The 56543-nt window shown below is 72.0% G+C and carries 53 protein-coding genes (1 of these 53 cut by a window edge); 34 read left to right on the top strand and 19 right to left on the bottom strand.

Features of this window, described 5'->3' with window-relative positions; genetic code table 11:
• Positions 1-84: 84 nt before the first annotated feature.
• On the bottom strand, positions 85-678 hold the full coding sequence (locus miv_RS19740; protein ID WP_207178408.1) for an invasion associated locus B family protein: 594 nt from the start codon (positions 676-678) through the stop codon (positions 85-87).
• A gap of 175 nt (positions 679-853) precedes the next feature.
• On the opposite strand from miv_RS19740, the gene miv_RS19735 reads away from it, so the two are divergent.
• A complete protein-coding gene (locus tag miv_RS19735) occupies positions 854-1912 on the top strand; it encodes a phosphotransferase (RefSeq protein ID WP_048430453.1) in 1059 nt (352 codons plus the stop codon).
• A gap of 43 nt (positions 1913-1955) precedes the next feature.
• On the opposite strand, the gene miv_RS19730 is transcribed toward miv_RS19735, so the two are convergent.
• Together miv_RS19730 and miv_RS19725 are read right to left on the bottom strand one after the other, a co-directional pair.
• Entirely contained in the window at positions 1956-2153 is a 198-nt protein-coding gene (locus tag miv_RS19730) for a hypothetical protein (protein WP_048430454.1), read from the bottom strand.
• A gap of 151 nt (positions 2154-2304) precedes the next feature.
• Positions 2305-2877, bottom strand: a complete 573-nt coding sequence (locus miv_RS19725) for a GNAT family N-acetyltransferase (protein WP_048430455.1) — start codon at positions 2875-2877, stop codon at positions 2305-2307.
• A 212-nt stretch (positions 2878-3089) separates the two neighbouring features.
• Between miv_RS19725 and zapE the strand changes: the two genes are divergently transcribed.
• From zapE to miv_RS19710, 3 genes are all read left to right on the top strand, one after another.
• Positions 3090-4289 carry a cell division protein ZapE gene (gene zapE, locus miv_RS19720; protein ID WP_207178406.1) on the top strand — a complete coding sequence of 400 codons (1200 nt, stop codon included), beginning with the start codon at positions 3090-3092 and terminating at the stop codon, positions 4287-4289.
• Between the two features lie 84 nt (positions 4290-4373).
• Positions 4374-5510 (top strand): M20 family metallopeptidase, encoded by a 1137-nt coding sequence (locus miv_RS19715; protein WP_207178404.1) that lies wholly within the window; start codon positions 4374-4376, stop codon positions 5508-5510.
• Between the two features lie 91 nt (positions 5511-5601).
• Positions 5602-6189, top strand: a complete 588-nt coding sequence (locus miv_RS19710; protein ID WP_048430458.1) for an NUDIX domain-containing protein — start codon at positions 5602-5604, stop codon at positions 6187-6189.
• A gap of 121 nt (positions 6190-6310) precedes the next feature.
• On the opposite strand, the gene miv_RS19705 is transcribed toward miv_RS19710, so the two are convergent.
• The 3 genes from miv_RS19705 to miv_RS19695 form a co-directional block, all read right to left on the bottom strand.
• The gene (locus miv_RS19705; RefSeq protein ID WP_207178402.1) at positions 6311-7324 is read right to left on the bottom strand and encodes a peptidoglycan-binding protein; all 1014 of its coding nucleotides are present in this window, start codon (positions 7322-7324) and stop codon (positions 6311-6313) included.
• A gap of 72 nt (positions 7325-7396) precedes the next feature.
• Entirely contained in the window at positions 7397-9295 is a 1899-nt protein-coding gene (locus tag miv_RS19700) for a sensor histidine kinase (protein WP_207178398.1), read from the bottom strand.
• Between the two features lie 157 nt (positions 9296-9452).
• The gene (locus tag miv_RS19695; protein ID WP_244276603.1) at positions 9453-9686 is read right to left on the bottom strand and encodes a heavy-metal-associated domain-containing protein; all 234 of its coding nucleotides are present in this window, start codon (positions 9684-9686) and stop codon (positions 9453-9455) included.
• A gap of 259 nt (positions 9687-9945) precedes the next feature.
• Between miv_RS19695 and miv_RS19690 the strand changes: the two genes are divergently transcribed.
• From miv_RS19690 to miv_RS19680, 3 genes are all read left to right on the top strand, one after another.
• Positions 9946-11649: an EAL domain-containing protein gene (locus miv_RS19690; protein WP_244748606.1), complete on the top strand. Its 1704-nt coding sequence runs from the start codon at positions 9946-9948 to the stop codon at positions 11647-11649.
• Positions 11650-11756: 107 nt separating this feature from the next.
• Positions 11757-13433 (top strand): adenine deaminase, encoded by a 1677-nt coding sequence (gene ade / locus miv_RS19685; RefSeq protein WP_207178396.1) that lies wholly within the window; start codon positions 11757-11759, stop codon positions 13431-13433.
• A 224-nt stretch (positions 13434-13657) separates the two neighbouring features.
• Positions 13658-14563: a TIGR01459 family HAD-type hydrolase gene (locus miv_RS19680; RefSeq protein WP_207178394.1), complete on the top strand. Its 906-nt coding sequence runs from the start codon at positions 13658-13660 to the stop codon at positions 14561-14563.
• A gap of 63 nt (positions 14564-14626) precedes the next feature.
• On the opposite strand, the gene miv_RS19675 is transcribed toward miv_RS19680, so the two are convergent.
• Positions 14627-15157 carry a protein phosphatase CheZ gene (locus miv_RS19675; RefSeq protein ID WP_048427643.1) on the bottom strand — a complete coding sequence of 177 codons (531 nt, stop codon included), beginning with the start codon at positions 15155-15157 and terminating at the stop codon, positions 14627-14629.
• A 199-nt stretch (positions 15158-15356) separates the two neighbouring features.
• A complete protein-coding gene (locus miv_RS19670) occupies positions 15357-15740 on the bottom strand; it encodes a response regulator (protein WP_048427618.1) in 384 nt (127 codons plus the stop codon).
• A 246-nt stretch (positions 15741-15986) separates the two neighbouring features.
• On the opposite strand from miv_RS19670, the gene miv_RS19665 reads away from it, so the two are divergent.
• Positions 15987-16982, top strand: coding sequence for a bifunctional riboflavin kinase/FAD synthetase (locus miv_RS19665; protein ID WP_207178392.1), 996 nt, complete (start codon positions 15987-15989; stop codon positions 16980-16982).
• 276 nt (positions 16983-17258) lie between these two features.
• Here miv_RS19665 and miv_RS19660 read toward each other — a convergent pair whose 3' ends face one another.
• Positions 17259-17492, bottom strand: coding sequence for a hypothetical protein (locus miv_RS19660; RefSeq protein WP_048427620.1), 234 nt, complete (start codon positions 17490-17492; stop codon positions 17259-17261).
• A gap of 77 nt (positions 17493-17569) precedes the next feature.
• Here miv_RS19660 and miv_RS19655 point away from each other — a divergent pair, with 77 nt between their 5' ends.
• Entirely contained in the window at positions 17570-18181 is a 612-nt protein-coding gene (locus miv_RS19655; protein ID WP_207178390.1) for a cadmium resistance transporter, read from the top strand.
• On the opposite strand, the gene miv_RS19650 is transcribed toward miv_RS19655, so the two are convergent.
• Both miv_RS19650 and miv_RS19645 read right to left on the bottom strand, forming a co-directional pair.
• The gene (locus miv_RS19650) at positions 18156-18638 is read right to left on the bottom strand and encodes a GNAT family N-acetyltransferase (protein ID WP_048427622.1); all 483 of its coding nucleotides are present in this window, start codon (positions 18636-18638) and stop codon (positions 18156-18158) included. The two genes, miv_RS19655 and miv_RS19650, sit on opposite strands and share 26 nt — an antisense overlap.
• Positions 18625-19290 carry a GNAT family N-acetyltransferase gene (locus miv_RS19645; protein ID WP_207178388.1) on the bottom strand — a complete coding sequence of 222 codons (666 nt, stop codon included), beginning with the start codon at positions 19288-19290 and terminating at the stop codon, positions 18625-18627. The genes miv_RS19650 and miv_RS19645 overlap by 14 nt, the downstream gene beginning before the upstream one ends.
• A 301-nt stretch (positions 19291-19591) precedes the next feature.
• Between miv_RS19645 and ileS the strand changes: the two genes are divergently transcribed.
• From ileS to miv_RS19620, 5 genes are all read left to right on the top strand, one after another.
• Positions 19592-22564: an isoleucine--tRNA ligase gene (ileS, locus tag miv_RS19640; RefSeq protein ID WP_207178386.1), complete on the top strand. Its 2973-nt coding sequence runs from the start codon at positions 19592-19594 to the stop codon at positions 22562-22564.
• A gap of 27 nt (positions 22565-22591) precedes the next feature.
• Positions 22592-23089 carry a signal peptidase II gene (gene lspA / locus miv_RS19635; RefSeq protein WP_048427624.1) on the top strand — a complete coding sequence of 166 codons (498 nt, stop codon included), beginning with the start codon at positions 22592-22594 and terminating at the stop codon, positions 23087-23089.
• Between the two features lie 131 nt (positions 23090-23220).
• Positions 23221-23889 (top strand): hypothetical protein, encoded by a 669-nt coding sequence (locus tag miv_RS19630; protein ID WP_207178384.1) that lies wholly within the window; start codon positions 23221-23223, stop codon positions 23887-23889.
• A 431-nt stretch (positions 23890-24320) separates the two neighbouring features.
• Positions 24321-25715, top strand: a complete 1395-nt coding sequence (locus miv_RS19625; protein ID WP_058619629.1) for a M16 family metallopeptidase — start codon at positions 24321-24323, stop codon at positions 25713-25715.
• Positions 25716-25796: 81 nt separating this feature from the next.
• The gene (locus miv_RS19620) at positions 25797-27098 is read left to right on the top strand and encodes a M16 family metallopeptidase (protein WP_207178382.1); all 1302 of its coding nucleotides are present in this window, start codon (positions 25797-25799) and stop codon (positions 27096-27098) included.
• A gap of 30 nt (positions 27099-27128) precedes the next feature.
• Here the strand turns inward: miv_RS19620 and miv_RS19615 are convergent, their stop codons facing one another.
• Positions 27129-27557: a cupin domain-containing protein gene (locus miv_RS19615; RefSeq protein WP_207178380.1), complete on the bottom strand. Its 429-nt coding sequence runs from the start codon at positions 27555-27557 to the stop codon at positions 27129-27131.
• 92 nt (positions 27558-27649) lie between these two features.
• Positions 27650-28978 carry an NAD(P)/FAD-dependent oxidoreductase gene (locus miv_RS19610; protein WP_207178378.1) on the bottom strand — a complete coding sequence of 443 codons (1329 nt, stop codon included), beginning with the start codon at positions 28976-28978 and terminating at the stop codon, positions 27650-27652.
• Positions 28979-29173: 195 nt separating this feature from the next.
• Between miv_RS19610 and miv_RS19605 the strand changes: the two genes are divergently transcribed.
• The 14 genes from miv_RS19605 to miv_RS19540 all read left to right on the top strand — a co-directional run bounded on the left by miv_RS19605 (position 29174) and on the right by miv_RS19540 (position 42808).
• The gene (locus tag miv_RS19605) at positions 29174-30046 is read left to right on the top strand and encodes an urease accessory protein UreD (RefSeq protein ID WP_207178376.1); all 873 of its coding nucleotides are present in this window, start codon (positions 29174-29176) and stop codon (positions 30044-30046) included.
• Positions 30047-30147: 101 nt separating this feature from the next.
• A complete protein-coding gene (locus tag miv_RS19600; protein ID WP_058619633.1) occupies positions 30148-30768 on the top strand; it encodes an urease subunit gamma in 621 nt (206 codons plus the stop codon).
• Positions 30765-31325: an HD domain-containing protein gene (locus miv_RS19595; protein WP_058619634.1), complete on the top strand. Its 561-nt coding sequence runs from the start codon at positions 30765-30767 to the stop codon at positions 31323-31325. Before miv_RS19600 ends, miv_RS19595 begins: the two co-directional genes overlap by 4 nt.
• Positions 31326-31557: 232 nt before the next feature.
• A complete protein-coding gene (locus tag miv_RS19590) occupies positions 31558-31824 on the top strand; it encodes an AbrB/MazE/SpoVT family DNA-binding domain-containing protein (RefSeq protein ID WP_058619635.1) in 267 nt (88 codons plus the stop codon).
• 54 nt (positions 31825-31878) lie between these two features.
• A complete protein-coding gene (gene ureC / locus miv_RS19585; protein WP_207178374.1) occupies positions 31879-33606 on the top strand; it encodes an urease subunit alpha in 1728 nt (575 codons plus the stop codon).
• Between the two features lie 30 nt (positions 33607-33636).
• Complete coding sequence (locus tag miv_RS19580; protein ID WP_207178372.1) at positions 33637-34140, top strand: DUF29 domain-containing protein; 504 nt, start codon at positions 33637-33639, stop codon at positions 34138-34140.
• Between the two features lie 94 nt (positions 34141-34234).
• Entirely contained in the window at positions 34235-34696 is a 462-nt protein-coding gene (locus tag miv_RS19575) for a DUF29 domain-containing protein (protein ID WP_207178370.1), read from the top strand.
• Positions 34693-35196: a DUF29 domain-containing protein gene (locus tag miv_RS19570; RefSeq protein ID WP_058619639.1), complete on the top strand. Its 504-nt coding sequence runs from the start codon at positions 34693-34695 to the stop codon at positions 35194-35196. Before miv_RS19575 ends, miv_RS19570 begins: the two co-directional genes overlap by 4 nt.
• Positions 35193-35711 carry an urease accessory protein UreE gene (locus tag miv_RS19565; RefSeq protein ID WP_207178368.1) on the top strand — a complete coding sequence of 173 codons (519 nt, stop codon included), beginning with the start codon at positions 35193-35195 and terminating at the stop codon, positions 35709-35711. The genes miv_RS19570 and miv_RS19565 overlap by 4 nt, the downstream gene beginning before the upstream one ends.
• A complete protein-coding gene (locus miv_RS19560; RefSeq protein WP_244276573.1) occupies positions 35704-36390 on the top strand; it encodes an urease accessory protein UreF in 687 nt (228 codons plus the stop codon). Before miv_RS19565 ends, miv_RS19560 begins: the two co-directional genes overlap by 8 nt.
• Positions 36391-36954: 564 nt before the next feature.
• Positions 36955-37626, top strand: coding sequence for a 2Fe-2S iron-sulfur cluster-binding protein (locus miv_RS19555; protein WP_048427639.1), 672 nt, complete (start codon positions 36955-36957; stop codon positions 37624-37626).
• A 12-nt stretch (positions 37627-37638) separates the two neighbouring features.
• Positions 37639-38607, top strand: a complete 969-nt coding sequence (locus miv_RS19550) for an FAD binding domain-containing protein (RefSeq protein ID WP_048427640.1) — start codon at positions 37639-37641, stop codon at positions 38605-38607.
• Positions 38608-38629: 22 nt separating this feature from the next.
• A complete protein-coding gene (locus tag miv_RS19545) occupies positions 38630-40855 on the top strand; it encodes a xanthine dehydrogenase family protein molybdopterin-binding subunit (RefSeq protein WP_207178366.1) in 2226 nt (741 codons plus the stop codon).
• Between the two features lie 429 nt (positions 40856-41284).
• The gene (locus miv_RS19540) at positions 41285-42808 is read left to right on the top strand and encodes a class I adenylate-forming enzyme family protein (RefSeq protein ID WP_207178364.1); all 1524 of its coding nucleotides are present in this window, start codon (positions 41285-41287) and stop codon (positions 42806-42808) included.
• Between the two features lie 18 nt (positions 42809-42826).
• On the opposite strand, the gene glgX is transcribed toward miv_RS19540, so the two are convergent.
• The 4 genes from glgX to miv_RS19520 form a co-directional block, all read right to left on the bottom strand.
• Positions 42827-44932 (bottom strand): glycogen debranching protein GlgX, encoded by a 2106-nt coding sequence (glgX, locus tag miv_RS19535; RefSeq protein ID WP_207178362.1) that lies wholly within the window; start codon positions 44930-44932, stop codon positions 42827-42829.
• 88 nt (positions 44933-45020) lie between these two features.
• Positions 45021-45992, bottom strand: a complete 972-nt coding sequence (dusA, locus tag miv_RS19530; protein WP_207183563.1) for a tRNA dihydrouridine(20/20a) synthase DusA — start codon at positions 45990-45992, stop codon at positions 45021-45023.
• 190 nt (positions 45993-46182) lie between these two features.
• Entirely contained in the window at positions 46183-48519 is a 2337-nt protein-coding gene (locus miv_RS19525; protein ID WP_207178360.1) for a methyl-accepting chemotaxis protein, read from the bottom strand.
• 477 nt (positions 48520-48996) lie between these two features.
• Positions 48997-49659, bottom strand: a complete 663-nt coding sequence (locus miv_RS19520; protein WP_207178358.1) for an urease accessory protein UreE — start codon at positions 49657-49659, stop codon at positions 48997-48999.
• Between the two features lie 254 nt (positions 49660-49913).
• Here miv_RS19520 and miv_RS19515 point away from each other — a divergent pair, with 254 nt between their 5' ends.
• The 5 genes from miv_RS19515 (at position 49914) to sorU (ending at position 53587) form a co-directional block, all read left to right on the top strand.
• Positions 49914-50183 carry a hypothetical protein gene (locus miv_RS19515; protein WP_048426387.1) on the top strand — a complete coding sequence of 90 codons (270 nt, stop codon included), beginning with the start codon at positions 49914-49916 and terminating at the stop codon, positions 50181-50183.
• Positions 50184-50335: 152 nt separating this feature from the next.
• Positions 50336-51076: a TerB family tellurite resistance protein gene (locus miv_RS19510; RefSeq protein ID WP_207178356.1), complete on the top strand. Its 741-nt coding sequence runs from the start codon at positions 50336-50338 to the stop codon at positions 51074-51076.
• Positions 51077-51080: 4 nt separating this feature from the next.
• On the top strand, positions 51081-51836 hold the full coding sequence (locus miv_RS19505; protein ID WP_048426389.1) for an N-acetylmuramoyl-L-alanine amidase: 756 nt from the start codon (positions 51081-51083) through the stop codon (positions 51834-51836).
• A 100-nt stretch (positions 51837-51936) separates the two neighbouring features.
• Positions 51937-53217 (top strand): SorT family sulfite dehydrogenase catalytic subunit, encoded by a 1281-nt coding sequence (gene sorT / locus miv_RS19500; RefSeq protein ID WP_244748604.1) that lies wholly within the window; start codon positions 51937-51939, stop codon positions 53215-53217.
• Positions 53218-53272: 55 nt separating this feature from the next.
• Positions 53273-53587 carry a SorU family sulfite dehydrogenase c-type cytochrome subunit gene (gene sorU / locus miv_RS19495; RefSeq protein ID WP_207178354.1) on the top strand — a complete coding sequence of 105 codons (315 nt, stop codon included), beginning with the start codon at positions 53273-53275 and terminating at the stop codon, positions 53585-53587.
• Between the two features lie 78 nt (positions 53588-53665).
• Here the strand turns inward: sorU and miv_RS19490 are convergent, their stop codons facing one another.
• Positions 53666-54724 carry a TerC family protein gene (locus miv_RS19490; protein ID WP_207178352.1) on the bottom strand — a complete coding sequence of 353 codons (1059 nt, stop codon included), beginning with the start codon at positions 54722-54724 and terminating at the stop codon, positions 53666-53668.
• A gap of 219 nt (positions 54725-54943) precedes the next feature.
• On the opposite strand from miv_RS19490, the gene miv_RS19485 reads away from it, so the two are divergent.
• Positions 54944-56188 carry a TIGR03862 family flavoprotein gene (locus miv_RS19485; RefSeq protein ID WP_207178350.1) on the top strand — a complete coding sequence of 415 codons (1245 nt, stop codon included), beginning with the start codon at positions 54944-54946 and terminating at the stop codon, positions 56186-56188.
• A 136-nt stretch (positions 56189-56324) separates the two neighbouring features.
• Here miv_RS19485 and miv_RS19480 read toward each other — a convergent pair whose 3' ends face one another.
• On the bottom strand, positions 56325-56543 hold the final stretch of the coding sequence (locus miv_RS19480; protein ID WP_207178348.1) for a collagen-like domain-containing protein. 645 nt of this gene lie beyond the right edge of the window; the window shows 219 of its 864 coding nt (coding positions 646-864); its start codon lies beyond the right edge, outside the window; it ends in the stop codon at positions 56325-56327.

Here is a 56543-nt window from a genome sequence, read left to right as displayed (position 1 = left end):
TCGGCGAAATCTGCTTGGGGCGCCCGTTCGGGCGGGGCCGGGCCGGAGAGGCCCCCGCCTCGCCGGCTCCGGGGATATCCCAGCCTACTTGCACTCCTCGCGGGTGCGCTTCATCGCCTCGCCGAAGCCGTCGAGGGCGTATTCGTCGGTCGAGGCGTTGCCGCGCTGCGAGACCGCCTTAACCACGACCTTCTTGCCCCGGGCCATCTCGGCGACGACCTTGCTCTCGTCGGCCGGGTTCTGGACCCAGGCGTTGCTGCCCTTCACCACCAGCGCGTAGCGGGCCGAGCCGATCGTCAGGCTGGGGTCGGCGGCGCTCGGGCTCGGCACGGCGCCGTTGGCCGCCGCCGTGGTGGCCTGGGCGCTGCCGGGCTTGGGCGCGAAGCCGAGCATCACCGCGACCTCGTTGTTGACCTTCTCGCCCTTGCGCACGGTGACGAAGAGGTAGGCCGGATCGCGCTTGAGGCTCTTGGGCAGCCGCACCTGCGGCTGGCTGATCGCGTAGCAGAGGCGCGACTTGCCCTCGCCCGCGGCGAAGACGTTCCAGTCGCCGAAGGTGCCGATCGGGCTCGCCTGCAGGCTGGCGGGAGCGGCCTCGGCCTTGGGCTTCGGTTTGGCCGCGGCGGGTAGGACGAGGAGGGACAGGCCGGCGGCGGCCAGGAGGAATGCGCGAATCATGCGGGAACTCTAGTCGCGGGCGGTGCGCTTGCCCACCCGATTGCCGGAAAATGCGGCGAAATCAGTGGGCTACACCGCCGCTTCGCCGAATTGCTGCGGTGCAGGAATGACCCTGGCGCGCCGGTGGGGCAAGGTCCCGCCCGGAAACGCACGCGAGAAAGGCCGCGAAGGTCGCATGACTGCCCCATCCCCGTCGGACCTGCCCGAAACCATCCCGGTGCGCGAGGCGCACCGCTTCCCGACCGAGGCCCTGGAGGCCTTCCTGCGGGAGCAGGGGCTGGGCGCCCTGCACGAGTTGCGGCAGATGCGCGGCGGGCAGTCGAACCCGACCTTCCTGGTGATGGCCGAGGCGGGCGAATACGTGCTGCGCAAGCAGCCGCCGGGCAAGCTCCTGCCCTCGGCCCACGCGGTCGACCGGGAGTTCCGGGTGCTGCAGGCCCTGTCGCGTACCGACGTGCCGGTGCCGCAGGCGGTCGCCTTCTGCGCCGACCCCGCGGTGATCGGCACGCCGTTCTACCTGATGGAGCGGCTGCACGGCCGGGTGTTCTGGGACCCGATGCTGCCGGAACTGCCCCGCGAGGAGCGGGCCGGGATCTACGACGGGATGAACGAGGCGCTGGCGCGCCTCCATCTCGTCGACCCGGCGGCGATCGGGCTCGCCGATTTCGGCCGCGCCGGCAACTACTTCCAGCGCCAGGTCGAGCGCTGGTCGAAACAGTGGACCGCCTCGAAGACCCGCGAGAACGCCGCGATCGACCGCCTCGCCGAGTGGCTGCCGGCCCACATCCCGGCGGACAGCGACGAGACCCGGATCGTCCACGGCGATTTCCGCCTCGACAACATGATCTTCCACAAGACCGAGCCGCGAGTGATCGGCATCATCGACTGGGAGCTGGCGACCCTCGGCCACCCGCTCGCCGATCTCGGCTACAACTGCATCGCCTACAACACCGACCCGACCGCCTACCGGGGCATGCTCGGGCGCGACCTGCCGGCCCTCGGCATCCCGACCCAGGACGAGTACGTGCGCCGCTACTGCGAGCGGACCGGGCGCAAGGACGGCATCACCCCATTCCACGTCGCCTTCGCGCTGTTCCGCCTGGCGGTGATCCTGGAGGGCGTGCTCGCCCGCTCGAAGGCCGGCAACGCCTCGAGCGACGAGGCGAGCCAGAAGGGCGCCCTCGGCATCGCGCTCGCCGAGCGAGGCTGGGAACTGGCGCGCAGCCAGGCTTGAGGGAAGGGCAGCCGCGAGGTCGCGTGCCGACCGCCGGCGGAATTCAGCCGGCGGCGCGTTCGCGCTCGCGCCGCCGCTGGAGACGGGTGACGCCGTAGATCGTCGCGAGCCGCAGCCGGGCGGAGCGGACCTGCGGCGCGCTGCGCTCGGCCTGGACCGCCGCGATGGTGCGGAGCGCGGCCTCGACGGAGCGTTCGAGCGCGGCGGTCTCCTCGCCGCGGGTGGATCGGACGGCCTGCATCGGGATCTCCCCTCCTGCTGTCTCGGGTCCGGTTTGACCCGGACAATCCGGCGCGGACGGGGCCGGATGGTGGCGGGATCCGGCCCTGTCTGAAGATTCCGTTCACGAAGCTCGGCCGGACGCGGGCGCCCGGGAACCTCGGCGGCGCCTCTCAGACGAGCGGCACCGTCGGCCACGCGGCCGAGGCGGCGGCGGCGGCGTCGAACACGCCGTCGATCCCCTCGCGCCAGAGCGAGAAGAGCGTCGGCGGGCTCAGCGCCAGGACGGCATGGACCTCCCGCCCGCCGAGGCGGAACTCGGCGCCGAGGCGCTGGGCCAGCGCCCGCATCCGCCGGTTGCCGGGAAGGCAGCGCAGGTGGAGCCGACGCGTGCCGGCGTTGCGGGCGGCCTCGGCCAGGCGCGCGCCGAGGGCGGCGCCGAGCCCGCGGCCACGATGGCCAGGCGCGACCGTGAAGGCAATTTCAGCCTCCGCGGACGCGCCCGTCGGCCGCAATTCGCCGATGCCCCGCAGGATCCCGTCCGCGAAGGCGCCAAAGACCAGGCCCTCGGCGGAGACGGCGTGCGAGGCGTAGGCCGCGGCCGCCGCCTCGCTCACCGCGCCCATGAAGCGATCGAAGCGCGAATCGGGGTCGAGGTCGCGAAACAGGCCGACGACCGCGTCGCGGTCGCTCGACCAGAGGCGCCGGACCAGGGTGCCGGCGGGAATTTCTCGGGTGTCTGGCATTCTCGAGGTGCACTCCGAACAAGGACGGCACGATCTCGAGCGTTTCCCCATCCCGGCCGAAACCGGGCCCGGTCGAAACCGGGATTGTGCAATGCAACAGATGGGGGTGCCGTTCCGGGGCCGCACGGCACGACGGCCGTGCCCCCGGCGCATGCGGCCGCCATGATGCGACCGCATTGCGTGGGCCCGCCCCGCGGGCTAAGCCCCGTGCCGTGACCCAAAGCCCCGCTTCCGCCGCCGCCGGCCCGGTCGCCGCCCGCTACGATGCCCTGGTGGCGTCGGGCGCGATCGAGCGCGATCCCGCCCAGACCGTCCTCGTCGACCGCCTCGACGGGGTGATCCGCGACCTCGCCGCCGTGCCGCCGCCGGCGAGCCCGGGGGTACTCGGCCGGCTCTTCGGCCGTAAGCCCGAGCCGGTGGCGGGCCCGCGCGGCCTCTACGTCTGGGGCCTGGTCGGCCGCGGCAAGACCATGCTGATGGACCTCTTCCACGAGGAGGCCCCGGCCCCGAAGCGCCGGGTGCACTTCCACGCCTTCATGGGCGACGTCCACGAGCGCATCCACCGCCACCGCCAGGCGGTGAAGCAGGGCACCACGAAGGGCGACGACCCGATCCAGCCGGTGGCCGAGGCCCTGGCGGCGGAGGCGCGGCTCCTCTGCTTCGACGAGTTCACGGTCACCGACATCGCCGACGCGATGATCCTCGGGCGGCTGTTCACGGCACTCTTCGCCCGCGGCACCGTGATGGTGGCGACCTCGAACGTCGAGCCCGACCGGCTCTACGAGGGCGGGCTCAACCGCGCCCTGTTCCTGCCCTTCATCGACCAACTGAAGGAGCGGGTCGCGGTCGTGCGGCTCGATTCGCGCACCGACTTTCGCCTGGAAAAGCTCGGCGGCAGCCCGGTCTACCACGTCCCGGCGGACGACGCGGCGGCTTCGGCCCTCACCGGGGCGTTCCGGGCCCTGTCCGGCGAGGCGCAGGGCCGGCCGGCGACGATCCAGGTCAAGGGCCACGACGTGGCGATCCCCGAAGCGGCCGGCGGCGTCGCCCGCTTCACCTTCGCGGATCTCTGCGCCCGCCCGCTGGGTGCGGCCGACTACCTGGCTCTCGCCGAGCGCTTCCACACCGTGATCATCGACGGCATCCCGGTGATGGACATGCCCCAGCGCAACGAGGCCAAGCGCTTCATCATCCTGGTCGACGCGCTCTACGACACCCGCACCAAGCTTTTGGCCTCCGCCGCCGCCGAGCCGACCGGGCTGTATCTCGCCGATTCCGGCCGCGAGGCGTTCGAGTTCGAGCGCACGGTCTCGCGCCTGATCGAGATGCGCTCGGAAGAATACCTCGCCCTGCCGCACGGCCGGCCGGATTCCGAGGCCTCGGGCAGCACGACGGGGCTGGTGGAAACCTGAGGCGCGCTTCTTGATTGTGCCGCATTCGACGCGCCGAAGCGGTGGCGCGTCCGCGCTGTTAGATCATCCCCATCGAGGCCCCCGATGACCCCCTCCCCGCATCCGACCGACCTGTCGCCCGAGCATGCCGTCGCGGCGATCTCGCGCTGGCTGGCGGTGGAGAGCCCGACGGACTCGGCCGAGGGCGTCAACCGGATGATGGACCTCGTCGCCGGGGAGGCGGCCAGCCTGGCTCTGACCGCCGAGCGGGTGCCGGGCCGGGACGGCTTCGGCGACAACCTGATCCTGCGGGCCGGCCCGCGGAACGGCGAGCCCGGCCTCCTGGTGCTGTCCCACCTCGACACCGTGCACCCGATCGGCACGCTCGCGAACGACCTGCCGGTGCGGGTCGAGGGCGACCGGCTCTATGGCCCGGGCGTCTACGACATGAAGGGCGGCGCCTGGCTGGCGCTCCAGGCCTTCGCGGCGGCGGCCCATGGCGGCCTCGCGCGGCGTCCCCTCACCTTCCTGTTCAGCAGCGACGAGGAGACCGGCTCAGTCTCGACCCGCGGGCTGATCGAGGATCTCGGCCGGACGAGCGCCGCGGTGCTCGTCACCGAGCCCGGCCGCGACGGCGGCAAGGTGGTGACCGGGCGCAAGGGGGTGGGCCGCTTCGACGTCCATGTCGAGGGCCGGCCCTCGCATGCCGGCACTCGCCACGCCGACGGCCGCAACGCCATCCGGGAGGCCGCCCGGCTGATCCTGGAGATCGAGGGGCTGACCGACTATGCCCGCGGCGTCACCACCACGGTCGGGACGATTCTCGGCGGCACCGCCGAGAACGTGGTGCCGCAGCATTGCCGCTTCGCCGTCGACCTGCGGGTGGTCACCGCCGCCGACGGGCAGGATTATGCCGGCCGCATCCTCGGGCTTAGCGCCTCGCCGGATTTCCGGGTCACGGTGACCGGCGGCATGAACCGGCCGCCCTACGACGCCGAGGCCGGCGCCGCGCTCTACGCCCACGCCAAGGCGCTCGCGCGCGACGAACTCGGGCTCGACCTCGGCGAGGTGCCGCTCACCGGCGGCGGCTCGGACGGCAACTTCACGGCGGCCCTCGGCATCCCGACCCTCGACGGGCTCGGCATCGACGGCGACGGGGCGCACACGCTCCAGGAATACGGCCTGATCTCCTCGATCGCGCCGCGGCTGCGGCTGATGCAGCGGCTGCTGGAGACGCTGTGAGGATGAGGGGCGGCGCGATCTTTCGCGCCCGCCCGGCGTTGCCGGCCCGCATCCCCGACGGATGCGGCCTCGGCACGGATAACCCACGCGCATGACCGACCGCAAAAACCCCTGGGTCACGCTGTCCCGCGAGCGCCGCTACGAGGATCGCTATCTCGGCGTCGACCTCGACCAGCTGCGCCACGAATCCGGCCGCGAGCACCCGCATGTCGCCCTGCGCTTCAAGGTGTTCGGCGTCGCGGTGCTCCCGGTCGATCCCGCGGGCCGGGTCACCCTGATCGGCCAGTACCGCTACGTCCTCGACCGCTTCACCTGGGAGCTGCCCCGCGGCTCCGGCCCGGTCTCCGACGACGCGCTGGCCACGGCCCGGCGCGAACTCCGGGAGGAGACCGGGGACGAGGCGGGATCCTGGCTCGAAGTGTTGCGGCTCGACGCCTCGCCCGGCATCTCGAGCGAGCGGGTCCCGGGCTTCGTCGCCTGGAACCTGACGCGCGGCCCGGCCGATCCGGACCCGCAGGAGAGCCTGCGCCTGCGCCGCCTGCCCTTCGCGGAGGCTGTGGGCGAGGCGCTGTCGGGCGCGATCACCGACGGGCCGAGCGTGGCCTTGCTGCTGTGCCTCGCCGAGCGGGCCCGGCGGGGCGACCTGCCGGCGGATCTCCTGGGCTTGCTGCGGATGTAGCGGAGCGTCTTTCGGGGATGCATTGCACCCTCACGCTCCGTTCCGGGAAGCCTGGCCCGATCGCCCGCGGACCGCGGTGGATTTCGTGCCGGACCATCGTCCAGGCGGCCCCGCCCAAGGCTCACTCGGGCTTGAGGCCCGAGCGCGCTTCCAGTTCCTGCAGGGTCCGGCGCGCCACGCTGGCGCCGGGCAGGCGGCGCTCGCGCTCGAATCGGGCGAGGGCGGCGCGGGTGGTCGGGCCGGCGATGCCGTCGACGGTCAGCGGGCCGTAGCCGAGCTTGATCAGGGCGCGCTGCGCGTAGGCGACGGCCTTGTCGGGCTTCGCCCCGGCGGCGGGTGGGACGGCGTGCAGCGCCGAGGCCTTCGGCTCCCCCGCCCTCGCCTCGCGGACCGGGGCCGGGGAATGGGGAGCCTTGGCCGGCGTCGCACGGGGCGCGGCCTCGCGGGGCGCAGGCGCATGGCCCGCGTTCTCCCGGGCCGAAGCCGCTTTCGCGGGCTTGTCGGGCGCGGGTCTGGCGGGGGAGGACTTTGACCCGAGAGACGCCGTCGTGTGGTCCTCGCCGCGCAGCAGCGCGCCGATGGCGTCGGGCTTGGAGGCCCGCGGCGGCGGCTCGGCGGCCTGCGCGGCGCGGGTGTCCGAGGTCGGCCGGTCGGGGCCCGCCTTGTCGGCGGCGGATCGCGACGCCGGGGCACCGTCCACCGCCGCGCTCGCCGACGACGCGCCCGCGGGCGGGACCTTGCCGACGGGTGCCTTCGCGAAGAGCGGCGCCGGGTGGCGCCCGGTCTGGAAGCTGAGGGCGTTCGCCGCCACCGCCGCCACCGCTCCGAGGGCGAGGAGGCCGCCGACGATGCCGGCCGGGTGCCGCATCAGCCGGTCGGCCCGCCCCCGCAGGCGATCGAGGGGACCGGCCGTACGCGGCGCAACCCGGGCGACGCGCGGGGCCCGGGGGGCCGAACGCGGGCGCGGTGCCGGCCGCGCCTCGGCGGTCAGGCCCGGTTCGGCCGCGGCCGCGCCGGGAAGAGCGACGTCGGGATCGTGCCGGCGGGCCGGCGCATCGTCGGGACGACGGGGCGGGGCCGCGTCGCGGCGACGGTCGAGGGCTCCGTCGCGTCTCCGGGCTGGCGCCTCGGACATCGCATCTCCTTTCCGGATTCGATCGATCGGCCGCTTGCGGGGGTCTCAGGATCCGCCGGCACGGCACGAGGCTCAGCCGGTGAGCCGTAGCGCGGCAGCGGGCAGCTCGCCCGGGACGGGGGCTGCGGGCGGAGGCAACGCCCCGGCCGGCAAGGCCGCCGGAACCGAACCGGCCGCCGCGAGGGCGGCGGTGCGGATCGGCACCGGGTTGCCCGGATCGCCGCGGCCGACGCGGCAATCGAGCGGCAGGGTGACGACCACCCGGGTTCCCCGGGACGGGCCGCTCTCGACGGTGAGCTCGCCGTGGTGCAGCCCGACGAGGCCGCGCACCACCGAGAGCCCGAGGCCGGTGCCCTCGTGCGGGCGGCCGTAGCCGGACCCGGCCCCGAGGCCGGCCTGGAAGAACGGATCGCCGAGCCGCGGCAGGTCGGCCTCGGCGATGCCGATGCCCGTATCGGCCACCGCCATCTCGATCCGGTCGAACACCCGGCGCACCGAGAGCGTCACGTCGCCGCCGCGGGGCGTGAACTTCACGGCGTTCGACAGGAGGTTGATCAGCATCTGCCGGCAGGCGCGCGGGTCGGCGGTGACCTCCGGCAGGTCGGCGGCGATCTCGCGCCGCAGGCGCACCCCGCCCTGGTCGGCGCGGATCTGCATCAGGTCGCAGACGCCGCGGGCGAGGCCGGCGATCTCGAACGGCTCGGGCGCGTAGTCGAAGTTGCCGCTCTGGATCCGCGACATGTCGAGGAGGGTGTTGACCACCTCGAGCAGGTGCCGGCCCGAGGAATGGATGATGCCGGCATATTCGCGCCGCCGCTCGGGCCCGAGCGCCAGGGTCGATTCGGCCTCCAGCATCTCCGAGAAGCCGATGATGGCGTTGAGCGGGGTGCGCAGCTCGTGGCTGACCGTGGCGAGGAAGCGGCTCTTGACCTCGTCGGCGCGCTCGGCCGCCGCGCGGGCCTCCTCGATCTCCTCGGACCGGCGCCGGTGCTCCGACACGTCGCGGGTCACCGCCACCACGGCCGCCTCGCCGGCCACCGCCGGCACCATCGCGCCCGGCACCCGGTGGGCGCGCATCTCGGCCCAGATCACCCGCCCGGCCTCGCCGGCCTCGCCCGCGGCATGCAGGCGGAACTGCACCGTCACCGGCTGGGCCTGGACGGCGGCGGCGCTGAGCGCGGTCAGGAAGGCCGGCCGGTCGGAGACGTGGACGCGGTTGAACAGACCGCGGCCTTCGAGGGCGTCGGGCGTCGTCCCGGCGAGCGAGCGGGCGGCGGGGCTCGCCTGCAGCACGCTGCCGGTGCGGTCGTGCCAGGTCACGAGATCGTCGATGGCATCGAGGAGAAGCGCGTCGCGCATCGAGGCGGCATTGAGCCGCGCGCTCCAGCGGCCCTCCCGGCGGCGATGCTCGAGGGAGAGCGCGAGGACGTGGCAGATCGCCGTGATGGCGAAGACCGGCATCGCCAGGGCCGAGGGCCAGGCGAAGAAGCCGAAGCCCGTGGCGGGCTCGATGACCGCGACCGCGACCGCCCCCAGCATGGCCAGGAGGGCCGCCACCAGGGCGGCGCGGTGCGAGCCGGCGAGCAACGCCTCGACCGGGATCATCACGAGCCAGATCGTGACCGCCGAGCTCGGCCCGCCGGTGAGGCTCGCCAGGCACACGACGAGGCCGGTCAGCGCCGCCGAGGACACGCCGTGCGCGAGCGTCAGGTTGCCGGTCCGCGCCAGCAGCAGGGCGGCGAAGACCGGCAGGATCAGGCAGGCCGCCGCCGCCGCCTCGACGAGGGTCGGCACGCCGCGCCACAGGAGATAGGGGGGCAGCATCGCCATCAGCACCGCGCCGGTGGCGAGCCGGGAGATCAGGAACCGCTCGTGGCGGGCCCTCTCGGCCGGGTCGCCGGCGGTGGATTCATGGACGAGACCCGTCAGGCGGGCATCGACCAGGGACGCAAAGGCACTGTTGATATGCACACCGCCACGCCAGCGCGAGGAACCCTGCGGCCCCGGCGCCCCTACTCTGCGAACTCCCGGAAACCCTCGCAGAGGCGGCTTAAACGAACGTTAGAGCGCGGGGCGGGTGGAAAACCTGTCCACGGATCACCGAGCCCCGGGCCTGCTCCTGCTCATGTCAGCCGGTCATCGCCTCGGCATCGTAGCCGGCGCGGCCCAGGGCCTGGGCGATGTCGAGGGCCTGGGCGCCGGTCACGACCGCGACCTGGCCGCGCTCCAGGTCCACCGACACCTCGGCCTCCGGGTCGAGGCGACGGATCGCCTTCGTCACCGCCGCAGCGCATCCGCCGCAGGTCATGCCCTCGACCTTCATCGTCAGGTCCATCCGTCCATCGGCCCGGTCGATCGTCATCGCCAAAACTCTCCCTTGCCGCGGCCCTTCAATGCCGCCATCAGTCACGACGCTCCGCCGGTGCCCGCCGAACCGTCGCGCGGCACGCCAGGGCCGCACAAGCCATGTCGGGTACTGCGGCACCTCGGACAAGGTCGGGCGAAAAGCGTGGGAAGCCCGCAGCCGCGTCTTGCGGGCATCCGGCACCTCGGCGACAACCGGGGACGCGTCGGGTTCCCGCGAGACCCGGCACGTCCTCGATGCTCTAAGAGGAATCGCCATGGCCCTCATGATCGGCCGGCGCGCCGATCGGTCGTCGGCGGGTCGGATCGCCCTCAGCCTCTCCTGCCTCCTGGCGGGCGCGGTCTGCCTTGCGGTCGCATTCCTGTCGGCGCCCCTCCTCGGCGCGGTGGCCGGGACGGCCCTGGTGGCCGCCGCCCTCGGCGGCGTCGCGACCGCGCTCGCCTACCGACGGGCCGGACGCCTGGCCGCGCAGGTCGAGCGGATGTCGGGCGAGATCGACCTGCTGTCGCGCCGCCTCCTCGCCGTCGAGCAGCGGGGCGCGCCCGCCGCGCCGGTCGCCGATCTGCAGAACGGCCTGTCCGAGGTCACGGCCGAGATCGGCCTTCTCGGCGGCATCGTGCGCGAGCTCGCGGTGGCGGTGGCGGCCCAGGACGAGGACCTGATCCGCCTGAAGGCCGGAATCGCCCCGGCCACCCCCGCGGCCGCGTCTCCGACGCCGGCCTTCACGGCGCCGCCGGTCCAGGCCGCGCCCGTCGCCCAGGCCGCGCCCGTCGCCCATGCCGCGCAGGCAACCCAGGCTGCGCAACTCGCCCCCGTCCCGCCTGCTCCTGCGCCGATGCCGGCGGCGCCGATGACGATGGCGTCCCTGGCCGCGGCACCGCAGCCGACGGTGCACGCCGCGCCGCCGCCCTACGCGCAGGCTCCGGCCTACGCCCCGATGTCGGCGCCCTCCCCGGCCGTCCCCGCGCAGGCGCCCCAGACCGCGCCATCCTGGTCTTCCGCCGCCCCGGCCGCGCAGGCCGCGGCGGTGCAGGCCCGGCCCGAGCCGGTGGCCGAGCGGGTCCCGCAGGCCGATCCGATCCTGCCGCGCGAGGCCGCGCCGGCGCCGCGCCGCCCCTTCGTGCCGGAGCCCGCCGTGGCGCCGCGGCCGGAAGCCGAGATCCTCGCCGCGCTCGGCGAGGGGCTCGAGGTTCATCTCCAGCCGATCGTCAGCCTGCCGCAGCGCAAGGTCGCGTTCTACGAAGCCCTCGCGCGCCTGCGCGTCGGCGACGCCCTCCTGGCACCGTCGGACTTCCTGCGGGTGCTGGAGCGCCACGGGCGCACCACGGAACTCGACCGGCTGATGCTCGCCCGGGTGACGGCGATCGGCCAGCACCTCGCCGGCCGCGGCAGCGAGACGCCGGTGGCCTATGCCCTGTCGCCCGGATCGCTGTTCGAGCCCGGCTTCCTGCGGGCGGTGAGCCGCCTGATCGATCTGCACCCGGAACTCGCCGGGCGGCTGATCCTGGCGCTGCCGCAGCAGAGCTGGCGCAGCCTCGATGCCGAGCAGGCCGGCGCGCTCGCCGCCCTGCGCGAGCGGATCGGGCTCGCGGTCGACCGGGTCGCGGAGCCGCGCCTCGACGCCCCGGCGCTCGCCGCCCGCGGCGCGAGCTACGCCAAGGTCGGCGTCGACCTGCTGCTGAGCGAGCACGGCGCAGCCATCGCCACCACCCTGGCCCGGTCCGGAATCCGCCTGGTGGCGGAGGGCGTCGAGCAGGAGGCCGACGTGCCCGACCTGATCGACCTCGACCTGCCGCTGGCGCAGGGCACGGTGTTCTCGCCCCCCCGGGTGGTGCGGCCCGAGGTGCTCTCGCCCCCGGCGCCGCCGCCGGCGCCCGAACCGCCTCCCCCGCCGCCGCCGGCCGACGAGCCGCCGCCGGTGCGCCGCGCCTTCCGGGACGTGCTGCGCCGGGCGGTGTGAGAACCGGCCGACCGCAGGCGGCCGGACGGCCCTCGGCGACGAGCCGGTGCCCACTTCGTCGGAAAATGCTCTAGTATCCGGGGACCTCCGAGCCAGAAGGATCCCCGATGTCGGACCTCATTGCCCGCCGGATCGCGCAAGGGGCCGGGCGCGTGCCCGCCGACCTGGTGATTCGCGGCGCCCGCCTCCTCGACCTCGTCACCGGAGAGCTGGTGGAGACCGACATCGCGGTCTGCGGCGACACGGTGGTGGGGACCTACGGCACCTACGAGGGGACGCGGGTGATCGAGGCGCGGGGGCGGATCGCCGTCCCGGGCTTCATCGACACCCACCTGCACATCGAATCCTCCCTCATCACCCCGCACGAATTCGACCGCTGCGTGCTGCCCCACGGCGTCACCACGGCGATCTGGGACCCGCACGAACTCGCCAACGTGCTCGGCACCGCCGCCTTCGACTACGCGCTGGCGGCGGCGAGCGAGACCGTGATGGACATCCGGGTCCAGCTCTCCTCCTGCGTCCCGGCGACCGACCTCGAGAGCGCCGGCGCGCGGATCGAGGCCGACGACCTCGCGCGCTACCGCGACCATCCCCGGGCCCTGGGCCTGGCCGAGTTCATGAATTTCCCGGGCGTCGTCGCGGCGGATCCCGCCTGCCTCGCCAAGCTCGCGACCTTCGCCGGGCGCCCCGTCGACGGCCACGCCCCGCTCCTCTCCGGCCTCGCCCTCAACGCCTACGCGGCCGCCGGCATCCGCACCGACCACGAGGCGACGAGCGCCGCGGAGGCGCTGGAAAAGATCCGCAAGGGCATGACGGTGCTGATCCGCGAGGGCTCGGTCTCGAAGGACCTGCACGCGCTCGCCCCCCTCCTCACCGAGCGGACGGCGCCGTTCCTCGCCTTCTGCACCGACGACCGCAACCCCCTCGACATCGCGGAGGAAGGCCATCTCGACCACCTGATCCGCACCGCGATCGGGCTCGGCGTGCCGCCCCTCGCCGCCTACCGGGCCGCCTCGCTCACCGCCGCCACCGCCTTCGGGCTCTCTGACCGCGGCATGATCGCACCGGGCAAGCGCGCCGACATCGTGCTGCTCGACGACCTTGCGACCTGCACGGTCTCGGCGGTGATCGCGGCGGGACGCCCCGCCGACGAGGCACTGGCCGCGGCGCGACCCGCGACGCCCGCGCCGGGCCGCCGCAGCGTGCGGGCCGAGCCGGTGAGCGCCGCCGACCTCGCCGTGCCGGCGCCCGCGGGCGAGACCCCGGTGATCGGCGTGGTACCGGGGCGGATCATCACCGAGCACCTGCGCCTGACCCCGGCCGGCGTGCCGGACACAGCCCAGGACATCGCGATGGTCGCCGTGGTGGCCCGCCACGGCACGCGCAGCATCGGCCGCGGCCTGGTGCGGGGCTTCGGGCTGACGCGGGGCGCCATCGCCTCCTCGGTCGGGCACGACAGCCACAACCTCTGCGTCGTCGGCGCCGATACGGAGGCCATGGCGCGGGCGGTCAACCGGTTGATCGCGCTGCAGGGCGGGTTCGTGGTGTCGGACGAGACCGGGATCCTGGCCGAGCTGGCACTGCCGATCGCGGGCCTGATGAGCGACCTGCCCTTCGAGGCGGTGCGCGATGCCCTGCCGCCCCTGCGGGAGGCTGCCCGGCACCTCGGCTGCACCCTGCCCGAGCCGTTCCTCCAGGTCGCCTTCCTGCCCCTGCCGGTGATCCCGCATCTCAAGATCACCGATCGCGGCCTCGTCGACGTCGACCGGATGGCGCACCTCTGACGAGGAACGGGGTTTCATCCGATTTTCGGCCGATCGCGTCGCGGTGCGATCATCGGCTTCGCTCGGGCGCCGCGCCGGCTTGTCGTACGGTTTCCGGGAGGGATCGTCCGGAAACCGTACGACCGGGAAAGACTGTAAACGATTTCAAAAGCCGTTGCGTTCGGGTCGGCCGATCTTTAAGTCCGGCACGTCTGCCGCTGCGGCGCAGCATCAGGAGGGACGGCATGGCCGAGATGGTTCGCGCGGCGCATCCGGGCGAGGTCGCGATCCTGGACGGGATCGGCGGCGTCGCTTCCGGCTTCGACCTGATCCTGTGCGACGTCTGGGGCGTGCTGCACGACGGCGTCCACGCCCATCGCGGCGCGTCGGACGCGCTGACGCGCTTTCGCGCCCTGCCGGGCGAGCGGCCGCGCCGGGTGGTGCTGGTCTCGAACGCCCCGCGTCCCGGCGCCGGCGTCCTGACGCAGCTCGACGGGTTCGGCGTGCCGCGCACCGCCTACGACACCATCGTCACCTCGGGCGATCTCACCCGCCGGCTGCTCGCCGAGCGGGCGGCGGCGCCGGTCTACCATCTCGGTCCCGATCGCGACCTGCCGATCTTCGACGGCCTCGACCTCGTCCGCGGCGGGCCGGACGATGCCGCCCACGTCGTGGTGACGGGCCTCCTCGACGACGAGGTCGAGACGGCAGAGGATTACCGCGACCGGCTTACCCCTTGGGCCGCCCGCGGCGTGACGATGATCTGCGCCAATCCCGATCTCGTGGTCGAGCGCGGCGAGCGGCTGATCCCCTGCGCCGGCGCCCTTGCGGCGCTCTACGAGGAGATGGGCGGCGCGGTCGTCTACGCCGGCAAGCCCCACGTCCCGGTCTACGAGGCGGCGCTCGCCGCCGCGGAAGCCCTCGATGGCGGCACTCCCCTCCCCCGCGAGCGGGTGCTCGCGGTCGGCGACGCGATCCGCACCGACGTCGCCGGGGCGCGGGCGTTCGGGGTCGCGTCCCTGCTGGTGGCGCGCGGCATCCACGCCGAGGAGCTCGGCGTCGCGGCGGGCGCACCGATCGGCGACATCGCCCATTGGCTGGAAGCCCAGACCGTCCACCCGGACGCCGTGATCGACCTGCTGCGCTGGTAGCAAAGCGACGACCCCGGGGCGCGGCCGACGCGCCCCGGGGTCGAGACTCGAGGAAGGCTCCGATCAGGAGAAGAGCGCGTCGATCGCGTCCTGCGGCGTCGCCGGGCCCTTCGGCTGCGGGCCGTTAAGCAGGAGCTTCTCGGCGCGCGCCTTGCGGCGGGCCTCCTCGGGATCGAGCTCGGCCTCGCCGTCGCGGACGTTCACCACCGTGGAGAACTGCGACAGGCGCTTCTCGAGCTGGCCCAACGCCTCCACCACCTTGGAGATGCGCTGGCCGGTAATGTCCTGGAAGGTGCAGGCCTCGAAGATGTCGCCGATATGGGCCTCGACCTTCCGGCGGTAATCCTCGAGGGACTTCGCTTCGAGGGCGAGGATCGACTCGGCCGATTCCATGATCCTGTTGGTGGCGCTGGCGGTGGCGGCGACGACGCTGCCCAGCTCGTCATGCGCCATCGGGATGCGGTCGCGGGTCAGCTCCTGGGCCCGCAGCCCCGCGATGCCCCGCTTCAGCTTGGTGATGTAGTCGGCGATCTCCAGGAGTTCCGTGACCGGGAGCGCCTGGTTCGCGGCCTCGGCCGTGGTCGCGCCGGCCATGGGCGTCTTGCCTCCCAGCAGCCGGTTGAGGGCGGACCGCGGCCCTTCCGTCATCTGCCTGAGCACGTGATCGATCCCCGCGGCTAGGTTGCTTCCCGGCCCGTTGCGGGCTCGGGGATCCGGCGCGGGTGCGGCCGGCCTCTCGGCCCTGCCGCACGCTCCCGCGCCCGAGAGGCACCGCCTCGTCGCGTCCGGGGCGTCAGGCGCCGCAGACGGCTTCGATCTTGGTCTTCAGCGTCTGGGCGTTGAAGGGCTTGACGATGTAGTTGTTCACGCCGGCCTTCTTGGCGGCGATGACGTTCTCGGTCTTCGACTCGGCGGTGACCATGATGAACGGCGTGGTGCGCAGGGCGTCGTCGGCCCGGACGTGGCGCAGCAGCTCGTAACCCGTCATCGGCTCCATGTTCCAGTCGGAGATGACGAGGCCGTACTTCTTCTGCTTCAGCTTCGCCAGCGCGCCGGTGCCGTCCGAAGCGTCGTCGACATCTTCGAAGCCGAGCTGCTTCAGCAGGTTGCGGATGATGCGGACCATCGTCTGGTAATCGTCCACCACGAGGATCGGCATGCCGAGGTCAAGGGCCATGGCTTACGGCTCCGTTCGCGGGCGCGACGCATCCCCGCGCGCCGGTTCCCGCTTGGATGATGAGTGGAGGCGCCGGTCGGCTCCTCTGTTCTCAGCTTGTAGTTCCGGCCCCTTGAGAAGCGGTTAACCCGCGGGCAGACACCGGCCCGCCACCGGCATGCTCCCCGGCGTCTTGACCCCAGGGGTGGATTTCGACAGGGTCCGGCCGCCTCGAATACCCTTCCCCCGGCGAGCCTAAGGACCCGTATGCCGCGCGACGAGACTGCCCCGCGCCCCGTCGCCTCGTCCTTCCCCGTCCACCGCGACGGCGAGCCGGTGCCGGAGGCCCTGCGGGGCGCGGTCGCGGCGCTCGGCAACTTCGACGGCATCCACCAGGGCCACCGCGCCCTGATCGCGGCGGTGCGGGAGATGGCCGGAGCCCTCGGCCGTCCGAGCGCCGTCCTGACCTTCGAGCCGCATCCCCGCGCCTTCTTCTCCCCCGACACGGCGATGTTCCGCCTGACCGGCGAGGAGGGCAAGCTCGCGGTGCTGCGGCGGCTCGGGGTCGACGGCGCCTTCGTGCGCCGGTTCGACGCGGCCCTCGCCGGCACCGGGGCCTCGGCCTTCGTGGCCGAGACGCTGAAGGGCGAGCTCGGCCTGTCGGGCGTGGTGATCGGGCACGACTTCCATTTCGGCCGCGGCCGCGAGGGCACGCCGGCGATGCTGGAGGCGCTCTGCGCCGAGAATGGGCTCGCCTGCCGGGTGGTGCCGGCGGTGGCGGCGGGCGGCGGCGAGGCACCGGTCTCGTCGAGCGCGATCCGGGCGGCCCTGGAGGCCGGCGACGTGGGAACCGCCAACCACCTCCTCGGCTACCGCTGGTTCGTCGAGGGCAAGGTGCGCCACGGCGACAAGCGCGGCCGCACCCTCGGCTTCCCGACCGCCAACGTGGCGCTCGACGCCTGCGCGCTCGCCCACGGCATCTATGCCGTGCGGGTCCGCCTCGCCGACGGCAGCCTGCGCGACGGCGTGGCGAGCTACGGCCGCCGCCCGACCTTCGACGACGGCGCGCCGCTCCTCGAGACGTACCTGTTCGACTTCTCCGGCGATCTCTACGGCCAGGCGATCGCGGTCGAGTTCGTCGGCTTCATCCGCGGCGAGGCGCGCTTCGACAGCGCAGACGCCCTGGTCGTGCAGATGCACGCGGATGCGGCCGAGGCGAAGCTGATGCTGGCCGAAAATTGCACGCCGTCGATGCTCGGGTGACGCCATCGGGGCGACCCGGCGCGCCCCATCATGGGCATCGGCATGGATCTCACCGGCTTCGGTTTTCTCAACCCTCGACCTCATCCTGAGGTGCCGCGTAGCGGCCTCGAAGGAGGCTCCAGGGATCGCTGCGAATCTGAAGCCCTCCTTCGAGGTCAGCCGATCTTCGATCGACTGACGCCTCAGGATGAGGTCGAGGATGGGAAAGCCACATGCCGGCGGGCTCGACTGCTCCAGCCGTGTCCCGTGGGCCGCGCCTGTCGAGTTGAATGCCGGTTATTCGGGGATGAACTCGCGGATCGGCGCCTCGGTGTCGGGCCCCCGCTCGCGCGGGCGCTTCATCCGCCGCGCCGGACCGCGGTCCTCGTCGGGGATCAGCAGCGGGTCGGTCGGGGTGACGGACCCGGTGGCGTCGACGTCCTCCGGCACGGGCCGGGGCGGCGAGCCGATCTCGCGGGCGACGGCGGGAGCGGCGAGGAGCGCAGCGAGCGCGAGGAGCAGGATCCGCATGGCGAGAACCCGGATTCGATGAACTTTCCTGTCAACCGCACGAGGCCGCGCGCCGTTCCTGCGGGCCGGCCCGGACGATGATCGCCCTCGCGACCGATCTCGGCGTGGCGATCACGCTCTTCGCCTCGACCAATCTCGACGATCTCTTCGTGCTGATCGGCTTCTTCTCCGATCCGCGCTACCGCCCGCGCCAGATCGTGGCCGGGCAGTTCCTGGGCATCGCCGCCCTGGTGCTGGCCTCGCTCGCCGGCGCGCTGCTGTCCCTGGTCGTGCCTCCGGCATGGCTCGGCCTCATGGGCCTAGTCCCGATCACCTTGGGCCTTCGCCGTCTCCTTGCCCTGCGGGGCGACGAAGAGGATGATGCTCCGGCCCGCGCGGCAACCCTCGGCAACGCGCTCGCGGTGGCCGGTGTCACCCTCGCCAACGGTGGCGACAATCTCGGCATCTACACGCCGGTCTTCGCCACCAGCCCGGGCCCGCGGCTCCTCCTGTTCGTCGCGGTCTTCGCCGTCATGACAGGCCTCTGGCTCGCCCTCGCGCACCAGCTCGTCCATCACCGGGCTCTCGGCGCCCCGATCCGCCGGATCGGCCGGGTGGCGACGCCGTTCGTGCTGATCGGGATCGGCGTGATGGTGCTGGTCGAGGCCGGGACGGTGTCGTCGTTCACGCGATGGGCGGCACGCGGATGAGGTGCGTGGCGGCCGGGTCGTCGCACGCCGCGAAGCCGAGGCGCCGGTAGAACGCGGCAGAGTCCGGCGAGGCCGCGCGCAGGCGCACGGTCCGGAAATGGCTCTCGGCGTGCCGCAGCAGGTCTCTCACCAGCAGGGTGCCGACACCGAGATGTCGATGCGATCCGAGCACGTAGATGTGCCGTAAGCGACCGACACCCTCCTCCGCCGTGTAGGGATCGCGATTCAGACCTCCGAGACCGACGAGGCCTTCACCCTGCCAGGCTCCAAAAATGATCTCGCCCGGACGTTCAAAGCGATTGGACCCCGACTGCCACTCCTCGAACAGGCGCCGCACAAAGGCGATTCCCTGCCGCTCGGCATCTGCAAGGATCGGTCCGGCAGCAGGGTCGAGTGCAGCCAGCACTGCAACCGCCGGACCGGCAGGAGCCGCGGCTTCTCTTTCAAAATTCGACATCTCGCGCCTCGTAGGCCCGCAACGGCAGGTCCTCGTCTGTCAGGGGCGAAGACATGAGCAACCGGCCGAGTGAGAGTGGCCGGACTCGGTCCTGTTCATCGAGATCGTGTGCGTCCGTGTCGGCTGATCCTTGTCGCAGCACGTAGCGCCACTGCATGATCGTCTCACCGCGCGGCCGCGAGAAAACGGGTGCAGCCCTTGATCGGGTGAAGCCGAGCTTTGTGAGCACCCGTCCCGAGGCCGGGTTGTCGCACGCATGCCCAGCACGCAGCACCGTCAGGCGAGCGACCGAGAAGGCGAACCGGACCAGAGCAGCCCCGGCCTCTGATGCGTAGCCGCGCCCCCAAGCGGCCCGATCGAGCCAGGACCCGATTCGGGCCTCGGCACGCACAACCCTGTCGATATCGACAACGCCGATCATCGTGCCGTTGCACGTGATCGCGAAACGATAGGCCTCCCCCATCTCCCATTCGCGGGCATGATCGGCGAACCATCGCTCGATCTCGCACGGATCGGGCGGGAACGCGGTCCGGCTCAAGTTGCGCGACACACCCCACACCGAGAGGATGTCGACGGCGCGCGCCGCATCGGTGGTCTGCACAGGCCGAAGCACAAGCCTCCCGGTCGTGATCGCGCGCTTGGGGATCGGCATGACGGGAGGGTCGTGGGTAAGATGGCGACGATGACGCAACGATAGCATGGCGACCTCCGGGTGTTGAGCGTGGCCGCCGCTCCACATCATCACGCCGCTTCCCCCGCCCGCCTGCCGCTGCTAGAAGCGCCAGATGAGCGAATCGCACCCGCGCCGCGCCGCCGTCCGGCGAATTACGAGCCCGGCTTCCGCCTGAGGGCCGCCATCGCGCGGTCGCGCGGAAGGCCGGGTTGCTGCCGTTTCGCCGCTGCGATTGTCCTCAAGGGCTGCGCGTCCGCGCCCCAGACGAGCCTTGACCACCATGACCGAGCCGACCCCCGCCGCCGGGCGCGACTATTCCGAGACCCTGTTCCTGCCGGTCACCGATTTTCCGATGCGGGCCGGGCTGCCGCAGCGCGAGCCGGAGATCCTCGCGCGCTGGGCGAAGACCAACCTCTACGCCCGCATCCGCGAGGCTGCCGCCGGCCGGCCGAAATTCGTGCTGCATGACGGCCCGCCCTATGCCAACGGCCACATCCATATCGGCACGGCGCTCAACAAGATCCTGAAGGACATCGTCGTCCGCACCCAAGGTGCGCTCGGTCAGGATGCCAATTACGTCCCGGGCTGGGATTGCCACGGCCTGCCGATCGAGTGGAAGATCGAGGAGCAGTACCGCGCCGCCGGCCGCAACAAGGACGACGTGCCGGTGGTCGAGTTCCGGCGCGAGTGCCGGTCCTTCGCCGAGCACTGGCTGTCGGTGCAGCGGGAAGAGTTCAAGCGCCTCGGCGTCACCGGCGACTGGGACCATCCCTACCTGACCATGGCCTACCCGGCCGAGGCCGCGATCGCCCGCGAGCTGATGACCTTCGCCACCACCGGCCAGCTCTATCGCGGCTCGAAGCCGGTGATGTGGTCCGTGGTCGAGAAGACGGCGCTCGCCGAGGCAGAGGTCGAGTACGAGGACCACGTCAGCGACACGATCTGGGCCGCCTTCCCGGTCGTCTCCTCGACGACGGCGCCGGATCTGCACGACGCCCGCGTCGTCATCTGGACCACCACCCCCTGGACGATCCCGGCCAACCGGGCCGTCGCCTATTCCAAAAAAGTGTCTTACGGATTGTATCGTGTCGTTGCTGCGCCTCAAGAGAACTGGTCTCAACCTGGTGTTCGTTACGTTGTTGCTGACAAACTGGCGGGCGACGTCTTCAAGGCAGCGCGCGTCGAATCCTTCGAGCGACTGAGCGACGTCTCCGCGGACGACCTCGCCGGCGTGACGCTGGCGCATCCCCTGGCGTCCTGGAACGACGGCTACGCCCATGCCGTGCCGATGCTGGACGGCGAGCACGTCACCGACGAGGCCGGTACCGGCTTCGTCCACACCGCACCGAGCCACGGCCGCGAGGATTTCGAGGTCTGGATGGCGAATGGCCGCCAGCTCCGCGAGCGCGGCATCGAGACCGCGATCCCCTACACGGTCGATGCGGACGGCGTGCTGACCGAGGCCGCGCCGGGCCTCACCGGCACCCGCGTGCTCGACGAGAAGGGCCAGAAGGGCAACGCCAACAAGGCGGTGATCGCCGCGCTGACCGCCGCCGGCACGCTGGTCGGCCGCGGTACGCTCAAGCACAGCTACCCGCATTCCTGGCGCTCGAAGAAGCCGGTCATCTTCCGCAACACGCCGCAATGGTTCATCGCCCTCGACAAGCCGGTCGAGACGCTGAACGGCGCCACCTTGCGCGACGTGGCGCTGCGCGAGATCGCCGTCACCCAGTGGGTGCCGCCGCAAGGCCAGAACCGCATCACCGGCATGATCGCCAACCGCCCCGACTGGGTGGTGTCGCGCCAGCGCGCCTGGGGCGTGCCGATCACGGTCTTCGTCCACCGCGAGACCGGCGAGATCCTGCGCGATGAGACGGTGAACGCCCGCATCCACGCCGCCTTCGCGGCGGAGGGGGCGGATGCCTGGTTCACCGATGCCGACGGCGCCCGCTTCCTCGCCCCCGAGCACGACCCGGCCGCCTACGAGAAGGTGACCGACGTCCTCGACGTGTGGTTCGATTCCGGCTCGACGCACGCCTTCACGCTCGGCGACCCGCAAGAATTCCCGGGGCTCGCCGGCATCCGCCGCCGCCGCGACGGCGGTGACGACACCGTGATGTATCTCGAGGGCTCGGACCAGCATCGCGGCTGGTTCCACTCCTCGCTGCTCGAATCCTGCGGCACCCGCGACCGCGCGCCCTACGACGTGGTGCTGACCCACGGCTTCGTCCTCGACCCCAAGGGCGAGAAGATGTCGAAGTCGAAGGGCAACGTCGTCGCGCCGCAGGACGTGATCAAGGGCTCGGGCGCCGACATCCTGCGCCTGTGGGTGGCGGCGTCGGACTATACCGACGACCTGCGCATCGGCCCGGAAATCATCAAGACCTTCTCGGAGACCTACCGCAAGCTGCGCAACTCGCTGCGCTGGATGCTGGGCACGCTCGCCCATCACCGACCCGAGGACCGGGTCGCTCCCGACGCCATGCCGGAGCTGGAGCGGTTCATCCTGCACCGTCTCGCCGAGCTCGACGGCGAGATCCGCGACGCCTTCCGCACCTTCGACACGAAGCGGGTGGTGGCGCTGCTCAACGGCTTCATGACCGGCGACCTGTCGTCGTTCTACTTCGACGTGCGCAAGGACGCGCTCTACTGCGATCCGATCTCGTCGCAGACCCGGCGGGCCGCGCTCACCGTGGTGGACGAGGTGTTCAAGCGGGTCACGGTCTGGCTCGCGCCGGTGCTGGCCTTCACGGCGGAGGAGGCCTGGCTCGCGCGCTATCCCTCCGAGACGGCCTCCGTCCATACCGAGACCCTGCCGGAGACGCCGGCCGCGTGGCGCGACGAGGCGCTGGCGAAACGCTGGGCCAAGATCCGCCGGGTGCGCCGGGTGGTGACGGGTGCGCTCGAGATCGAGCGGGCGGGCAAGCGCATCGGCGCGAGCCTGGAGGCCGCCCCGACGGTGTTCGTCGCCGATGCCGACCTGCTGGCGAGCCTCGACGGGATCGATTTCGCGGAGGTCTGCATCACGTCCGCCATCGCGGTCGAGGCCGGCGAGGGACCGGCCGAGGCCTTCCGGCTCGACGAGGTCAAGGGCGTCGCGGTGGTGCCGGCCCTGGCGCACGGGCGCAAATGCGCCCGCTCGTGGAAGGTGCTCCCGAGCGTCGGCAGCGAGCCGGACTACCCGGACGTGACGCCCCGCGACGCGCAGGCCCTGCGCGAGTGGGACGCGCTCCACGCCGAGGCCGCCGAGTAGGGGCGGGGACAGGGCGAGGAACAAGGCATGCGTCCCCTCCCCTTCGGGCTCATGGTCGCGCTCGTCACCCTGGTCCTCGACCAGGCGACGAAGCTCGGCCTGCTCTTCGTCGCCGACCTGCCGGTGCGCGAGCCCGTGGTGCTCGCGCCCTTCGCGCAGCTGATCGTGGTGTGGAACCGCGGCGTCTCCTACGGGCTGTTCCAGCAGGATTCGGCGCTCGGTCGATGGGTCCTGGTGGGCGTGTCGCTGCTGGCCTCCGTCGCGCTCTCCGTGTGGATGGCGCGGGCCGGCAGCCGCTGGCTCGCGGGCTCGCTCGGCATGATCGTCGGCGGGGCGATCGGCAACGCCATCGACCGGGCGGCCTACGGGGCGGTGTTCGACTTCGTCCACCTGCATGCCGGCGCCTGGTCCTGGTACGTGTTCAACGTGGCGGATGCCGGCATCGTCTTCGGCGTCGTCGGCCTCCTGTATGACGGGCTGGTGCTGGAGCGCCGCCGCGCGGCGGCAACGGGCGAGCCGACCTGAAAACGCGTGTGTGTCGCGGGCGCAACGGCGAGGATCGCCGTTGCGCCCGCCTACGGCCACGCCATACCTTCGCCCGAAACCGCCACCACCTCGGGAACCAACTCAGGGGGCGGAACAGGCAAGGGGCCAGCATGCTCGACAAGCGCACGATACTCGCCGCGGCGACGGCCGCGGTCCTGGCCGCCGGCCTGACGGCCTCCCCGGGCGCGCACGCCCAGGAAGGCGTCGCGATGAAGAACGCCCTGTCGTCGATCGGCCTGATCGAGCCCCAGCGGCCGACCATCACCTATCGCGAGCGTGCGCCCCTGGTGCTGCCGCCGCATATGGACAAGGCCGCCCTGCCGCCGCCGGTCGATCGCCGCGCCCTGCGCGAGGCCAATCCGCAATGGCCGACCGACCCCGAGACCGCCACCCGCGAGCGCCGCGCCGCCGAGGACCGCAAGCCGATCACCCGCGGCTATGGCGGCCGGATGAGCGACAACAACGCCACCCTGCCGATCCGGGAGATGCAGGCCGGCCGTCGCGAGGGCGCGGGCGTGCAGAGCGAGCCGACCTACAAGCCCGGCGACAACGTCAAGGAGTCGTTCTGGCTCAACCCGATGCAGCTCCTCGCCGGCAAGAAGGACGACGACGTCAACCTTCCCGACGTCGAGCCCTCCCGCGACACCCTGACCGAGCCGCCGACCGGCTACCGCAAGCCGCCGAACGGCAAGCTCGCCCGGACCGAGCGGGGTCCGAACGCGATGATCAGCGACCGCGAGCAGGCCGATCCCGGCGTCTACCTGCGCTCGCGCCAGTAACGTTTCCGAGATCCGATCGGGTCTCCCGCCCCGGGCCGCATCTGCGGACCGGGGTTTTTTGTCGGCGTTTCGCGAGGCTCGTTCCGGACGTGACACCTGCTTTCGATGCAGGGCTGCGCGTCTGTCGCGCCCGAGGGCCGATCCAGCGGAATGCACGCCAAGCTTCGGACCGGCCTGCGGCCACGCTTCGACTGCGGCATGTCGGGCTGGACCTGCACAGGGTGCATTTCTCCGCAGTCTTCGGGTCCCCCCTGCCACAAAATGCTCTAGAACAGGGTCTCTAACGGCCTGCGACCCCGGTGGCCGGCCCATCGGCCGGCTCGGCCTCCCGCCGGCCCCCGACTCGCAGGAGCCGCAAGCCTCCCTTAAGTGAGCCGGTTCACGATCCAACACGGGTGGCCCTTCCGGCCGTCCGGCTAAGGTAGATCAGGATGTCCCCAGTCAGGATGCGCTCCGCCCCCGGCCTCGCCAGCCCCGTCAGCGCGACCCTGCGCACCGACGCGGCGCCCTTCGGCCGAGCGGAGGCGGGTGGTCCCGAGGTGGCGTCCTTCGTGCTCGACAACGGCCTCGACGTGGTGGTGGTCCCCGACCACCGCGCCCCCGTCGTCACCCACATGGTCTGGTACCGCAACGGCTCGGCGGATGATCCGCTCGGCCAGTCCGGCATCGCCCACTTCCTCGAGCACCTGATGTTCAAGGGCACCGAGACCCATCCGGTCGGCGCCTTCTCGAAGGCGGTGTCGAGCTTGGGCGGCCAGGAGAACGCCTTCACGTCGTTCGACTACACGGCGTATTTCCAGCGCGTCGCCCGCGAGAACCTGAAGACCATGATGAGCTTCGAGGCGGACCGGATGACCGGCCTGATCCTCGACGACGCCGTCGTGGCCCCGGAGCGCGACGTGGTGCTGGAGGAGCGCCGGATGCGGGTCGAGACCGACCCCTCGGCCCAGCTCTCCGAGGCGATGGCGGCCTCGCTCTTCGTCCATCACCCCTACGGCATCCCGATCATCGGCTGGATGCACGAGATCGAGGAGCTGAACCGCACCCACGCCCTCGACTATTACCGGCGCTTCTACACCCCGGAGAACGCCATCCTGGTGGTCGCCGGCGACGTGACCGCCGACGAGGTCCGGCGGCTCGCCGACGACACCTACGGGGTGGTGACGCCGCGCGGCGCCCGGCCGCAGCGCGTGCGGCCGCGGGAGCCGGAGCCCCGCGCCGCGCGGCGCCTGAGCGTCGCCGACCCGAAGGTCGAGCAGCCGACCCTGCAGCGGCTCTACCTCACCCCGTCCTGCATGACCGCCCGCGACGGCGAGAGCCACGCGCTCGAACTGCTCGCCGAGGTGCTGGGCGGGGGGCCGACCTCCTACCTCTACCGCAGCCTGGTGCTGGAGCAGGGCGTCGCGGTGAATGCCGGCGCCTGGTACATGGGCTCGGCGATCGACGACACCCGCTTCTCGGTCTACGCCGTGCCGGCGGAGGGCGTGAGCCTGGAGAAGCTCGAGGAGGCCCTCGACCGGGCCCTCGCCCGTGCCCCCGCCGAGGCCCTGTCCGCCACCGCGGTCGAGCGGGCGAAGACCCGGCTTGTCGCCGAGACGGTCTATTCCTCCGACAGCCAGTCGTCGCTCGCCCGCATCTTCGGCTCGGCGCTCGCCATCGGCGAGAGCATCGAGGAGGTGCGGCGCTGGCCTTCCGAGATCGAGGCGGTGCAGGCCTCGCGCCTCGCCGCGGTCGCCGAGCGCTACCTGGTGCCGGCCCGCTCGGTCACCGGTTACCTGGTCAAGGGCGAGGGCGCCTCGAAGGCGTCTCCGGCCGCGGCGGCCTGAACCCCGCATCCTGACACCGCCCGGGGCGTGCGCGCCGCCGGGCGGATCCGTCTTCGCACGTCACGACAACAAGAGGTCCTCATGACCCCGGCCGACGCCGTCTCCCGCAGCACCGCCGCCCCGGCGTCCTCCTCGTCGCCGACCCAGGCGCGTCCCGTCCTCTCGGCCCGCGGCATCGAGGCCTGGCACGTCGAGTCGCCGATCGTCCCGCTGATCGCGCTGGCCTTCACCTTCGAGGGCGGCGCCGCGCAGGATCCCGAGGGCAAGGCCGGCACCGCCCAGATGCTGGCGCGCCTCCTCGACGAGGGCGCAGGCCCGCACGATTCCGACGCCTTCCAGGAGCGGCTCGCCGCCCGCGCGATCGAGCTGAGCTTCCATGCCGGGCCGGACGCCATCGGCGGCTCGCTCAAGATGCTGGTCAAGCACGCCGACGAGGCGATCGCGCTGCTCGCCCTCGCGCTGTCCCAGCCCCGCTTCGACCAGGCGGCGATCGAGCGGGTGCGGGCCCAGATGCTGGCCGGCCTGCGCTACCAGCAGAACGACCCCGGCGTGATGGCCTCGCGCCGCTTCTTCGCGGAGGCCTATCCGGGCCATCCCTACGGCCGGCCCTCGTCGGGCACGATCGAGAGCGTGTCGGCGATCACCCGCGACGACCTGGTGGCGATGCACCGGCGGCTCATGGCCCGCGGCCGGGTCAAGGTCGCGGCGGTCGGCGCCATCGGCGAGGAGGCGCTGATGCGTGCCCTCGACGCCGCCTTCGGCGAGCTGCCGGAGGGCGGTGCGCTGACCGCGGTGCCGCCGACCCGGATCACGGGCCTCGGCCGGCGCATCGTCGTCGATCTCGACGTGCCGCAATCGGTGCTGCGCTTCGGCACCGACGGCGTGGCGTGGCGCGATCCCGACTTCATCCCGGCCTACGTCCTCAACCACATCCTGGGCGGCGGCGCCTTCACGTCGCGGCTCTTTCAGGAGGTGCGCGAGAAGCGCGGGCTGGCCTATTCGGTCGGCACCTCGCTGGTGAGCCACCGCGCCGCCTCGATGACCTGGGGCTATACCGCCACCAAGAACGAGCGCGTCGCCGAGTGCCTGACGGTGATCGCCGACGAGATCGCCCGCCTGACCGGCGACGGCCCCGACGACGACGAGCTGCAGAAGGCCAAGGACTACCTCACCGGCTCCTACGCGCTCGGCTTCGACACCTCGACCAAGATCGCCCACCAGCTGGTGCAGATCGCCTTCGAGGGCCTGGGCATCGACTACATCGCCCGCCGCAACTGCCTGATCGGCGCGGTGACGCAGGCCGACATCCGCCGCGCGGCCGCGCGGACGCTCGGCGACGGCAAGCTCCTGGTGGTGGCCGCCGGACGTCCCACCGCGATGTGACGCCGCGGGCCGGCCCTCGCACGGCCGGCCCTACGCCATCACGTCCCCCTCCGGAGGCCGCAACGCATCGAGTTCCGGCCGCAGGACCACGCTCTCCTGCTCGTTCGGGTCGGTCCGGGCGATCACCGCCGTGCAGGTCTCGGTGCGGCTGGCATTGTAGGGCAGGTGCGGCACCCCGGCCGGGATGTAGACGAAATCGCCCGCCCGGCTCCACAGGTGGTGCTCCAGGCGCTCGCCGTACCAGGTGCCGGCGACGCCCGAGAGCACGTGGAGCGCCGTCTCGTGCGCCTCGTGCAGGTGCGCTCTGGCGCGGGCCCCCGGCGGCAGGGTGACGAGCTGCATGTGCAGCCCGGTCGATCCGACCGTCTCGGCCGAGATTGCGGGCGCGTAGGTCAGCGCCTGCTTGCCGATGATGGTGGCCCCCGGGCGCACGACCCGGCAGGTCCTGTCAGAATCCATGATGCATCCTCCGTTCGAGCGGAGGCGAGCTTACGGCGTTTCGCCCTGGCCGGCGTGCGGGATCGTCGCGCACCCGGACGGAGATCCGCTCCTCAGAACTCCGCCACCTTGCCCCAGGCCGAGGCCTCGAACCGGTCGGGGTGGTAGGGGCGCGGATCCACGATCGGGTCGGCGCCGGTGACGAGATCGGCGACGAGGTGACCGGCGCCCGGGCCGATGCCGAAGCCGTGGCCGGAAAAGCCCGCCGCCAGGATCAGGCCCGGCACGCCGGTGACCTCGCCGATCGCCGGCACGCCGTCCGGCGTCGAATCGATATAGCCGGCCCAGGAGGCGGTGATCGCGGTGCCGCGCAGGGCCGGCAGCAATTCGAGGGCCCGGCGGTGGGTCTCGGCGACCAGCCGCGCGTCGGGCCGGGGATCGAGGATCCGCATCCGCTCCATCGGCGTCTCCTCGTCGAGGCGCCAGCGCGCCGCGGTCTCGTGGCCGCTGCGCCAGCCGCCGAGGCCGCCCGGCCGCAGGGCGCGCCAGCGCCGGGCGAACATCGGCACGAATTCCCGGGCGAACAGGATCTGCTGGGGCGTGGGATCGACGCTGGCCCGCCCGCTGATCGCCAGCGTGTGGCCGCCGGTCTCGCCGCGGCGGGTCACCGAGATCTCGGCGGTGTGGAGCGCGTCCGGCAGGCCCGGGACATGCGGGCCGACCGCCAGGATCGAGGAGCGCACCGCCGATTGCGGGAAGCGGATGCCGAGCTGGCGGCAGAACGACGAGGCCCAGGCGCCGCCGGCCATCACGGCGGTCTTCGTACGGATGGTGCCCTTCTCGGTCACCACGCCGCTGACCCGCCCCCCCTGGAGCTCGAGGCCGCGGGCGGCGCAGAGCTGGTGGACGCTGCCGCCCGCCTGCATCACCCCGCGGGCGACGACCGGCACGGCGCGGGACGGGTCGGCGACGCCGTCGGAGGGCGAGAACACCCCGCCCTTCCAGCTCAGCCCGGTGGCGCTCGCGCGGGCCTTCGCCTCGCTCTCGCTCAGCATGTGGGTGGTGACGCCCTCGGTCACCGCGAAGTCGCGCCACTTGGCCCAGCGGGCGATCTCGGCCTCGTCGTTGCTGAGGTAGAGCAGGCCGCAGCGCCGGAAGCCCGGATCCTCGCCGATCTCGGCGGCGAGCCGGTCCCAGAGATCGAGGCTCTTCGTCGCCATCGGCAGTTCGCGGGCGTCGCGGTTCTGCTGCCGGCACCAGCCCCAGTTGCGGCTCGACTGCTCGGCGCCGACGCGGCCCTTCTCGACGAGGGCCACGCTGATGCCCCGGCACGCGAGGTAGTAGGCCGTGAAGGTGCCGACCACGCCGCCGCCGATCACCACGACATCGACGGCCTCCGGCAGGCTCGGCGTGGAGTCGATCTGGAGGAGAGGTGCTGGCATCGTGGGCTCCCGTTGACCCCCGGAAGACTAGCAGGCCACGGCGTGCGAAGACGCCGGAGAGCGCGGGCCCGGCGGCATATTCTGCCATGCGCCCGACGAGGGGCCGGCATCATCGGGCATCCGGGGCTTGCCCGCGAGGCCGCCCGCGCGGTCTAAGCGGAACCGAAGAGGGCCGCCGGGCCCGCCGGGCTTCCGATGCCGCATTCTCCCGTCGCCGCCTTCCCCGATTCCCCCGTCCCCGACGCCCTTCGCCGCCAGCGCTCGGTCGGCCACGTCGCGCTCGCCGTCGCGCGGATGCCGGGTGGCGCCACCCGGACCACCGACCTCGCCGAATCCGGCCCCTTGCGGCTGAGGCTGCCGCGCCCCGAGCCGGGACCGATGGAGGCGGTGCTGCTCAACAGCGCCGGCGGCATCGCCTGCGGCGACCAGTTCACGGTCGAGGCGCGGCTCGGCGAGGGGGCCGACCTCGTCCTCACCACCACGGCGGCGGAGAAGATCTATCGCTCGGACGGGCCGGTGACCCGGCTCGACGTGGACCTGACGCTGGAGAGCGAGGCCGCCCTCGCCTGGCTGCCGCAGGAGACGATCCTGTTCGACGGCGCCCGCCTCGCCCGGAGCTTTTGCGCCGCGATCGCCCCGGATGCGCGCCTCACCCTGTTCGAGGCCCTGGTCTTCGGCCGCGCCGCGAAGGGCGAGGTGATGCGGGACGGCGCGCTGACCGATTCCTGGCGCCTGCGCCGGGCCGGGCGCCTCGTTTACGCCGATACGCTCCGGCTGGAGGCCGATATCTCGACGATGCTCGCCAAGCGGGCGGTGGCCGGCGGCGCCCGGGCGATGGCGACCCTGCTCCACCTCGCCCCCGACGCCGAGAGCCGCCTCGACCAGGCCCGCGACCTGATCGAGGCCGCCGGCTGCGCGGCGCTCTCGGTCGAGGCCGGGGCGAGCGCCTGGAACGGCATGCTGAGCTTGCGCCTGCTCGGGGCCGAGATCGGCCCCTTACGCCTCGCCGCCGCCCGGATCCTCGAAGGGTTTCGCGGCCGGCCGCTGCCGCGGGTCTGGCAGACCTGACGGCTCGTTTCTTGCCTACAATCTTGTCTTGCCTGCAATCTTGCCTCGCGGCCGCACCTCGGCGAAGGATGCTGGGCCCCAACGACCGGAGAGATGCCCCCGTGCTGCTCACCCCCCGCGAGAAGGACAAGCTCCTCGTCGCCATGGCGGCCATGGTGGCCCGCAACCGCCTGTCCCGGGGCGTGAAGCTCAACCACCCGGAAGCGATCGCGCTGATCACCGATTTCGTGGTCGAGGGCGCCCGCGACGGCCGCACCGTGGCCGAGCTGATGCGGCTCGGCGCGCAAGTTCTCACCGCCGATCAGGTGATGGAGGGCGTGCCGGAAATGATCCACGACATCCAGGTCGAGGCGACCTTCCCGGACGGCACCAAGCTCGTCACCGTCCACCACCCGATCCGCGGCACACCCGCCACCGACGTGCCGGGCGAGGTGACGACGCCGGACGGCGAGATCGTGTTCAACGAGGGCGCGACCCGCACGGTGATCGAGGTCGCCAATACCGGCGACCGGCCGATCCAGGTCGGCTCGCACTACCACTTCTTCGAGGTCAACCCGGCGCTCCGCTTCGACCGCGACAAGGCCCGGGGCCAGCGCCTCGACATCGCGCCGGGCACGGCGGTGCGCTTCGAGCCGGGCTCGACCCGGGAGGTGGTGCTGATCCCGATGGGCGGCGGGCGCGCGGTGTACGGGTTCCGGGGTGACGTGATGGGGGCGCTGTGAGCCCCTACGACACGATCCTTCGCGATCACGTCGCGCTCGTCGCGCGCGCGGCCGATTTCGCCGCCCGTCGGCATGCGGACCAGCGCCGGAAGGGCGCCGCCCGGGAACCCTACGTGAACCACCTCGCGGAGGTCGCCGCGCTCCTCGCCGACACCGTGGACGCGCCGAATGCCTGGCTGGTCGCGGCCGGCTGGCTCCACGACACGATCGAGGATACCGGCACGACCCACGACGAGCTCACCGGCCTCTTCGGATCCGTCGTCGCCGATCTCGTGGCCGAGGTCACGGACGACAAGTCGCTGCCCAAGGCGGAGCGCAAGCGCCTCCAGGTCGAGCGGGCGCCGCACAAGTCGCCGGATGCCAAGGCGATCAAGATCGCCGACAAGATCAGCAACCTGCGGTCCCTGGTGGCAAGCCCGCCCGACGACTGGGACCGGACACGGCTCCTCGATTACGTCACCTGGGCCGAGAGCGTCGTAGCCGGATGCCGCGGCACGAATACGGCTCTCGAATCCATCTTCGATCAATCCGCCGATGCGGCGCGGAGAGTGGTCTGATGTCCAGCGCAAGCCCGCCAGCCTCCCCCCGTGCCGGCACCGCCCTCGTCATCGAGCCGGGTCACACTCGCGACGGCGGGAGATGCCGATCCCGACGGGTTACGGTGTCTGGGTTCCGGGGTGATGTGATGGACGGTCTCTGAGTCATCTCGCGCTGGCGATCGGCCCTTTGCCCGACCCCGTTCCGTGCGATCGACTCACTGACAACGCGGCAGACCAAGCGAGAGGCACCATGCAGCATTTCGCGCTCACGCTCACGCCCGAGGGACAGGTGACCCTTCCGGCCGAGGCCCGGGACGCGCTCGGCATTGCGCCGGGCGAAAAGTTGTCTCTCGTCGTGGATGACGACGGACGCGCGACCCTGGCGAAGCAGGCCCCTCTGCATGACCTGCGGAGCGACGCCCGTCGTGCCCGCGCCAGGGCCCGGCCTTCCATCACTCCCAGTGACGACCCGATCGGAGATTATCTCCTGGCCGAGGACGCGCGCACGAAATCCTAGAACGCCAATACCCTCCCGCTTTCCGTCGACGCCCGCCTGACTGGACCTGACTGCATGTCCAACACCCCGAAAGCCGCCAGCCTCCCCCGCGCCGCCTACGCGGCGATGTTCGGGCCGACCAAGGGCGACCGCATCCGCCTCGCCGATACCTCCCTCGTGATCGAGGTCGAGCAGGACCACACCCGCTACGGCGAGGAGGTGAAGTTCGGCGGCGGCAAGGTGATCCGCGACGGGATGGGGCAGAGCCAGGCGAGCAATGCCGGCGGCGCCGTCGACACGGTCATCACCAACGCGGTGGTGCTGGATCATTGGGGCATCGTGAAATGCGATGTCGGGCTCAAAGGCGGGCGGATCGCCGCGCTCGGCAAGGCCGGCAACCCGGACATCCAGGACGGCGTCACCATCGTGGTCGGGCCCGGCACCGAGGTGATCGCGGGCGAGGGCAAGATTCTCACCGCCGGCGGGTTCGACAGCCACATCCACTTCATCTGCCCGCAGCAGATCGACGAGGCGCTGAATTCCGGCATCACCACGATGCTCGGCGGCGGGACGGGGCCGGCCCACGGCACCTTCGCCACCACCTGCACCCCCGGCCCCTGGCACATCGCCCGGATGATCGAGGCGGCGGATGCCTTCCCGATGAACCTGGCCTTCGCCGGCAAGGGCAACGCCTCGAAGCCCGACAGTTTGGTCGAGATGATCCGGGCCGGCGCCTGCGCGCTGAAGCTGCACGAGGATTGGGGCACCACCCCCGCGGCGATCGATTGCTGCCTGTCGGTGGCCGATGCCCACGACATCCAGGTGATGATTCATACCGACACGCTCAACGAATCGGGCTTCGTCGAGGACACGATCGCCGCCTTCAAGGGCCGCACCATCCACGCCTTCCACACGGAAGGAGCGGGCGGCGGCCACGCACCGGACATCATCAAGGTGGCGGGGCTGCCGAACGTGCTGCCCTCCTCCACCAACCCGACGCGGCCGTTTACCCGCAACACCATCGACGAGCATCTCGACATGCTGATGGTGTGCCACCACCTCGACCCGTCGATTCCCGAAGATCTCGCCTTCGCCGAGAGCCGGATCCGCAAGGAGACGATCGCCGCCGAAGACATCCTGCACGACATCGGCGCGCTCTCGATGATGTCGTCGGACAGCCAGGCGATGGGCCGGGTCGGCGAGGTGATCATCCGCACCTGGCAGACCGCCGACAAGATGAAGCGCCAGCGCGGCGCGCTCCCGGGCGATGCGTCCGGCCACGACAACGCCCGGGCCAAGCGTTATGTGGCCAAGTACACGATCAACCCGGCCATCGCCCACGGCCTCTCGCGCCATATCGGCTCGGTGGAGGTCGGCAAGCTCGCCGATCTCGTGCTGTGGTCGCCGGCCTTCTTCGGGGTGAAGCCGGACCTGATCCTCAAGGGCGGCGCCATCGCGGCCGCCCCGATGGGCGACCCCAACGCCTCGATCCCGACGCCGCAGCCGGTCCATTACCGCCCGATGTTCGGCGCCTTCGGCCGGGTGCCGGCCTCGACGGCGCTCACCTTCGTGTCGAAGGCCGCGATCGAGGCGGGGCTTCGCGAAACACTCGGCGTGGCGAAGCCGCTGGTCGCGGTCGAGAACGTGCGCGGCGGCATCTCGAAGAAGAGCATGATCCACAACGACGCCACCCCGGTGATCGAGGTCGACCCCGAGACCTACGACGTGCGCGCCGACGGCGAGTTGCTGGTCTGCGAGCCCGCCGAGGTGCTGCCGATGGCGCAGCGCTACTTCCTGTTCTGAGGTAGTCTGGCCGGGCAGGAGGGATCTGCCATGCCCAAGCTCGCCGAGCGGCAGGCGCCGGAGGCCGGCGTCTCGCCCGAGACGAATGTCTCGCCCGAGACCGACTATTTTCTCTGGACGCAAGGACAGGCCGCGCTGGTCCGGGCCGGCCGCTGGGCCGCGCTCGATCGCGAGGCTCTGGCCGAGGAGATCGCCGATTTGGGCGGGTCGCAGAAATCCGAGATCCGCTCCCGCCTGACCGTCCTGCTGCATCACCTGCTGACATGGGAATTTCAGCCGCAACTGCGGAAATACGGCTGGCGCGCCACCATCGTCGAGCAGCGCGTGAGCCTGGACGACGTGGTGACGATGAGCCCGAGCCTGCGGGCCTGGCCGGCGGAGGTTCTGGCCAAGGCCTATCGCCTCGCCCGGGTGCGGGCGGCGGACGAGACCGGCTTGCCGGAGCGGAGCTTTCCGCCGGATTGCCCCTATACCCTGGCGCAGATCCTCGACGAGCGGTTCTATCCGGGTCCGGAGGAGCCGGATGTCGTCTGAGGCGCTGAAGATCAGGCCGAACCAGCACGACTCGGACGGTCATGGCGCATCGCATGCGGATCCGAGTTGTCCTTCGGGAGCAGGAGAGCGTGCCATGCCCAAGCTCGCCGAGCGGGCGGCGCCGGAGGCCGGGACCGCTTACGACACGGATTTCCATCGCTGGACGCGGGAGCAGGCCCAGGCCCTCGCGACCCGCAATCTGGCGCATCTCGACATCGCCAACCTGCTCGACGAAGTGGAGAGCGTGGGCCGCAGCCAGCGCACGGCGCTCGCATCCCATCTCTGCGTGCTGCTCGTCCACCTGCTGAAGCTCCGGGTGCAGCCGCAGCGGGCAACACCGAGCTGGCGCCATACCCTGAAGGCGCAGCGCGCGGCCATCGCGCGCCTGATCGCCCGCAACCCGAGCCTGCGGGCCTATCCCGCAGCGATCCTGGACGAGACCTACCGGGACGCGGTGCGGGATGCCGCCGGGGAGACACGGCTCGACCCGCGCCTCTTCCCGCCGGCCTCGCCCTTCACGCTGGACCAGATCCTCGATCCGGACTTCGAGCCGTGAGCGAGCAGGGTAGGCGCGACCTGTTCTCGACAGACCTCAGCGCATGGGCCGAGGAGCAGACCCGTCTCCTGGCGGCGGGCGCCGTCGAGGCGATCGATCACGCGCATATCGCCGCGATCGTCCGCGACCTCGGCGAGCGAGAGCGGCGGGAGATCCGGGACCGGCTCGGGGTGATCCTGACCGGCCTTCTGCGTTGGGGGGCGGAAGTCGACCTGCGCAGCGAGGGATGGGCGATCACGATCGACCGGCAGCGCCGGCTGGTCGCCGCACGCCTGGCCGACAGCCCGAGCCTGCGGCCGGAGCTTCCCTGGATGGTGGCGGAGGTCTATCCGGAGGCGAAGGCCCGCGCCGTGCTGGAGAGTGCCCTGTTCGACGACAGCTTTTCGGAATCCTGCCCGTTCACGGACGAGGAGATCCTGATGCCCGGCTTCCTGCCGGACCCGCACGGGGACGATGCGGTCCGCGGTCCCGACTGGTGGCGGCGCGAGGCGGTGCGATGATCCGCGCCACCCGCGTCATCCGCCGCGACGCCCTCGGCTCCAGCGAGATCGTCGACCGCATCGTGCTCGATTCCGGCGACCGGCACCGCCGCCGCATGGCGATGCGGGGCGTCGGCGGCCTCGCCTTCCTGCTCGACCTCCCCGAGCCGGTCGTCCTCGACGACGGCGACGCGCTGCGGCTCGAGGACGGGCGCCTGGTCTGGGTCGAGGCGGCGCCGGAAAAGCTGCTGGAGATCCGGGCCGCGACCGACCACGCCCTCAAGCGGCTGATCTGGCACATCGGCAACCGGCACATCCCGGCCGAGATCGGCACGGATGCGGTCTGGATCGCCCACGACCACGTGCTCGCCGCGATGGTGGAGGGCTTGGGGGGTACCGCGACCCCGGTGGAACGGCCGTTCCGGCCCGAGGGCGGTGCCTATGCGGGCGGGCACGCCCAAGGTCACTCCCACGATCATGGGCACGGTCACGACCATCACCATCACGGCCATCCACACGACCATTCCCATGGCTGAGCGGATCCCGGATGCCCTGGTGCTGCTCGCCTGGCTCTCGCCGGGCTATCCGGTGGGCGCCTATGCCTATTCGCACGGCCTCGAATGGGCGGTGGAGGCCGGCGACGTGCGCGACGAGGCGTCCTTGCGCGACTGGCTCGCGGACGTGCTCACGCACGGCGCCGGCCGCAGCGACGCGATCCTGGCCGCCCATGCCCACCGGGCCGCGGCGGCGGGGGATGCCGCAGCGCTGGTGGCGGTGAACGACCTCGCCCTCGCGTTGAGCCCCTCGCGCGAACTGCATCTCGAGACCAGCCAGCAGGGCCGGTCGTTCCTCGATGCCACCCGGGCCGCCTGGGACGTGCCGCGCCTCGCCGACCTCGCGGCCCATCTCGACGGGCCGGTGGCCTATCCGGTCGCGGTCGGTGCGGCATCCGGCGCCCACGGGCTCGCGCGTGACACGGTGCTGGCGGCCTACCTGGCGGCCTTCCTGCAAAATCTCGTCTCGGCGTCCCTGCGCCTCGCCCCTGTCGGCCAGACCGCCGGCACGCGGGTGGTCGCCGCCCTGATGCCGCTGGCCGCGTCCCTGGCCGAGGCGGTGTGGGACCTCCCCCTCGACGAAGCCGGCACCGCGACGATCCGGCTCGACCTCGGCTCGTTCCGGCACGAAACGCAGTATACGCGGATATTTCGGTCATAAAACTATCAAACTACATGAACAATATATAACAAATAATTTATTAGATGTATTCGTCGACATTCAATGTCTGTCGTTCGTTTGTGACAATTATTCCCCACTCTGTGGCATGACTGCCAGGTGAACGGAGAAGGCGTGGACTTCCCCTCTCCCCGCGGGCGGGGAGAGGCCCGATGACCCCTTGTCGGGTCATCGGGGAGCCCACTGGGCGAGGGTGAGGGGGTGTTTCCGGAGAAGACAAATCCGGCATCACCCCCTCACCCTCGCTCCGGCTGCGCCTGCGCTCCTTTCGCCCCCGGCAAGGGGGGCGAAAGCCTCTCCCCGCCCGCGGGGAGAGGGGATTTCCTGCGCCATTCTTTTCCCGGACAGCCCTGCCTCTGCGCGGGAGGGTCGATCGCGAGCGATCCGGTGATCGATCTCCTCCCGCACGCGATGCCGCACCCGAGGCCAGGTCGGGACCCGCCCAGCCCCCGAAACGTTTGGTGAGCAATCACGTCGCGGCCCAACGGCCGAGGCGGCATCGGCGCTCCGCTGCGCCGTCACCTCGTTTCCGGGCCGGGAGGCACCATGGACACATCCGATTCCGCGCCGCGGCTCACGCGCCGGAGCGTTCTGGAGAGCGGCGTCGCCGCGGCGGCCGTGCTGGGCTTTGCCGGGCGCGTCCAGGCCGCGACCCCGCCCGCCGCGACGCCCCCGGCGCTTAGCCCCGAGGCGGCGACGCCGCGCCTGCCCGTGACCCTCCAGGTCAACGGCCAGGCCCGGCCCCTCGACCTCGACCCGCGCACCACGCTCCTCGACGCGCTGCGGGAGCGCATCGGCCTCACCGGCTCGAAGAAGGGCTGCGACCACGGCCAGTGCGGCGCCTGCACGGTGCTGGTCAACGGACGCCGGATCAATGCCTGTCTCACGCTCGCGGTGATGCACGAGGGCGACGAGATCCGGACGATCGAGGGCCTGGCTGAGGGCGACCAGCTGCACCCGCTCCAGGCCGCCTTCGTCAAGCATGACGGCTTCCAGTGCGGCTACTGCACGCCGGGCCAGATCTGCTCGGCCGCCGGCATGCTGAACGAGGCGAAGGCCGGCTGGCCCAGCACCGTGACGAAGGACCTGACCGAACAGGTCGCCCTGACCGATGCCGAGATCCGCGAGCGGATGAGCGGCAACATCTGCCGCTGTTCGGCCTATCCGAACATCGTCGCGGCGATCCGCGACGCCGGCGGCGCAGCGACCCGGCTCTGAGGGGAACGACCGATGAAGGCTTTCACCTACGAGCGCCCCGCCAGCGTAGCGGAGGCCGCCAAGGCGGTCGTCGCGCAGCCGAATGCCCGCTTCATCGCCGGGGGCACCAACCTCCTCGACCTGATGAAGCTCCAGATCGAGACGCCGACCCACCTCGTCGACGTCAACCGGCTGCCGCTCGACCGGATCGAGGCGACCCAGGACGGGGGTTTGCGCATCGGCGCGATGGTGCGCAACGCCGATCTCGCCGCCGACGACCGGGTGCGGCGCGATTACGCCGTGCTCTCGCGGGCGCTCCTCGCCGGCGCCTCGGGCCAGCTGCGCAACAAGGCGACCACCGCCGGCAACCTCCTGCAACGCACCCGCTGCCCGTATTTCTACGACACCGCGATGCCCTGCAACAAACGCCGGCCCGGCTCCGGCTGCGCGGCGATTCAGGGGTTCAACCGCATCCTGGCGGTGGTCGGCACCTCCGAGCATTGCATCGCCACCCATCCCTCCGACATGGCGGTCGCCATGCGGGCCCTCGACGCCACGGTCGAGACGGTGGCGCCGGACGGGGCGGAGCGCGCAATCCCCATCGCCGACTTCCATCGCCTGCCCGGCGACACGCCGCAGATCGAGACCGCTCTCAAGCCCGGCGAGATCATCACCGCCGTGACCCTGCCGGCTCCCGTGAAGGGCCGCCACGTCTACCGCAAGGTGCGCGATCGCGCCTCCTACGCTTTCGCCCTCGTGTCGGTGGCGGCGGTGATCGAGGCCGAGGGCACCACGATCCGCTCCGCCCGTCTCGCCTTCGGCGGCCTCGCCCACAAGCCCTGGCGGGTCGCCGAGGCCGAAGAGGCCCTGGTGCGCGAGGGCGTCCAGGCCGCCGGCGAGGCGGCGCTCAAGGGCGCCCGCGGCTACGGCGCCAACGACTTCAAGATCCCGCTCGCCAAGCGCACCCTCGCGGCCGCGGTCGCCGAGGCGCTGCGCGCCTGATCGCCGATATCGGAGAACAGCCATGGATATGAGCCAGCCGATCGGCGTCACGCCCCTCGACCTCCATCCCGACGGCCCGGTGGGCCGGCCGATCGACCGGGTCGACGGCCCGCTCAAGGTCACGGGCCGCGCCACCTACGCCTATGAGAGCCGGGAGATGGCCCATCCCGGCTACGGCTTCGTCGTGACGGCGACGGTCGCCAAGGGCCGCATCCGCGACATCGACACCACGACCGCCGAGCGGATGCCGGGCGTGGTGCACGTCCTCACCCACCGCAACGTGCCGCCGCAGGGCGAGAAGAAGGAGCAGGTCGGCCCGCTCCTCACCGACACCGAAATCAGGCATTGGGGCCAGCCGGTCGCCCTCGTGGTTGCCGAGAGCTTCGAGGAGGCCCGCGCCGCGGCGGCCGCCATCCGCGTGGCCTACGACGAGCAGACGGGATCCTACGTGCTCGCCGACGCGCTTCAGGAAGCCAAGAAGCCCGAGAAGGCGCGCACGCCCCCGGATTCGTCCCTCGGCGATTTCGAGGCCGGCTTCGCCTCGGCCCCGGTCAAGATCGATGCGCGCTACACCACGCCGGTGCAGAGCCACGCGATGATGGAGCCCCACGCCACCATCGCGGCCTGGGAGGGTGACAAGGTCACGCTGATCACCGCCAACCAGATGCCGAATCGCGGCCAGGATGCGCTGGCCTCGGTGTTCAAGCTCCCGAAGGACAACGTTCGCCTCATCAGCCGCTTCATCGGCGGCGGCTTCGGCGGCAAGCTCCAGCCGCAGGCCGACGCGATCCTGGCGGCCCTCGCCTCGAAGAACCTGAACGGCCGGCCGGTGAAGGTCGCGCTCACCCGCCAGCAGGTCTTCACCTCGACGACGCGGCGCTCGGACACGGTGCAGCGGGTGCGCCTGGCCGCCGACCGGGACGGCAAGCTGACCGCCATCGCGCACGAATCCTGGTCCGACACCGCGCCGGGCGATGCCTTCTTCGAGACCTCGGCCAACGTCACCCGCTCGCTCTACGCCGCCCCCAACCGCCTGACGGCGCACCGGCTGGCGAACCTCAACCTGCCGCTCGCCTCCTCGATGCGGGCGCCCGGCGAGGCGGTGGGCATGCTGGCCTTCGAATGCGCCATGGACGAACTGGCCGAGGCGCTCAACCTCGATCCGATCGAATTGCGCATCCGCAACGAGCCGGCGCAGGACCCGGAAAAGCACGTCCCGTTCTCGACCCGCCAGCTCGTGCCCTGCCTGCGGGAGGGCGCGCGCCGCTTCGGCTGGGCCACGCGCAACCCGAAGCCGGGATCGGTGCGCGACGGCCAGTGGATGGTCGGCACCGGCGTCTCGGCGGCGGCGCGCCTCAACCCGCTCCAGCCGGCCAAGGCGCGGGTGCGCCTCGATCCCGACGGCACGCTCACCGCCCGGATGGCGATGACCGATATCGGCACCGGCACCTACACGATCCTGAGCCAGATCGCCGCCGAGATGCTGGGCGTGGAGGTCTCGCAGGTGCGGATGATCCTCGGCGACACCGCCGACCCGATGTCGTCCGGCTCCGGCGGCTCGTTCGGCGCCGCCTCGTCGGGATCCGCGCTCTACATGGCCTGCGAGGCCCTGCGCGGGCAGATCCTGGCGAAGACCGACCTGAACCCGGAGAACGCCGTCTTCACCGGCGGGCGGATCACCTCCGGCAACCGCTCGGCGGCCTTGCGCGACCTGATCGGCTCCGGCCTCGAGGCCGAGGGCGAGATCAAGCCGGGCGAGAACGAGAAGAAATTTTCGCAATATTCCTACGGCGCGCATTTCGCCGAGGTCGGGGTCGATGCCGATACCGGCGAGATCCGGCTGCGGCGGATGCTCGGCGTGTTCACCGGCGGGCGCATCCTCAACCCCAAGACCGCCCGCTCGCAGGCGATCGGCGGCATGGTGTTCGGCGTCGGCGCGGCCTTGATGGAAGCGGTCGAGGTCGATCCGCGCTACGGCAGCTTCGTCAACCACGACCTCGCCGAGTACCACGTCCCGGTCCATGCCGATTTGCCGGAGATCGACGCGGTGTTCCTGCCCGAACTCGACGACAAGGCCAACCCGCTGAAGAGCAAGGGGTTGGGGGAGCTCGGCATCTGCGGGGCGGGGGCGGCGGTGGCGAACGCGGTCTACAACGCGACCGGGATCCGGATCCGGGATTATCCGCTGACCTTGGACAAGATCCTGGAGGGGTTCACGGCGAAGGAGACCGGGCAGCGGCGGGCGTAGCGCGTCGCTCCCATCCCGCGCCAGCATTCGACAGTATGTCACAGGCGTCTTCTCTCCCCGCAGGCGGCAGATCTCTCCAAGGAAAGAAAAAGCGTGGGCTCCCCCCTCTCCCCGCGGGCGGGGAGAGGCTTTCGTCCCCCCGTCGGGGACGAAAGGAGCGCGGAGCGCGAGGGTGAGGGGGTGTTTCCGAAGGAGTCTCACTCGTCGACACCCCCTCACCCTCGCCCTGCGGGCTTGCTGCCGACCCGACAGGGGGTCGTCAGCCCTCTCCCCGCCCGCGGGGAGAGGAGATTTCCCGCGCCTCACCCTTTTCCCGGACGGACATGCACTGGCGGAGGGAAGAGACGCCTGCGCGAGTTTTGGCCCCTGGCCTCCACCCCCACCCCCGCGCTAGCACAGGCTCCCTCCCCTCACCCGGAGCTTAGCGCCTTGCCCGATACCCGCCAGCCGCCGCCCCGCTTCAACGGCGCCCGCTACTGCCTGGAGGCCAATGCCCGGGAGCGCGGCGGCAAGCCGGCGCTGATCATGGTGGGCGATCGCGGGCATACCGACGTCATGACCTTCGCGGAGGTCGACCGGGCGGTGCGGGGCGTCGCGGCGGGTCTCAAGGCGCTCGGGCTTCCGGCGGGGGCCCGGGTGATGATCCGCATGGGCAACGATGCGGATTACGTCATCGTCTACTTCGCGGCGCTCGCCGCCGGGCTCGTGGCGCAACCGTCCTCGCCGCAGCTCACGGCAGCCGAGGCGGCGTTCCTGATGCAGGATTCCGGCGCCGCGGTGATCGCGGCGGCCGACGAATGCCCCCTCGATCCGGAAGCCTGCCGCGGCCGGATCGTCCTGCGGCGCGACGACATCGCCCGCCTGCGCGCCGGCCCGCCCCTCGACGCTTACGCCGACACCGCTGCCGACGACCCGGCGACGCTGGTCTACACCTCCGGCACCACCAGCCGGCCGAAGGGGGTGCTGCACGCCCACCGCACGATCTGGGGCCGGCGGCCGATGCACGATTTCTGGCTCGGCCTGCGCGAGGACGACGTGGTGCTGCATGCCGGCACCATGAACTGGACCTACACGCTGGGCGTCGGCATCCAGGATCCCTGGGCGCGGGGCGCCACGACGGTCTTGTATAACGGCAAGCGCGATCCCGCCCTGTGGCCGGCGCTCATCGCCCGCCACCGCGCCACCCTGTTCGCGGCGGTGCCGAGCCTCTACCGACAGATCCTCAAATACGCCGATCTCTCGGCTCACGACCTCTCGTCGCTGCGCCACGGCATCACGGCGGGCGAGGCGTTGTCGCCCCAGCTCCTCGCCGAGTGGCAGGCGGCCACCGGCACGCCGCTCTACGAGGCGCTCGGGATGAGCGAGATCTCGACCTACGTCTCGACGAGCCCGCGGACCCCGGTCAAGCCCGGCTCGCCGGGCAAGCCGCAGCCGGGCCGCCGCGTCGCGATCCTGCCGCCCGAGGGCGCGCCGGAGCCGCTGCCGCCGGGCGAGATCGGGCTGCTCGCCATCCACCGCTCCGACCCGGCCCTGATGCTCGGCTACTGGAACCGCCCGGAGGAAGAGGCGGCGGTGATGCGGGGCGAGTGGTTCGTGGGCGGCGATCTCGCCGCGCTCGATGCCGACGGCTACGTCTGGTTCGAAGGCCGCAACGACGACATCATGAACGCCTTCGGCTACCGGGTGTCGCCGAACGAGGTCGAGAGCGTGCTGATCGCCCATCCCGACGTGCAGGAGGTCGCGGTGACCGAGCTCCCCGTCCGCGACGACGTGCGGGTGATCGCCGCCTTCGTCGTGCCCAGGGCCGGCGCCGAGCCGGCCCGGGACGCGCTGCTCGCCTGGTGCGGCGAGCGGCTGGCCGCCTACAAGTGCCCGCGGGAGGTCGTCTTCCTGGAGACGCTGCCGCGCACCCCGAACGGCAAGGTGCAGCGCAAGCGGCTGGCGGCGGCCTGACCGGGCGCGGGCGCTCCCTCAGCCCGCGGCGGCCTTTCTCGGCGTCACGCTGCGGGCCAGCACCACGAGCGCCCGCCCCGGCAGGTGGAGCGTGCCTCCCGCCTTCAGCGCCTCCCGGGCGACGGGCCGGCCGTCCATCGCCGTGGTGTCGAAGAGCGGCGTCCACGGCCCGCCGACGATCCGGGCGAGCTGGAAGTCGATCGCCCCCTCCCCCGCATTGGCGAGGACGAGGAGGCGGCGCCCATCGGGGGCGTCGTTGCCGATCTGCATGCCGAAGGCCCGGCGCTCGGCGTCGCCCCAGGCGGCTTCGTCCATCTCGGCGCCGCAGGGCGAGAGCCAGTGGACGTCCTTGAGCCCCCCCGGCGCCACGGTCTCGCCGGTGAGGAACTTTCGCCGCCGCAGGGCCCGGTGGTCGCGGCGCAAGGCCAGCAGGTTGCGCACGAAGGCGGTCAGGGCCGGGTCGCCGCCGTCGGTCTCCCAGTCGACCCACGAGGTGGCGTTGTCCTGGCAATAGGCGTTGTTGTTGCCGCCCTGGCTGCGCGAGCGCTCGTCGCCCATCAGCAGCATCGGCACGCCCTGGGCGATCAGGATCGTGGCGAGCAGGTTGCGCTTCTGCCGCGCCCGCAGGGCCAGGATGTCGGGATCGTCGGTCGGGCCCTCGACGCCGTAATTGCGCGAGACGTTGTGGCCGTGGCCGTCGCGGTTGCCCTCGCCGTTGGCCTCGTTGTGCTTCTCCTCGTAGGCGACGACATCGGCCAGCGTGTAGCCGTCGTGGGAGGCGATGAAATTGATGCTGGCGCCCGGCCCGCGGCCGGAGGCGGAAAAAATCTCCTTCGAGCCCGTCAGCCCCTGGGTCAGCTTCGGCAACTGGCCGGCATCGCCCCGCCAGAAGCCCCGGGCGGCGTCGCGGAACTGGTCGTTCCAGTCGCTCCAGCCGACCGGGAAGCCGCCGAGCTGGTAGCCGCCCATGCCGATGTCCCACGGCTCGGCGATGAGCTTGACCCGCGACAGGACCGGGTCCTGCGCCATCGCCTGGAGCACGGCGGCGCGGGGGGTGAAGTCGTGGGGCGAGCGGGCGAGGCTTGAGGCGAGGTCGAAGCGGAAGCCGTCGATCCGGTAGGCCTCGACCCAGTGGCGTAAGGAATCCAGCACCATCTGCATCACCCGCGGCACCGCCACGTCGAGGGTGTTGCCGCAGCCGGTGCAGTCGATGTCGCGGCGCGGGTCGTCGGGGTTCAGCTTGTAGTAGCTCGCATTGTCGATGCCGCGGAACGACAGGCTCGGCCCGGTATGGTCGCCCTCGCAGGTGTGGTTGTAGACCACGTCCATCAGCACCTCGATGCCGGCGGCGTGGAGCTGGCGGATCGCGGCCTTCAGGCCGGCGGCCCCGGTGGCGCCGTAGAAGCGCGGCTCGGGCGCGAAGTAGTTGAGCGGCGAGTAGCCCCAGAAGTTGGTCAGGTCCTTCTCGACCAGGAAGCGGTCGTCGACGAAGGCCTGGATCGGCAGCAATTCGATCGCCGTGACGCCGAGGCGCACGAGGTGGTCCACGATCGCCGGGTGGCCGAGGGCCGCGTAGGAGCCGCGCCAGGGCAGCGGCACGCCCGGATGGGTCTGGGTCAGGGCCCGGACATGCGCCTCGTAGATCACGCTGTCGACCAGCGGATGGCGCAGGGGCGGATCGTCGTGGACCGGCGCTTCGGGGGCGGTGACGATCCCCTTCGGCATCATCGGGGCGCTGTCGCGCCGGTCGAGCACGTCCTCCCGGTGGCTGCCGCGGCGAAACGGGTAGAGCGCGTCGTGCCACCGCACCCGCCCGTGGATCTCGCGGGCGTAGGGGTCGAGGAGGAGCTTGTGCGGGTTGAAGCGGTGGCCGCGTCCCGGCTCCCAGGGGCCGTGGACGCGGTAGCCGTAGAGCTGGCCCGGCAGCACGCCCGCGAGGTGGCCGTGCCAGACGTCGTCGGTGCGGCGCGGCAGGCGGACCACGTCGGTCTGCACCCGGCCGCTCGGGTCGAACAGGCACAGATCCACCGCCGTGGCATGGGCGGAGAAGAGGGCGAAGTTGACCCCGCGCCCGTCGAAATGGGCGCCGAGCGGGCCCGCGACGCCGTCATCGAGTGCGATCATCCGGTCCGTCATTCCCTCGGGCGCAGGTCTTCGGACCCGGACCATGCCCGCGGACCGGCCGGCTGCCAAGCTGAAGCCGGCCTCGTCCTCAGGCCGCTGCGCTCGCCGGCTCGCGGGACACCAGGGCCACCGCCTCCCGCAGGGTGTGCAGCCCGGCATCCGGCCGGGTGCCGGCGACCGAGAGGTGGCGGCGATAGGGCCGCGCCCCGGGCCGGCCGTTGAACAGGCCGAGCATGTGGCGGGTCATGGCGTGCAGGCGCAGGCCCTCCTGGAGCCGCGCCGCGATGTAGGGCTCGTAGGCTTCGATCGCCGCGAACGGATCGGCCACCGGCGCCGGCGCGCCGAACAGCGCGGGATCGACGCCGAGGAGCAGGGCCGGCTCGGCATAGGCCGCGCGACCCAGCATCACCCCGTCGAGGGCGATCCCGTTCACCGGTTCGAGTTCGCGCTCCGCCGTCGCGAGATCCTGCAAGCCGCCGTTGAGGGCGATCGGAAGACCGGGATTCGCGGCCTTGAGCCGATGCACCCGGCCGTAATCGAGGGGCGGGATGTCCCGGTTCTCCTTCGGCGACAGGCCCTTGAGCCAGGCCTTGCGGGCGTGCACGACCAGCGCGTCGACGCCGGCCGCCCGCACCGCGGCGGTCAGCGCATCGAGCGCGGCTTCCGGATCCTGGTCGTCGACGCCGATGCGGCACTTCACCGTCACCGGAACCGCGACCGCCGCCTTCATGGCGGCCACGCACTCGCCGACGAGGGCCGGCTCGCGCATCAGGCAGGCGCCGAAGCGCCCGTCCTGCACCCGGTCGGAGGGACAGCCGACATTGAGGCTCACCTCGCGGTAGCCGAAGTCTTCCGCGATGCGCGCGGCGGAAGCGAGGTCGGCGGGATCCGATCCGCCGAGCTGGATCGCCACCGGATGCTCGGCATCGTCGAACCCGATCAGCCGCTCGCGCGGCCCGTGCAGTACCGCGCCGGTCGTCACCATCTCGGTGTAGAGGAGCGCGCGGGCCGAGAGGGTGCGGTGGAACGCCCGGCAATGGCGATCGGTCCAGTCCATCATGGGTGCGACGGAGAAGCGCCAGACGCTCGAATTCCCGGATCGCTCGACCAAAACCGTCACCTAATCTCGTCCCGTGCTGCATCGCCGCCGACGAGAGCGGTTCCCGTCCATGCCGGCCGCCGGGTTGTACCGCGCCTGCGCGGACGAGGGTACCCCGGCTCCGGGATCGATCGCAGACGGTCGCGCGCCGTTACGCCGCCTTCACGCCCCCCAGGAACGCATCGACCTCCCCGCGCAGGCCCGTCGCGGTGCCGGCCAAAGCCTCGGCGGCGGCGAGCACCCGGGCGGCGGCCTCGCCGGCGCCTTCCGCGTCGCGGCGGACGTCGCGGATGCCGGTGGAGACCACCTGCGTGCCCTGGGCGGCCTCGCCGACGTTGCGGGCGATTTCCTGGGTCGCCGCGCCCTGCTGCTCCATGGCGGCGGTGATGCCGGTGGCGATCTCGGACATCTCGCCGATCACGCCGCCGATCGCCTGCAGGGCCGCCACGGCCTCGCGGGTCGCGTCCTGGATGCGGGCGATCTGGCCGCCGATCTCCTCCGTGGCCCTGGCGGTCTGGTTGGCGAGTTCCTTGACCTCGGCGGCGACGACCGAGAAGCCGCGCCCCGCCTCGCCGGCCCGGGCCGCCTCGATGGTGGCGTTCAGCGCCAGCAGGTTCGTCTGCCCGGCGATGCCCTGGATCAGGACCACGACCTCGCCGATGCGCTCGGCCCCGGCGGCGAGCGCCGCGATGACGGCGTCGGTCTCCCGGGCGCGACCGACGGCGCTCGTGGCGATTCCGGCCGAGTGCGCGACCTGGCGGGCGATCTCGCGGATCGAGATCGCCATCTCTTCCGTGGCGGCGGCGACCGTCTCGACATTGGCCGAGGTCCGGGCGGCGGCCTCCGCCACCTCGGCCGACCGGGCGTTGGTGCGCGCGGCCGCCGCCGACATCGACGTCGCGGTGCCCTGCATGGTGTCGGCGGCCTGCGCCAGTCCTTCCGTCGAGGACGACATCGTCGCCTCGAAGCCCGCGGTCAGTACCCCGAGCCTGCGGGCCCGCCCGGCCTCGGTGCGGGCGGCCTCCGCGGACTCGGCATCGCTCCGCGCCTTGGCGGCCAGCGCCTCGCGAAAAACCTCCACCGCCCGCGCCATGCCGCCGATCTCGTCGCGCCGCTCCTGCCCCGAGACCGCGGCGGAGAGGTCGCCGGCGGCGAGCGCCCGCATCGCGCCGGCGAGCTGCCCGATCGGCCGAACGATGCCGCGGGCGAGCCACAACGCCGCCGCGATGCCGAGCGAGGCGGCGAGCGCCACGCCGACGAGGAGCAGGATCTCGGCGCCGCGCCGCTCGGATCCGATCCGGGCGATCTCGCCGTCGCCCGCCGCGTGGGCGGCGGTGACGAGGTCGGTCAGGTGGCGATCGCGCTCGGCGACGATCGCGCGCTGCGCGCCGTTGGCCGCCACGATCCCCGGCACCTCACCCTTGATGGCCCGCACCTTCGCGATCAGCTCCTCGATCGCCTGGCGGGCGGCCGGATCCGTTTCGAACCGGTGGATCGTCTCGATGGCCTGCGTCAGCGCATCGGCGCTGGCGACGACCGCCGCACCCTCGTCCTGGGCGGACAGGTCCTTGGCCGAGAACAGGGCGATCTCGGCGATCTGGAGCGACTTGGAGGCCTCGATCGCCTCCGCGCTGGCGCCGAGCAGCGCCGCCGCCCGCTCGACCCGGTCCTGCTGCTCCTTCAGGCGGGCCTGAACCGCGCCTCCGGCATCGCTCTGAACCTGCTCGACCTCCCGCAGGGCCGCCATGATGGCCGTGAAGGCCGTCGTGATCTTGTCGCTCCGCCCGGCCTCGTCCGCGGGAAGGTCGACGGCATCGAAGTAATCGTCGAGGGCGTCGACGGCGGCCTTGGCCGGCGCCCGCATCGCGTCCTGTCCGCCGAGGCGCTTCAGGATTCCGGACAGGAGCCGGTACCGCTCGGCGACCGCCGCCCGGTCGCCCCCGGGGGCCTGCTCGCTGTTGCGCATCTCGAGCGCGCCGCGGACCGCCGAGCCCGCGAGCGACCCGGCGGTGGCGGCCTCCTTCAACGCCTCGACGCTATCCTGGAGCGACTGGCTCGCCGCCGCGAGATGCGCCTTCTGCGCGCTCCCGATCCGGCCCGCCGCCGCCTGCAGATCCGCGATCAGGCGAAGGTGCTCGGCCTGGACCCGTGCCTTGCGGTCCTGCTCGGCAGCGTAGGCGGTGCGGGTCTGCGCGAAGGCGTCGATGCCGCGGGCCATCGCCTCCGCGCCCGGAACGGCGACGAGGCCGGCACGGGCCTGGGCGAGGCCGTCGGTCACCGCCTGCTCGCGTCCGGCGCTTCGATCGTGCAGCGACCGCTCGGCCGCCAGCGCGAGGTCGCCGACCCGGCCCGCGAGCGTCTGCGCCGCATTCGCGGTGTCCACGCGCTGGGCGAAGCCGGAGAGGCTGACCCAGCCCGAGGCGGCGACGCCGGCGGTCAGCGCCAGCATCACCGAGAAGCCGCAGAGGAGGCGCGTCTTGATCGTCATCGGACCGTGAACCCGGATCGTCCTGTCACCGGGATCTTGACTATGACAAGTGGATTAAGCTGGACTTAAGACTTCGCCAGATGGTTGATTTCGCACCGCACAAAAATCAGAGGTCGCGACAAGTTCACTTCGACATCTCAGACCGAGAGCCCATCGAATCGTCTCCCACAGCACGGCACAGGACATTGATGGATACGGAGCGCCCGGTCCTCGGCCTCTCGTAAGCCGCTCCCTTTCCCGGGCGACCGAAGCATCGGCGGAAGGAGATCCGGGATCCAGCGCAAGGACTTCCAGTGCAAGGACTTCCAGCGCAAGGGCTTGCCGCGATGCGGCTCTGCCTGCTGCACCGTTGCAGACATCCGGACGCTTCGCGAGACCTCATGCCGGATCCGGGATCTCCTTCCGCTTCGCTGCAGTCGTGCAGGCCCGGACCGGGCCCGGAAAGGGGTCGGACCCATGGACCGGCTGCGCAGGCGCTCAGTGACCGTGCTTGCAGTTCGGGCCGTGGACGTGCCCGTGATCGTGGTGCTGATGGTCGTGCGCGTGGTCATGCGCATGGCCATGGTCGTGATGGGCATGATCGTGATGCCCGTGATCGTGAGCATGATGCCCGTGGTCGTGGCCATGATCGCCGTGGCCGTGCTCGTGGTGGGCGTGCCCGTGATCGTGCCCGTGGTGATGGTGGTCGTGACCGCAGGTGCTGTGGTCGTGGGCGACCGCCTCCTTCTCGGGGCGGAACGGGCGCTGGAGCGCGGCGGCCTTGCAGCCCTGGCCGCGGATCAGGTCGGCCACCGCCGGATCGTCGAGGACGTAGAGCGCGTCGGCGGTCACCTCGGCCTGGACGTGGTTGCTGCCGAGCTGCCAGGCGAGGCGGGTGAGCCGCAGCGGGTTCTCGGCCGTGACGGCGAGGAGCGCCTGCGGGGCGGCGAGGATGCGCACCAGCCGCCCGTCCTCCAGGCGCACGGCGTCGCCGTCCTCCAGGACCGTCGCCCGGTCGAGGTCGAGCCGGAAGGCGAGGCCGCCCGCGGCGGTGAGGTCGCCGGTGCGGGTCGCGCGGGCGGCGTGGTCGAGGGCGACCTCGTCGGCGACGGCGTCGGGGCGCACGGCGGCTTTGCGGACGATGGTGGTGGCGCGCTGCATCGGGTCCTCGCGGGCATTCGGGCCGGGGCTGATCGGCCCCCCTTTAGAGCATTTGGCGCACGGGCGGCAGGCCCCGGCGCATGTGGCTTCCGCGTCGCACCTTGACGATTCGTTACCCATCCGGCGGCGGCGCAGGGAACTCTTTGACGGCCAAGCTCATTTGGCGTTCAGCCGCGATACGGCTAAGCTCAGGGGCAGGGCGCGGGGTCGGGACCCGGTGCCGAACGCCACGACAAGCACGAGGGGAAGACTCCATGAAGAAGCTCATCGCCGCCACGCTCGCCGGTGCCCTGGCGCTGTCGCTCGGCGCCTGCAACACCCCCGGCGACCGCGCGGCCGGCGGCGCCGCCCTCGGCGGCCTGACCGGTGCGGCGATCGGTGCGGCGGCCACGGGCCGGGCCGGCGGCGCTCTCGCGGGCGGCCTGATCGGCGCGGCCGGCGGCGCCGTGGTCGGCGCGGCCACCGCCCCCCAGTGCCCCTACGGCACCTACCGCGACCCCTACGGCAACGTCTACTGCCGCTGATCGCAGCGGTTTGAGCGCACCCGGCGGCCCTCCGCCCGGGTGCGCTTCCACATTCCGCGAACGGCCCGGGGGCGCTACAAGGGCGGCATGACGCCCTTGCCTCCCCGAGTCCCAGCCCGTCTTCACCGCCCGACCGAGATCCGGAGGCCGGCATGAGCCAGGGCGTCTGGAACCAGGGCGTGTGGGGCAAGCTCGGCGGCGCCGGCATCGGGCTCGCCGCCGGCGGTCCGCTCGGGGCGCTCCTCGGCGCGGTGGCCGGCCATTTCCTGCTCGACCGCGAGGGCTCGCTGCTCGGGCCCACCCCCCGCGAGGTGGTGTTCACCACCGGCCTCGTCGCGCTGGCCGCCAAGATGGCGAAGTCGGACGGGGTGGTGACGCCCTCCGAGGTCGCGGCCTTCGCCGACATCGTGCAGGTGCCGCAGGACGAGCGCGCCGGGGTCGAGCGCCTGTTCGACCTCGCCAAGCGCACCACCAGCGGCTTCGAGGGCTATGCCCGCCAGGTGGCGGAGGCCTTCCACGACGAGCCGGCGCTCCTCGAGGACGTGCTCGACGGGCTCTTCCACATCGCCAAGGCGGACGGCGCGATCCACGAGAGCGAGGCGCGCTACCTCGCCGAGGTGGCGGCGATCTTCGGCTTCGACGACGCGCGCTTCGCCGCCGTGACGGCCCGGCACGTCCGGCTCGCCGACGACCCCTACGAGGTGCTGGGCGCCGCCCGCGACCTGACCGACGCGGATCTGAAGGCGCGCTACCGGGCGCTGGTCTCCGAGAACCATCCCGACCGGGCCATCGCCCGCGGCCTGCCGCCCGCCGCCGTCGCCATCGCGACCCGGCGGCTCGCCGCGATCAACGCCGCCTACGATCGCATCGCCGCCGAGCGGCATCTGAGCTGAGCTGATGAGCCTCACCCCCGACAGCCCGGTCGCCACCCAGGTGGTGCCCTCCCCCAACCACGACGAGCGGACCCTGCCGGTCGATGCGCTGATCCTGCACTATACCGGCATGGCGAGCGGGTCGGAGGCGCTGCTGCGGCTCTGCAACCCGCTCTCCAAGGTCTCGTCGCACTACCTCGTCCTGGAGGCGGGACGGGTGGTGCAGATGGTGCCCGAGGCCCGCCGCGCCTGGCATGCCGGCCTCTCGGCCTGGGAGGGCGTGCGCGACATGAACTCGCGCTCGATCGGGATCGAGATCGCGCATCCGGGCCACCGCGACGACGGCACCGTGGCACCGTTCCCGCAGGAGCAGATGGCCGCGGTGACGGCGCTCTGCCGCGACATCCTCGGCCGCTGGCCGATCCGGCCCGACCGGGTGCTCGGGCATTCCGACATCGCGCCCGAGCGCAAGATCGATCCGGGCGAGAGCTTTCCCTGGGGAGGCCTGCACGGCGAGGGGATCGGTCACTGGGTGCCGCCCGCGGCGATCCGCGACGGGCGCTTCTTCTCGGAGGGCGATGCCGGCCAGCCGATCGAGGCGCTGCAATCGATGTTCGGGCTCTACGGCTACGACGTGCCGGTGAGCGGCACCTTCGATGCCCGGACGAAGGCCGTGGTGACCGCCTTCCAGCGCCACTTCCGCCCGGCGCGGGTCGACGGGGTGGCCGACGCCTCGACCATCACGACCCTGCGCGACCTGCTGGCGGCCAAGCCGGCGTGAGGGCGCGCCCGGCAAATCCGGGCGGGCGTCGCTTGACGGGTCGAGGACCGGGCCGCAGAAACATCTTCTCCAAAAAAACAAAACGGGAGGATGTTTTCGCGTGTCCGAGCCGACGATCCTGCATCGACGCCGCTTTCTCGCCGGTACGGCCATGGGAGCGATCGGCGTCGCCTCCGCGGCCCGCGCCCAGGCCCCTGGAGCCGGGACTTCCACGGCCGAGGCTCCCAGGCCGGAGGCTCACGGTGCCGGGCCCGAGGCCAGGCCCGCAGCCAAGCCCGGCGCCAAGGGGCTGCCGGCCTCGCTGGCCTGGAAGGACCCGGACGCCTTCATCGTCCATTCCAGCCAGACCGTGGAGACCAAGCGCGGCCTCATCGGCAGCGGCGTCGTCACGCCGATCGACCGGCTGTTCATCCGCAACAACGTCAACCCGCCCTCGGACGCCATCGTCGCCGACCGGGACGCGTGGCGGGTCGAGATCGCAGGCGTCGCCAGCCCGAGGACGCTGTCCGTCGCGGAACTGAAGCGCATCGGCCTCGCGAGCGTCGCCACCGTGCTGCAATGCTCCGGCAACGGTCGCAAGTACATGCAGGACGTGCTGCAGCCGGGCCAGAAGATCTCGGGCACGCCCTGGACGGTCGGGGCGGCGGGCTGCGTGATCTGGACCGGCGTGCCGCTCAAGGCGGTGGTCGACGCGCTCGGCGGCCCCGCCCCCGGTGTCCGGTTCGTCACCGGGACGGGCGGCGAGGAACTGCCGGCGGGGCTCAAGCCGAAGGACGTGATGGTCGAGCGCTCGGTTCCGCTCTCGACCCTCGACACCGTGCTGCTCGCCTGGGAGGTGAACGGCGAGCCGCTACCCCTCGCCCATGGCGGTCCCCTGCGGATGATCGTCCCGGGCTATTCGGGCGTGAACAACATCAAGTACGTCAAGACGGTGGCGCTGACCGAGGCCGAGACGGACGCCAAGATCCAGGCCGCGAGCTACCGCATGCACGGGGTCGGCGAGAAGGCCGGACCGGCGCAGCCCTCGATCTGGGAGCAGCCGGTGCGCTCGTGGATCACCGCCCCGCTGGAGAATGGCGCGGCGGGCCGCACCGTCGTCACCGGCGTCGCCTTCGGCGGCATGAACGCGGTGGCCCGCGTCGAGGTGTCGATCGACGGCGGCCGGACATGGGCCGACGCTCCGTTGATCGGGCCCGATCTCGGGCGCTACGCCTGGCGGCTTTTCGCCCTCGCGCTCGATCTGCCGGCGGGGACGCACGTGCTGGCGAGCCGGGCGACCGACGCGGCCGGCACCGTCCAGCCCGAGGAGACGAAGCCGAATGGCGGCGGCTACAGCTACAACGGCTGGCGCGGACCCGCCGTCACCCTGACGATCGCCTGAGCCCCTTCCCGCCCTCCGGCCCGCATCCCGGCGATGCGGGCCGCGAAAGCCCGTGATGAGACCTGCCCTCGCCCTCTGCCTCGTCCTGACGACCGCCCCGGCCTCGGCGGACCCCGCCCGCCTCGCCCTCGGCAAGCGGGTATTCACCGAGCTGGCCGAACCGGGATGCGGGGTCTGCCACACGCTCGCGGATGCCGGCACGACCGGGACGGTCGGGCCCGTCCTCGACAGCCTGAAGCCGGATGCGGGCCGGGTCGCGACCGCCGTCACGAACGGGATCGGGGTGATGCCGGCCTTCGAGGACCTGACCCCGGAACAGGTCGCCGCCGTCGCGCTCTACGTCGCGACCGTCACCGGCGCATCCAAGTAGGCGGCAGGTCCAGTCCGGGCGGCCGCGCCGCTCCCAAGGCAGGCACGAGGGGCGCCGCGGGCGCCCCTCGCCGGGCTCTCACCTGTGGGTGCTGCCGAGCCGCTCGCGCGGCGTCTCGACCTGTGCGTGGGCCTGCGGCGATACGGCGGCCGGTGCCTCCGCCGCGCCGCGGGTGCGCCACAGGCTGTAGACCACGCCGCCGGCGAGCAGGACCACCGTCACCACCAGCGCGACCCAGGGCTGGATCTCGATCAGCTCGAAGGTATCGGCGATCACGATCTTCAGGCCGATGAAGATCAGGATCAGGGCGAGCGCGGTCTTGAGGTAGGCGAAGCGATCGACCATCGCGGCGAGCGCGAAGTAGAGCGCACGGAGCCCCAGGATCGCGAAGATGTTCGAGGTGTAGACCACGTAGGTGTCGGTGGTGATGGCGAAGATCGCCGGCACGCTGTCGACCGCGAAGATCACGTCGGCGCCGTTCACCAGCACCAGGGCCATGGCGAGCGGGGTGAGCCACAGCACCGGCTTGCCGGTCTTCGGATCGGGTCGGCGGGTGGTGAAGTTCTGGCCGTCGAGCTCGTCGGTCACCCGCATGTGCTTGCGCATGAAGCCGGTGAAGCGGTCGGCGGACTTGTTCTCGCCCTCCTCCTCGTCGCCCGAGACCAGCATCTTGACGCCGGCATAGATCAGGAAGGCGGCGAAGATCGTCAGCACCCACTCGGCCTGGTGGACGAGAGCGGCGCCGAGACCGATCATCAGGCCGCGCAGCACGATCGCCGCCAGGATGCCCCAGAGCAGGACCCGGTGCTGCGCGTTGCGGGGGATGCCGAGATAGCCAAAAATCACCGCGATCACGAAGACGTTGTCCATCGACAGCGACTTCTCGACCACGAGGCCGGCGAGGTATTCCTGGCCCGCCTGCGGGCCGATGTACCACCAGACCCAGCCGCCGAAGAGGAGGCCGAGGGAGAGGTAGAAGGCGGTGAGGAGCAGGCTCTCCTTCACGCCGATCTCGCGGCTCTTGTCGCGGTGCAGGAGGCCGAGATCGAGGGCGAGCAGGATGAAAATGACGGCGTGGAAACCCAGCCACATCCACACAGGCTTGCCGAGCCACGTCATGTACAGGAAATCGACCATCGCGGGACCGTGATGCTTCAAGGAGGAAAGCATCGGCTCCGACATCACGAGCGCGAAAAGCGCAGCTCGCCAGAGGGGCCCGCAGCCGATGGAGCGGACTTATGTCCCGGATGGCGGCGGATCAAGGGCAAGCCCGGCCGGGCCCCCCGCACTTATTTTCTCTGCGCTGCCGGTGGGGCAGGTTGACAGGACGGGCCAGGCACGGCCCTGGGGCGTCCCATGAACGAGATCGATGGCGACGCGCGCGAGCAACGGGCGGCCGGTCACGCGGCGGTGATCGGCGGCGGGCCGGCGGGCCTCGCGGCGGCCGAGGTCCTGGCCGAAGCCGGGCTGGCGGTCACGGTGATCGAGCGGATGCCCTCCCCTGCCCGCAAGCTGCTGATCGCCGGGCGCGGCGGCCTCAACCTGACCCACAGCGAGCCGCTGGAGCGGTTCCTGTCCCGCTATGCCCCGGCCGAGCCGCGGCTCGACGCGGCGATCCAGGAGTTTCCGCCGCAGGCCCTGCGCGACTGGTGCGGGGCCTTAGGCCAGCCGACCTTCGTGGGATCGAGCGGCCGGGTGTTTCCGGAGGCCTTCAAGGCCTCCCCGCTGCTTCGAGCCTGGCTCACCCGGCTCGATCGCCTCGGCGTCCGCCTTCGCACCCGCACCCGCTGGACGGGCTGGGACGCGGACGGGGCACTGAGCCTCGCGGGCGAGGCCGGCCCGGAGACCCTGCGGGTGGACGCGACCGTGCTGGCGCTCGGCGGGGCGAGCTGGCCGCGCCTCGGCTCGGACGGCGCCTGGGTGCCGGTGCTGGAGGCCGAGGGGATCGCGGTGCGTCCGTTCCGCCCGGCCAATGCGGGCTTTACCGCAGCGTGGTCGCCGCTCTTCGCCGAGCGCTTCGCCGGCGCACCGCTCAAGCGGATCGCCCTCGGCCTCGGAACCGAGACGGTGCGGGGCGAGGCGGTGATCACCCGCGACGGGATCGAGGGCGGGGTCGTCTACGCCCTGTCGCGGCCGATCCGCGAGGCGATCGAAGCGGCGGGCGAGGCGGTGGTGAATATCGACCTGCGGCCGGACCTGGACGTGGCGGCGCTCGCCCGCCGCCTCGCCGGGGCGCGGCCGAAGGAATCCCGCGCGACGGTGCTGCGCAAGGCCGCGGGCCTCAGCCCGCCGGCCGCCGGCCTGCTGCGGGAGGCGGCCAGAGATCTGCCGGCGGATCCCGCGGCGCTCGCGGCGCTGATCAAGGCCGTGCCTTTGCGGCTCACCGGCCTGCAGCCGATCGACCGGGCGATCTCGAGCGCCGGCGGCGTCGCCTTCGCGGATCTCGACGCGCGGTTCATGCTGCGGACCCGCCCAGGCACGTTCCTGGCGGGCGAGATGCTCGACTGGGAGGCGCCGACCGGCGGCTACCTGCTCCAGGCGAGCTTCGCCAGCGGCCGGGCGGCGGCGAGGGGCGTGCTGGACTGGCTCGCCGTGCGGTGACGCGTCCCAATATCCCGGGGACGGATCACCGATGACCCGGCCCGGACGACACCTCTCGACGTCATCCCGGGGCCGCGCAGCGGAACCGGGGATGACGGTGAGGATGCCGGTCCGGCCGAGAAAGCCGAAGGATCGATCAGAGCTTCGCGCAGAACCCGACCATACCGGAGCTGTCGGGCGGGCACATCGCCACGGCCTCGCCGCTCTCGCGACGCGTGAAGGTGGGGTTGCCGCCGCGCAGGCAATAGGACGACACGAAGGTCTCGCCCTCGTCGCAGACGAGCTCGCAATGCGGCTTGGCGCAGCCGTCGGTGCGCAGCATCCGGAACGGCGAAGCACCCGTCGCGGCGGCGGC

This window comes from Methylobacterium indicum (genome assembly GCF_017347565.1).
Taxonomy (GTDB): domain Bacteria; phylum Pseudomonadota; class Alphaproteobacteria; order Rhizobiales; family Beijerinckiaceae; genus Methylobacterium; species Methylobacterium indicum.
This window is presented reverse-complemented; position numbering and strand designations above follow the sequence as displayed.

Excerpts from the sequence above, each read along its gene's own strand:
- miv_RS19740 (WP_207178408.1), bottom strand. The coding sequence starts at position 678 with ATGATTCGCGCATTCCTCCTGGCCGCCGCCGGCCTGTCCCTCCTCGTC.
- miv_RS19735 (WP_048430453.1), top strand. The coding sequence starts at position 854 with ATGACTGCCCCATCCCCGTCGGACCTGCCCGAAACCATCCCGGTGCGC.
- miv_RS19730 (WP_048430454.1), bottom strand. The coding sequence starts at position 2,153 with ATGCAGGCCGTCCGATCCACCCGCGGCGAGGAGACCGCCGCGCTCGAA.
- miv_RS19725 (WP_048430455.1), bottom strand. The coding sequence starts at position 2,877 with ATGCCAGACACCCGAGAAATTCCCGCCGGCACCCTGGTCCGGCGCCTC.
- miv_RS19715 (WP_207178404.1), top strand. The coding sequence starts at position 4,374 with ATGACCCCCTCCCCGCATCCGACCGACCTGTCGCCCGAGCATGCCGTC.
- miv_RS19710 (WP_048430458.1), top strand. The coding sequence starts at position 5,602 with ATGACCGACCGCAAAAACCCCTGGGTCACGCTGTCCCGCGAGCGCCGC.
- miv_RS19705 (WP_207178402.1), bottom strand. The coding sequence starts at position 7,324 with ATGTCCGAGGCGCCAGCCCGGAGACGCGACGGAGCCCTCGACCGTCGC.
- miv_RS19695 (WP_244276603.1), bottom strand. The coding sequence starts at position 9,686 with ATGACGATCGACCGGGCCGATGGACGGATGGACCTGACGATGAAGGTC.
- miv_RS19690 (WP_244748606.1), top strand. The coding sequence starts at position 9,946 with ATGGCCCTCATGATCGGCCGGCGCGCCGATCGGTCGTCGGCGGGTCGG.
- ade (WP_207178396.1), top strand. The coding sequence starts at position 11,757 with ATGTCGGACCTCATTGCCCGCCGGATCGCGCAAGGGGCCGGGCGCGTG.
- miv_RS19680 (WP_207178394.1), top strand. The coding sequence starts at position 13,658 with ATGGCCGAGATGGTTCGCGCGGCGCATCCGGGCGAGGTCGCGATCCTG.
- miv_RS19675 (WP_048427643.1), bottom strand. The coding sequence starts at position 15,157 with ATGGCCGGCGCGACCACGGCCGAGGCCGCGAACCAGGCGCTCCCGGTC.
- miv_RS19670 (WP_048427618.1), bottom strand. The coding sequence starts at position 15,740 with ATGGCCCTTGACCTCGGCATGCCGATCCTCGTGGTGGACGATTACCAG.
- miv_RS19665 (WP_207178392.1), top strand. The coding sequence starts at position 15,987 with ATGCCGCGCGACGAGACTGCCCCGCGCCCCGTCGCCTCGTCCTTCCCC.
- miv_RS19660 (WP_048427620.1), bottom strand. The coding sequence starts at position 17,492 with ATGCGGATCCTGCTCCTCGCGCTCGCTGCGCTCCTCGCCGCTCCCGCC.
- miv_RS19655 (WP_207178390.1), top strand. The coding sequence starts at position 17,570 with ATGATCGCCCTCGCGACCGATCTCGGCGTGGCGATCACGCTCTTCGCC.
- miv_RS19650 (WP_048427622.1), bottom strand. The coding sequence starts at position 18,638 with ATGTCGAATTTTGAAAGAGAAGCCGCGGCTCCTGCCGGTCCGGCGGTT.
- miv_RS19645 (WP_207178388.1), bottom strand. The coding sequence starts at position 19,290 with ATGCCGATCCCCAAGCGCGCGATCACGACCGGGAGGCTTGTGCTTCGG.
- ileS (WP_207178386.1), top strand. The coding sequence starts at position 19,592 with ATGACCGAGCCGACCCCCGCCGCCGGGCGCGACTATTCCGAGACCCTG.
- lspA (WP_048427624.1), top strand. The coding sequence starts at position 22,592 with ATGCGTCCCCTCCCCTTCGGGCTCATGGTCGCGCTCGTCACCCTGGTC.
- miv_RS19630 (WP_207178384.1), top strand. The coding sequence starts at position 23,221 with ATGCTCGACAAGCGCACGATACTCGCCGCGGCGACGGCCGCGGTCCTG.
- miv_RS19625 (WP_058619629.1), top strand. The coding sequence starts at position 24,321 with ATGTCCCCAGTCAGGATGCGCTCCGCCCCCGGCCTCGCCAGCCCCGTC.
- miv_RS19620 (WP_207178382.1), top strand. The coding sequence starts at position 25,797 with ATGACCCCGGCCGACGCCGTCTCCCGCAGCACCGCCGCCCCGGCGTCC.
- miv_RS19615 (WP_207178380.1), bottom strand. The coding sequence starts at position 27,557 with ATGGATTCTGACAGGACCTGCCGGGTCGTGCGCCCGGGGGCCACCATC.
- miv_RS19610 (WP_207178378.1), bottom strand. The coding sequence starts at position 28,978 with ATGCCAGCACCTCTCCTCCAGATCGACTCCACGCCGAGCCTGCCGGAG.
- miv_RS19605 (WP_207178376.1), top strand. The coding sequence starts at position 29,174 with ATGCCGCATTCTCCCGTCGCCGCCTTCCCCGATTCCCCCGTCCCCGAC.
- miv_RS19590 (WP_058619635.1), top strand. The coding sequence starts at position 31,558 with ATGCAGCATTTCGCGCTCACGCTCACGCCCGAGGGACAGGTGACCCTT.
- ureC (WP_207178374.1), top strand. The coding sequence starts at position 31,879 with ATGTCCAACACCCCGAAAGCCGCCAGCCTCCCCCGCGCCGCCTACGCG.
- miv_RS19580 (WP_207178372.1), top strand. The coding sequence starts at position 33,637 with ATGCCCAAGCTCGCCGAGCGGCAGGCGCCGGAGGCCGGCGTCTCGCCC.
- miv_RS19575 (WP_207178370.1), top strand. The coding sequence starts at position 34,235 with ATGCCCAAGCTCGCCGAGCGGGCGGCGCCGGAGGCCGGGACCGCTTAC.
- miv_RS19565 (WP_207178368.1), top strand. The coding sequence starts at position 35,193 with ATGATCCGCGCCACCCGCGTCATCCGCCGCGACGCCCTCGGCTCCAGC.
- miv_RS19560 (WP_244276573.1), top strand. The coding sequence starts at position 35,704 with ATGGCTGAGCGGATCCCGGATGCCCTGGTGCTGCTCGCCTGGCTCTCG.
- miv_RS19555 (WP_048427639.1), top strand. The coding sequence starts at position 36,955 with ATGGACACATCCGATTCCGCGCCGCGGCTCACGCGCCGGAGCGTTCTG.
- miv_RS19550 (WP_048427640.1), top strand. The coding sequence starts at position 37,639 with ATGAAGGCTTTCACCTACGAGCGCCCCGCCAGCGTAGCGGAGGCCGCC.
- miv_RS19545 (WP_207178366.1), top strand. The coding sequence starts at position 38,630 with ATGGATATGAGCCAGCCGATCGGCGTCACGCCCCTCGACCTCCATCCC.
- glgX (WP_207178362.1), bottom strand. The coding sequence starts at position 44,932 with ATGATCGCACTCGATGACGGCGTCGCGGGCCCGCTCGGCGCCCATTTC.
- dusA (WP_207183563.1), bottom strand. The coding sequence starts at position 45,992 with ATGATGGACTGGACCGATCGCCATTGCCGGGCGTTCCACCGCACCCTC.
- miv_RS19525 (WP_207178360.1), bottom strand. The coding sequence starts at position 48,519 with ATGACGATCAAGACGCGCCTCCTCTGCGGCTTCTCGGTGATGCTGGCG.
- miv_RS19520 (WP_207178358.1), bottom strand. The coding sequence starts at position 49,659 with ATGCAGCGCGCCACCACCATCGTCCGCAAAGCCGCCGTGCGCCCCGAC.
- miv_RS19515 (WP_048426387.1), top strand. The coding sequence starts at position 49,914 with ATGAAGAAGCTCATCGCCGCCACGCTCGCCGGTGCCCTGGCGCTGTCG.
- miv_RS19510 (WP_207178356.1), top strand. The coding sequence starts at position 50,336 with ATGAGCCAGGGCGTCTGGAACCAGGGCGTGTGGGGCAAGCTCGGCGGC.
- miv_RS19505 (WP_048426389.1), top strand. The coding sequence starts at position 51,081 with ATGAGCCTCACCCCCGACAGCCCGGTCGCCACCCAGGTGGTGCCCTCC.
- sorU (WP_207178354.1), top strand. The coding sequence starts at position 53,273 with ATGAGACCTGCCCTCGCCCTCTGCCTCGTCCTGACGACCGCCCCGGCC.
- miv_RS19490 (WP_207178352.1), bottom strand. The coding sequence starts at position 54,724 with ATGGTCGATTTCCTGTACATGACGTGGCTCGGCAAGCCTGTGTGGATG.
- miv_RS19485 (WP_207178350.1), top strand. The coding sequence starts at position 54,944 with ATGAACGAGATCGATGGCGACGCGCGCGAGCAACGGGCGGCCGGTCAC.